This is a genomic window from Lelliottia jeotgali (genome assembly GCF_977070485.1).
Genome location: NZ_CDRVFO010000007.1, coordinates 229235 through 285405 on the forward strand (window position 1 = coordinate 229235; position 56171 = coordinate 285405).

The 56171-nt window shown below is 63.1% G+C and carries 53 protein-coding genes and 2 tRNA genes (2 of these 55 running past the window's edge); 28 read left to right on the top strand and 27 right to left on the bottom strand.

The features are described 5' to 3' along the window. Positions 1-434 carry the 5' portion of a WbuC family cupin fold metalloprotein gene (locus ACW4TB_RS13115; RefSeq protein ID WP_012316247.1) on the bottom strand. 40 nt of this gene lie to the left of the window's left edge, so 434 of the gene's 474 nt are visible here — the first part of the coding sequence; the start codon lies at positions 432-434; its stop codon lies off the left edge, out of view. A 2-nt stretch (positions 435-436) separates the two neighbouring features. Next, positions 437-994 (bottom strand): hypoxanthine-guanine phosphoribosyltransferase, encoded by a 558-nt coding sequence (locus ACW4TB_RS13120; protein ID WP_012316248.1) that lies wholly within the window; start codon positions 992-994, stop codon positions 437-439. A gap of 159 nt (positions 995-1153) precedes the next feature. Here ACW4TB_RS13120 and upp point away from each other — a divergent pair, with 159 nt between their 5' ends. Both upp and ACW4TB_RS13130 read left to right on the top strand, forming a co-directional pair. Next, positions 1154-1792, top strand: a complete 639-nt coding sequence (gene upp / locus ACW4TB_RS13125; RefSeq protein WP_012316249.1) for a uracil phosphoribosyltransferase — start codon at positions 1154-1156, stop codon at positions 1790-1792. A gap of 2 nt (positions 1793-1794) precedes the next feature. After that, entirely contained in the window at positions 1795-3060 is a 1266-nt protein-coding gene (locus ACW4TB_RS13130) for a uracil-xanthine permease family protein (protein ID WP_012316250.1), read from the top strand. A gap of 45 nt (positions 3061-3105) precedes the next feature. Here the strand turns inward: ACW4TB_RS13130 and hemH are convergent, their stop codons facing one another. Together hemH and ACW4TB_RS13140 are read right to left on the bottom strand one after the other, a co-directional pair. Continuing rightward, positions 3106-4119: a ferrochelatase gene (gene hemH / locus ACW4TB_RS13135; protein ID WP_012316251.1), complete on the bottom strand. Its 1014-nt coding sequence runs from the start codon at positions 4117-4119 to the stop codon at positions 3106-3108. A gap of 13 nt (positions 4120-4132) precedes the next feature. Beyond that, a complete protein-coding gene (locus ACW4TB_RS13140; RefSeq protein ID WP_012316252.1) occupies positions 4133-5038 on the bottom strand; it encodes a TIGR01777 family oxidoreductase in 906 nt (301 codons plus the stop codon). Between the two features lie 186 nt (positions 5039-5224). Here ACW4TB_RS13140 and ACW4TB_RS13145 point away from each other — a divergent pair, with 186 nt between their 5' ends. The 5 genes from ACW4TB_RS13145 to ACW4TB_RS13165 all read left to right on the top strand — a co-directional run bounded on the left by ACW4TB_RS13145 (position 5225) and on the right by ACW4TB_RS13165 (position 10302). Next, positions 5225-6211 carry an NAD(P)/FAD-dependent oxidoreductase gene (locus tag ACW4TB_RS13145; RefSeq protein ID WP_012316253.1) on the top strand — a complete coding sequence of 329 codons (987 nt, stop codon included), beginning with the start codon at positions 5225-5227 and terminating at the stop codon, positions 6209-6211. Positions 6212-6317: 106 nt separating this feature from the next. Continuing rightward, a complete protein-coding gene (locus ACW4TB_RS13150) occupies positions 6318-7286 on the top strand; it encodes a YbgA family protein (RefSeq protein WP_012316254.1) in 969 nt (322 codons plus the stop codon). A gap of 7 nt (positions 7287-7293) precedes the next feature. Continuing rightward, positions 7294-8157: a MerR family transcriptional regulator gene (locus ACW4TB_RS13155; RefSeq protein WP_455842991.1), complete on the top strand. Its 864-nt coding sequence runs from the start codon at positions 7294-7296 to the stop codon at positions 8155-8157. Positions 8158-8164: 7 nt separating this feature from the next. Beyond that, the gene (gene phrB, locus ACW4TB_RS13160; protein WP_279932780.1) at positions 8165-9607 is read left to right on the top strand and encodes a deoxyribodipyrimidine photo-lyase; all 1443 of its coding nucleotides are present in this window, start codon (positions 8165-8167) and stop codon (positions 9605-9607) included. Beyond that, positions 9604-10302: an SDR family oxidoreductase gene (locus ACW4TB_RS13165; RefSeq protein WP_012316257.1), complete on the top strand. Its 699-nt coding sequence runs from the start codon at positions 9604-9606 to the stop codon at positions 10300-10302. The genes phrB and ACW4TB_RS13165 overlap by 4 nt, the downstream gene beginning before the upstream one ends. A 61-nt stretch (positions 10303-10363) precedes the next feature. On the opposite strand, the gene ACW4TB_RS13170 is transcribed toward ACW4TB_RS13165, so the two are convergent. From ACW4TB_RS13170 to hemA, 6 genes are all read right to left on the bottom strand, one after another. Next, positions 10364-10882, bottom strand: coding sequence for an acyloxyacyl hydrolase (locus tag ACW4TB_RS13170; RefSeq protein ID WP_012316258.1), 519 nt, complete (start codon positions 10880-10882; stop codon positions 10364-10366). Positions 10883-10987: 105 nt separating this feature from the next. Then, entirely contained in the window at positions 10988-11785 is a 798-nt protein-coding gene (murI, locus tag ACW4TB_RS13175) for a glutamate racemase (RefSeq protein WP_012316259.1), read from the bottom strand. Further along, on the bottom strand, positions 11778-12533 hold the full coding sequence (locus ACW4TB_RS13180; RefSeq protein WP_012316260.1) for a molybdopterin-synthase adenylyltransferase MoeB: 756 nt from the start codon (positions 12531-12533) through the stop codon (positions 11778-11780). The genes murI and ACW4TB_RS13180 overlap by 8 nt, the downstream gene beginning before the upstream one ends. Next, positions 12527-13357, bottom strand: a complete 831-nt coding sequence (gene prmC, locus ACW4TB_RS13185) for a peptide chain release factor N(5)-glutamine methyltransferase (protein WP_012316261.1) — start codon at positions 13355-13357, stop codon at positions 12527-12529. The genes ACW4TB_RS13180 and prmC overlap by 7 nt, the downstream gene beginning before the upstream one ends. After that, the gene (gene prfA, locus ACW4TB_RS13190) at positions 13357-14439 is read right to left on the bottom strand and encodes a peptide chain release factor 1 (RefSeq protein ID WP_012316262.1); all 1083 of its coding nucleotides are present in this window, start codon (positions 14437-14439) and stop codon (positions 13357-13359) included. The genes prmC and prfA overlap by 1 nt, the downstream gene beginning before the upstream one ends. Next, entirely contained in the window at positions 14436-15713 is a 1278-nt protein-coding gene (hemA, locus tag ACW4TB_RS13195; RefSeq protein WP_012316263.1) for a glutamyl-tRNA reductase, read from the bottom strand. Before hemA ends, prfA begins: the two co-directional genes overlap by 4 nt. Positions 15714-15901: 188 nt before the next feature. On the opposite strand from hemA, the gene ACW4TB_RS13200 reads away from it, so the two are divergent. From ACW4TB_RS13200 to ACW4TB_RS13240, 9 genes are all read left to right on the top strand, one after another. After that, positions 15902-17623 carry a tetratricopeptide repeat protein gene (locus ACW4TB_RS13200; RefSeq protein WP_254466525.1) on the top strand — a complete coding sequence of 574 codons (1722 nt, stop codon included), beginning with the start codon at positions 15902-15904 and terminating at the stop codon, positions 17621-17623. A 4-nt stretch (positions 17624-17627) separates the two neighbouring features. Next, on the top strand, positions 17628-18245 hold the full coding sequence (gene lolB, locus ACW4TB_RS13205; RefSeq protein WP_012316265.1) for a lipoprotein insertase outer membrane protein LolB: 618 nt from the start codon (positions 17628-17630) through the stop codon (positions 18243-18245). Positions 18246-18248: 3 nt separating this feature from the next. Then, on the top strand, positions 18249-19109 hold the full coding sequence (gene ispE, locus ACW4TB_RS13210; protein ID WP_012316266.1) for a 4-(cytidine 5'-diphospho)-2-C-methyl-D-erythritol kinase: 861 nt from the start codon (positions 18249-18251) through the stop codon (positions 19107-19109). Positions 19110-19128: 19 nt separating this feature from the next. Continuing rightward, a tRNA-Gln gene (locus ACW4TB_RS13215) sits at positions 19129-19203 on the top strand. Positions 19204-19251: 48 nt separating this feature from the next. Further along, positions 19252-20193: a ribose-phosphate pyrophosphokinase gene (locus tag ACW4TB_RS13220; protein WP_003247410.1), complete on the top strand. Its 942-nt coding sequence runs from the start codon at positions 19252-19254 to the stop codon at positions 20191-20193. A gap of 118 nt (positions 20194-20311) precedes the next feature. Beyond that, on the top strand, positions 20312-20908 hold the full coding sequence (locus ACW4TB_RS13225) for a 50S ribosomal protein L25/general stress protein Ctc (protein WP_012316267.1): 597 nt from the start codon (positions 20312-20314) through the stop codon (positions 20906-20908). A 76-nt stretch (positions 20909-20984) separates the two neighbouring features. Beyond that, positions 20985-21569 carry an aminoacyl-tRNA hydrolase gene (gene pth, locus ACW4TB_RS13230; RefSeq protein WP_008099045.1) on the top strand — a complete coding sequence of 195 codons (585 nt, stop codon included), beginning with the start codon at positions 20985-20987 and terminating at the stop codon, positions 21567-21569. Between the two features lie 22 nt (positions 21570-21591). Further along, positions 21592-22692: a redox-regulated ATPase YchF gene (gene ychF / locus ACW4TB_RS13235; RefSeq protein ID WP_008099042.1), complete on the top strand. Its 1101-nt coding sequence runs from the start codon at positions 21592-21594 to the stop codon at positions 22690-22692. A 275-nt stretch (positions 22693-22967) separates the two neighbouring features. Then, positions 22968-24689 (top strand): SulP family inorganic anion transporter, encoded by a 1722-nt coding sequence (locus ACW4TB_RS13240; protein WP_279932770.1) that lies wholly within the window; start codon positions 22968-22970, stop codon positions 24687-24689. 4 nt (positions 24690-24693) lie between these two features. Here the strand turns inward: ACW4TB_RS13240 and ACW4TB_RS13245 are convergent, their stop codons facing one another. The 7 genes from ACW4TB_RS13245 to ycaC are packed head-to-tail and all read right to left on the bottom strand — an operon-like array spanning position 24694 to position 32164. Beyond that, positions 24694-25704 carry a DUF2955 domain-containing protein gene (locus tag ACW4TB_RS13245; RefSeq protein ID WP_012316269.1) on the bottom strand — a complete coding sequence of 337 codons (1011 nt, stop codon included), beginning with the start codon at positions 25702-25704 and terminating at the stop codon, positions 24694-24696. Beyond that, positions 25694-26779: an HlyD family secretion protein gene (locus tag ACW4TB_RS13250; protein ID WP_455828353.1), complete on the bottom strand. Its 1086-nt coding sequence runs from the start codon at positions 26777-26779 to the stop codon at positions 25694-25696. The genes ACW4TB_RS13245 and ACW4TB_RS13250 overlap by 11 nt, the downstream gene beginning before the upstream one ends. Further along, complete coding sequence (locus ACW4TB_RS13255; RefSeq protein ID WP_254466533.1) at positions 26779-28290, bottom strand: efflux transporter outer membrane subunit; 1512 nt, start codon at positions 28288-28290, stop codon at positions 26779-26781. Before ACW4TB_RS13255 ends, ACW4TB_RS13250 begins: the two co-directional genes overlap by 1 nt. A 13-nt stretch (positions 28291-28303) precedes the next feature. After that, positions 28304-29401 carry an AI-2E family transporter gene (locus ACW4TB_RS13260; RefSeq protein WP_012316272.1) on the bottom strand — a complete coding sequence of 366 codons (1098 nt, stop codon included), beginning with the start codon at positions 29399-29401 and terminating at the stop codon, positions 28304-28306. 39 nt (positions 29402-29440) lie between these two features. Further along, positions 29441-30637, bottom strand: coding sequence for a monovalent cation:proton antiporter-2 (CPA2) family protein (locus tag ACW4TB_RS13265; RefSeq protein ID WP_012316273.1), 1197 nt, complete (start codon positions 30635-30637; stop codon positions 29441-29443). Positions 30638-30673: 36 nt separating this feature from the next. After that, complete coding sequence (ppk2, locus tag ACW4TB_RS13270) at positions 30674-31492, bottom strand: polyphosphate kinase 2 (RefSeq protein WP_012316274.1); 819 nt, start codon at positions 31490-31492, stop codon at positions 30674-30676. Positions 31493-31543: 51 nt separating this feature from the next. Further along, positions 31544-32164, bottom strand: a complete 621-nt coding sequence (ycaC, locus tag ACW4TB_RS13275; RefSeq protein ID WP_012316275.1) for an isochorismate family cysteine hydrolase YcaC — start codon at positions 32162-32164, stop codon at positions 31544-31546. A gap of 246 nt (positions 32165-32410) precedes the next feature. Between ycaC and ACW4TB_RS13280 the strand changes: the two genes are divergently transcribed. The 3 genes from ACW4TB_RS13280 (at position 32411) to ACW4TB_RS13290 (ending at position 35840) form a co-directional block, all read left to right on the top strand. Beyond that, complete coding sequence (locus tag ACW4TB_RS13280; protein WP_279932762.1) at positions 32411-32800, top strand: YybH family protein; 390 nt, start codon at positions 32411-32413, stop codon at positions 32798-32800. Between the two features lie 93 nt (positions 32801-32893). Then, positions 32894-34396 (top strand): purine-cytosine permease family protein, encoded by a 1503-nt coding sequence (locus tag ACW4TB_RS13285; RefSeq protein ID WP_279932760.1) that lies wholly within the window; start codon positions 32894-32896, stop codon positions 34394-34396. Positions 34397-34409: 13 nt separating this feature from the next. After that, on the top strand, positions 34410-35840 hold the full coding sequence (locus ACW4TB_RS13290) for an aldehyde dehydrogenase family protein (protein ID WP_279932759.1): 1431 nt from the start codon (positions 34410-34412) through the stop codon (positions 35838-35840). 98 nt (positions 35841-35938) lie between these two features. Here the strand turns inward: ACW4TB_RS13290 and ACW4TB_RS13295 are convergent, their stop codons facing one another. Genes ACW4TB_RS13295 through ACW4TB_RS13305 form a run of 3 tightly spaced genes read right to left on the bottom strand, consistent with a single transcriptional unit; the run spans position 35939 to position 40104 of the window. Then, positions 35939-38338: a DUF3772 domain-containing protein gene (locus ACW4TB_RS13295; protein ID WP_012316279.1), complete on the bottom strand. Its 2400-nt coding sequence runs from the start codon at positions 38336-38338 to the stop codon at positions 35939-35941. 56 nt (positions 38339-38394) lie between these two features. Next, entirely contained in the window at positions 38395-39447 is a 1053-nt protein-coding gene (gene ada, locus ACW4TB_RS13300) for a bifunctional DNA-binding transcriptional regulator/O6-methylguanine-DNA methyltransferase Ada (RefSeq protein ID WP_012316280.1), read from the bottom strand. A 30-nt stretch (positions 39448-39477) separates the two neighbouring features. Further along, positions 39478-40104: a DNA-3-methyladenine glycosylase family protein gene (locus ACW4TB_RS13305; RefSeq protein WP_279932756.1), complete on the bottom strand. Its 627-nt coding sequence runs from the start codon at positions 40102-40104 to the stop codon at positions 39478-39480. Positions 40105-40255: 151 nt separating this feature from the next. Between ACW4TB_RS13305 and ACW4TB_RS13310 the strand changes: the two genes are divergently transcribed. The 3 genes from ACW4TB_RS13310 to ACW4TB_RS13320 all read left to right on the top strand — a co-directional run bounded on the left by ACW4TB_RS13310 (position 40256) and on the right by ACW4TB_RS13320 (position 44303). Then, the gene (locus ACW4TB_RS13310; RefSeq protein ID WP_455842992.1) at positions 40256-40789 is read left to right on the top strand and encodes a sigma-70 family RNA polymerase sigma factor; all 534 of its coding nucleotides are present in this window, start codon (positions 40256-40258) and stop codon (positions 40787-40789) included. Further along, positions 40776-41732 carry a FecR domain-containing protein gene (locus ACW4TB_RS13315; RefSeq protein WP_279932754.1) on the top strand — a complete coding sequence of 319 codons (957 nt, stop codon included), beginning with the start codon at positions 40776-40778 and terminating at the stop codon, positions 41730-41732. Before ACW4TB_RS13310 ends, ACW4TB_RS13315 begins: the two co-directional genes overlap by 14 nt. 96 nt (positions 41733-41828) lie before the next feature. Beyond that, positions 41829-44303 (top strand): TonB-dependent siderophore receptor, encoded by a 2475-nt coding sequence (locus ACW4TB_RS13320; protein WP_254466541.1) that lies wholly within the window; start codon positions 41829-41831, stop codon positions 44301-44303. 108 nt (positions 44304-44411) lie between these two features. Here the strand turns inward: ACW4TB_RS13320 and ACW4TB_RS13325 are convergent, their stop codons facing one another. From ACW4TB_RS13325 to ACW4TB_RS13335, 3 genes are all read right to left on the bottom strand, one after another. Continuing rightward, the gene (locus tag ACW4TB_RS13325; RefSeq protein ID WP_279932751.1) at positions 44412-45572 is read right to left on the bottom strand and encodes an MFS transporter; all 1161 of its coding nucleotides are present in this window, start codon (positions 45570-45572) and stop codon (positions 44412-44414) included. A gap of 84 nt (positions 45573-45656) precedes the next feature. After that, positions 45657-45800 carry a hypothetical protein gene (locus ACW4TB_RS13330; RefSeq protein ID WP_254466545.1) on the bottom strand — a complete coding sequence of 48 codons (144 nt, stop codon included), beginning with the start codon at positions 45798-45800 and terminating at the stop codon, positions 45657-45659. Between the two features lie 204 nt (positions 45801-46004). Continuing rightward, complete coding sequence (locus tag ACW4TB_RS13335) at positions 46005-47216, bottom strand: MFS transporter (RefSeq protein ID WP_279932748.1); 1212 nt, start codon at positions 47214-47216, stop codon at positions 46005-46007. Between the two features lie 179 nt (positions 47217-47395). On the opposite strand from ACW4TB_RS13335, the gene ACW4TB_RS13340 reads away from it, so the two are divergent. Together ACW4TB_RS13340 and ACW4TB_RS13345 are read left to right on the top strand one after the other, a co-directional pair. Next, positions 47396-48328, top strand: coding sequence for a FecR family protein (locus tag ACW4TB_RS13340; RefSeq protein ID WP_254466549.1), 933 nt, complete (start codon positions 47396-47398; stop codon positions 48326-48328). A gap of 96 nt (positions 48329-48424) precedes the next feature. Further along, positions 48425-48501: transfer RNA gene (locus tag ACW4TB_RS13345), tRNA-Met, on the top strand. A 75-nt stretch (positions 48502-48576) separates the two neighbouring features. Here ACW4TB_RS13345 and ACW4TB_RS13350 read toward each other — a convergent pair. Next, positions 48577-49188: a LysE family translocator gene (locus ACW4TB_RS13350; RefSeq protein ID WP_279932744.1), complete on the bottom strand. Its 612-nt coding sequence runs from the start codon at positions 49186-49188 to the stop codon at positions 48577-48579. 145 nt (positions 49189-49333) lie between these two features. Between ACW4TB_RS13350 and ACW4TB_RS13355 the strand changes: the two genes are divergently transcribed. Then, on the top strand, positions 49334-50248 hold the full coding sequence (locus ACW4TB_RS13355) for a LysR substrate-binding domain-containing protein (RefSeq protein ID WP_279932742.1): 915 nt from the start codon (positions 49334-49336) through the stop codon (positions 50246-50248). Here ACW4TB_RS13355 and ACW4TB_RS13360 read toward each other — a convergent pair. From ACW4TB_RS13360 to ACW4TB_RS13370, 3 genes are all read right to left on the bottom strand, one after another. Then, positions 50188-50772, bottom strand: a complete 585-nt coding sequence (locus ACW4TB_RS13360) for a D-Ala-D-Ala carboxypeptidase family metallohydrolase (protein ID WP_279932740.1) — start codon at positions 50770-50772, stop codon at positions 50188-50190. The genes ACW4TB_RS13355 and ACW4TB_RS13360 overlap by 61 nt on opposite strands. Before the next feature lie 106 nt (positions 50773-50878). Beyond that, a complete protein-coding gene (gene rimI / locus ACW4TB_RS13365; protein WP_012316291.1) occupies positions 50879-51334 on the bottom strand; it encodes a ribosomal protein S18-alanine N-acetyltransferase in 456 nt (151 codons plus the stop codon). Beyond that, positions 51331-52155: a hypothetical protein gene (locus ACW4TB_RS13370; RefSeq protein ID WP_455842993.1), complete on the bottom strand. Its 825-nt coding sequence runs from the start codon at positions 52153-52155 to the stop codon at positions 51331-51333. Before ACW4TB_RS13370 ends, rimI begins: the two co-directional genes overlap by 4 nt. A gap of 185 nt (positions 52156-52340) precedes the next feature. Here ACW4TB_RS13370 and mksB point away from each other — a divergent pair, with 185 nt between their 5' ends. The 3 genes in view from mksB to mksF are tightly spaced (each overlapping or abutting the next) and all read left to right on the top strand, a layout consistent with a single transcriptional unit that may run on beyond the window. Next, complete coding sequence (mksB, locus tag ACW4TB_RS13375; protein WP_012316293.1) at positions 52341-53618, top strand: Mks condensin complex protein MksB; 1278 nt, start codon at positions 52341-52343, stop codon at positions 53616-53618. After that, the gene (mksE, locus tag ACW4TB_RS13380) at positions 53608-54315 is read left to right on the top strand and encodes an Mks condensin complex protein MksE (protein WP_012316294.1); all 708 of its coding nucleotides are present in this window, start codon (positions 53608-53610) and stop codon (positions 54313-54315) included. Before mksB ends, mksE begins: the two co-directional genes overlap by 11 nt. Then, a protein-coding gene (gene mksF / locus ACW4TB_RS13385) for an Mks condensin complex protein MksF (RefSeq protein ID WP_012316295.1) crosses the window boundary here: on the top strand, positions 54312-56171 show its 5' portion. 972 nt of this gene lie beyond the right edge of the window; only the first 1860 of its 2832 coding nucleotides appear in the window; its start codon is at positions 54312-54314; its stop codon lies off the right edge, out of view. Before mksE ends, mksF begins: the two co-directional genes overlap by 4 nt.

Consider the following 56171-nt stretch of genomic DNA (forward strand, 5'->3'; position numbering starts at 1 on the left):
ACACCTTCTTCGCCTTCACGCGGCGCCCAAGGGGCCTGCTCGTCGTCGGCCAACTGCCGGTACGGGCCGGCCTTGCACTCGAACAGAATGCTGTCTGCCTCGAGCACCACCAGGGAATGGAAGATGCCCGGGCGCAGGTCCACGCCAAGGCACTCGCCACCGGCTTCAAGGACGCGCTTGTCGACCACTGCACCGTGCTCATCGAACATCAGCAGCCCCAAGCGGCCTTTGAGCGCCAACAAAGTCTCGGCCTTGTCCTCGCTCAGGTGCCGGTGAGGCGCAATGTAGGTGGACGGCTGCAAGCCCACCGCCAAGCGGTGACAGGGGTCTTGCATTTCATGGAAGTTGTGATGGTAGCGACCACGCGGTGCGTCGGCGGCTTTCTGCGCCAGCCCGGCAAACAACGCTTGGTCGATGAAAGCAGGCTGGCTCATGATCACAGTCCCTTGACGGCAAAGATGCCGTTCGCGTTACGCCAGTAACCTTTATAGTCCATGCCATAACCAAAGATATAGCGATCGATGCACGGCAGGCCCACATAGCTGGCCTTCAGATCCGGGCTGGCCTTGCGGTCATGGTCTTTGTCGATCAGCACTGCAGTGTGCACCGAGCGGGCGCCGGCATGTTTGCAGAACTCGATGATGGCGCTGAGGGTGTGACCCTCGTCGAGGATATCGTCGACGATCAGCACGTCACGGTCGATGAACGACACTTCAGGCTTGGCCTTCCAGAACAGCTCACCGCCACTGGTCTGGTTGCGGTAGCGGGTGGCATGCAGGTACGAGGCCTCCAGCGGGAACTGCAGGTGGGTCAACAGTTTGCCAGCGAAGATCAGGCCGCCGTTCATTACACAGAACACCACCGGGTTCTTGTCGTGCAGGTCTTTGCAGATCTGCTCGCCAACCTTGGCAATGGCCGCTTCGACTTCGGCTTCGTTGTACAGGCAGTCTGCCTCGCGCATGACTTGACGGATGTGCTCGAGATCAGCGGACATTGCGCTCTCCAGGGGGATTTTGGAAAAGCGGGCAAAGGTACGCATCCGCTCGTCACAGATCAAGCATTTATGGACTAACGTGCAAAAGGACTGCACGACAGCAAAGGCTGAATAGATTAATCTAGCGCGGTTTTTTTGCCCGCCTTTCGGAGCCCCCCTATGCCCACTCGTGAGATCCGCCACCCGCTGATCCGCCACAAGCTCGGCCTGATGCGCCGTGCCGACATCAGCACCAAGAACTTTCGCGAACTCGCCCAGGAAGTCGGCGCGCTACTGACCTACGAAGCCACCCAAGACCTGCCACTGGAAACCTACGAGATCGATGGCTGGTGTGGCAAGGTGCAAGTTGAAAAAATCGCTGGCAAGAAGATCACCGTGGTACCGATCCTGCGCGCCGGCATCGGCATGCTTGACGGCGTGCTCAGCCTGATCCCGGGCGCCAAGGTCAGTGCCGTGGGTGTCGCCCGCAACGAGGAGACCCTCGAAGCACACACCTACCTGGAAAAGCTTGCGCCGGACATCAACCAGCGCCTGGCGCTGATCATCGACCCGATGCTTGCCACCGGCGGCTCGATGGTCGCCACCATCGACCTGCTGAAGAAGGCAGGCTGCAAGGAAATCCGCGCCATGGTGCTGGTTGCAGCGCCAGAAGGCATCGACGTGGTGGAGAAAGCCCACCCGGACGTCCAGATCTACACCGCCTCGATCGACCAGCGCCTCAACGAACACGGCTATATCGTTCCGGGCCTGGGCGACGCCGGCGACAAGATCTTCGGCACCAAGCAGAAGGACGCCTGACCATGCAGGACGGCTTCAACGACCCGCTATGGCGCCAGGTCGTTTCGGGCGCGCAGATGCTCTTCGTGGCATTTGGCGCGCTGGTGCTGATGCCGCTGATCACCGGCCTTGACCCTAACGTCGCGCTGTTCACCGCTGGCATCGGCACCCTGCTGTTCCAGCTGGTCACGGGCCGTCAGGTCCCGGTATTCCTGGCCTCGAGCTTTGCCTTCATTACTCCGATCATCCTCGCCAAAGGCCAGTTCGGCCTGGCCGAGACCATGGGCGGCGTAATGGCCGCAGGTTTCGTATACACCTTCATGGGCCTGATGGTTAAGATCAAGGGCACCGGCTTCATTGACCGCATGCTGCCACCCGTGGTGATCGGCCCGGTGATCATTTCCATCGGCCTGGCCATGGCACCGATCGCGGCCAACATGGCAATGGGCAAGGGCGGTGACGGCGCGGTCCTTATGCCGTACAAGACCGCCATGCTGATTTCCATGCCAGCGTTGCTCACCACCCTGATCGTCGCGGTATTCGGCAAAGGCATCTTCCGCCTGGTGCCGATCATCTCCGGGGTGCTGGTTGGGTTTGCACTGGCGTTCGCCTTTGGCGTGGTCGATACCGCCAAGATCGCCGCCGCGCCTTGGCTTGAGATCCCCAACTTCACCGCACCAGCGTTCAACTGGCAGGCCATCCTGTTCATCGTGCCGGTAGCCCTGGCCCCGGCGATCGAGCATATCGGCGGCGTGATCGCAGTCGGCAGCGTGACCGGGCGCGACTACCTGAAGAAGCCTGGCCTGCATCGCACCCTGCTGGGTGACGGCCTAGCCACCACGGCAGCCGGCCTGTTCGGCGGCCCACCCAATACCACGTATGCCGAAGTGACCGGCGCCGTGATGCTGACCAAGAACTACAACCCGAAAATCATGACCTGGGCGGCGATCTTTGCCATTACCCTGGCCTTCATCGGCAAGTTCGGCGCATTGTTGCAAAGCATCCCGGTGCCGGTGATGGGCGGCATCCTCTGCCTGCTGTTCGGTTCGATCGCGGCGGTGGGCATGAACACCATGATCCGCCACAAGATCGACCTGGGCGAAGCTCGCAACCTGGTGATCGTGTCGGTGACCCTGGTGTTCGGTATCGGCGGCGTGCTGATCGGCAGCGGCGACGGCCCTGATGATTGGGGCCTGAAGGGCATCGCCCTGTGCGCTATCGTGGCCATTGCCCTGAACCTGATCCTGCCGGGCAACGATGGCTGGAAAAAAGAGAAGCTGGACCTGTAGGAGCGGCCTTGCGTCGCGAAAGGGCCGCAAAGCGGCCCCTTCAATTCAAGCCTTTTCACACATCCGCGCTAGCACCCTCACCCACTCCGGGTGATCATTCAGGCACGGCACAAGCACCAACTCTTCGCCCCCTGCCTCGATGAACTGCTCCTTGCCGCGATCGCCAATTTCCTCCAGCGTTTCGATGCAATCGGCCACGAATGCCGGGCACATCACCAGCAGCTTCTTCGCACCGGCCTTGGCCAGTTCATCCAGACGCGTCTCGGTATAGGGTTCGATCCACTTGTCTCGGCCTAACCGCGACTGGAACGAGACAGACCACTTGCCATCCGGGATGCCCATCCTGGTGGCGAACGCCTTGGCCGACGCCAGGCACTGCCCCCGGTAGCACACCGCACGCACTTCGGCACTGGCATCCTTGCAGCAGTCCGCTGCCCGCAAATCATGCTTGCTGCCAGGCATGAGCTTCTTCAGGTGCCGCTCGGGCAAGCCATGGAAGCTCAACAACAGATGGTCGTAGTCCTGTTCAAGATAAGGCCGGGCGCTGGCCACCAGGGCATCGATGTACTCAGGGTGGTCATAGAACGGTTGCAGCACACGCAACTGCAAAGGCAAGGCGCGTTCGGCAACAGTCTGGTTGGCCAACGCCACTACCGTAGTCACCGTACTGTCAGCGAATTGTGGATAAAGCGGCGCCAGTGTCACCTTGCGCACACCTTGAGCGGCGAGGCGCTCAAGCACCTGCGGCAGTGCCGGCTCGCCATAGCGCATGGCGATTTCCACCGGACCATGAGGCCAGTGCTCCACCATTGCGGCCTGCAGGCGACGCGTCAAAACCACCAACGGCGAGCCCTCGTCCCACCAGATCGAGGCATAGGCATGGGCAGACTGTTCTGGGCGCTTGATCAGGATCAGCGACACCAGCAAGCGCCGCACCGGCCATGGCAGGTCGACCACGTAAGGGTCCATCAGGAACTGGTTGAGGTAGCGGCGCACATCGGCTACCGAGGTGGAAGCCGGAGAACCCAGGTTGACCAGCAACAGAGCGTGATCGGTCATGCAGCGTCCTATGTCAGAGGCGCCTGGACAGGTTGTCCAGGGCCGATTGCAGATCGTTGTAACGGAACGTGAAGCCTGCGGCCAGCAAACGCACAGGACGTGCCCGCTGGCCACCAAGCAACAGCGTCGACAGCTCTCCAAGGCCCGCCTTCAGCAGCAGGCCAGGTACCGGCAGTAGCGCAGGCCGGTGCAGGGCCCGGCCCAGGCGCCGGGCGAATTCGCGGTTACGCACAGGCTCTGGCGCGCAGGCATTATAAGGACCACTGGCGTCCTTATGCCGCAAGAGAAAATCTATCAGGGCAACCTGGTCGTCTATATGCACCCAAGGCATCCACTGCCGCCCATTGCCCAACGGGCCGCCCAGCCCAAGCTTGAACGGCAGGCGCAGGCGCGACAGGAAACCGCCATCGCTGGCCAGCACCAACCCCGTGCGCACCAACACTACGCGCAGCCCAAGGGCCTGCGCGCGCTGCGCGGTTTCCTCCCAGGCAATGCACAGTTGGCTGGCGAAATCCTCGCGCACCGGCGGCGATGCCTCGGTCAATTCACGCTCACCGCCATCGCCATACCAGCCCACCGCAGACCCCGAAATAAGCACTTCGGGACGTTGCTCGCGGGTACCGAGCCAGCCCAGCAATTGCTCAGTAAGGCTGATACGGCTGGCCCACAGCACATTGCGCCGGGCTGCGGTCCAGGGCCGGTCGGCAATCGGCGCGCCAGCCAGGTTGATCACTGCGTCCACCGGCTCGTCTGCGGCCAGTTCCTCCAGCTGGGCAATCCCGCGCACCCCGCTGCCACATAGGCGCGCAACTTGATCAGGGCGCCGGCTCCACACGGTCAGGCGATGCCCCTGAGCGAGCCAGAACGGGCAAAGATGCTGGCCGATCAAGCCAGTGCCGCCTGTCAGCAATATATGCATGGCTGTGTCCTCACAGAGTGCGGCGATGGTCTATTTTTACAACAAGGCACTTTTTTAACCCAACGCTCTCAGATAAACATAGGCCAACCTGCCCTATGAAGCGGAATAACCTTATACAGATTTTAAGTATTGTACAGGTTTGCCTGACAGCGTAGTCTGCTTACAGCAAGGTTCGAAGAGGCCATCATGACAGTACCTATTGCCATCATCGGTGCCGGTATCGCCGGCCTTTCCGCTGCCCAGGCCCTGCAAAAGGCCGGACAATCCGTTCACTTGTTCGACAAAGGCCACGGCAGTGGCGGGCGCATGGCCAGCAAACGCAGCGAGGCCGGGGCGCTCGATCTGGGCGCCCAATACTTCACTGCGCGCGACCGGCGCTTCGTCGAGCAGGTGCAGCAATGGGTAGCCGCCGGCTGGGCCGAACAGTGGAAACCGCAGCTGTACAACTACCGTGACGGCGAACTGACTCCCTCGCCCGACGAGCAGACCCGCTGGGTAGGCGTGCCCCGCATGAGCGCGATCACCCGCGGCATGCTCAAGGACGTCACGGTGAACTTTGGCTGCCGCATTGCCGAAGTGTTTCGCGGCAAGCAGTACTGGCACCTTCAGGATACCGAAGGCTGCAGCCATGGCCCGTTCAGCCGCGTTGTGATCGCCGTGCCCGCGCCCCAGGCCACGCCGCTGCTTGCGGCGACCCCCAAACTGGCCGCCGTGGCAGCAGGCGTGGTGATGGAACCCACATGGGCCGTTGCCTTGGCCTTTCAGACACCGCTGGACACACCGATGCAGGGCTGTTTCGTGCAGGACAACCCGCTCGACTGGTTGGCACGCAACCGTAGCAAGCCAGGCCGCGATGAGCAGCTCGATACCTGGGTACTGCATGCCACATCCACGTGGAGCAAGCAGCATATCGACCTGGCCAAGGAAGAAGTAATCGAGCAGCTATGGGGAGAATTCGCCGAACTGGTCGGCTGCGTGGTGCCCGCACCGTCCTTCTCCGTGGCACACCGCTGGTTGTATGCGCGGCCGGCCGGTAGTCACGAATGGGGCGCGCTGGCCGATGCCGACCAAGGGCTCTATGCCTGCGGCGACTGGTGTCTGTCTGGCCGCGTGGAAGGCGCCTGGCTCAGCGGTCAGGAGGCGGCCCGACGCCTGCTGGAGCATCTTGAATAAACAAAACTGCAAAACTATACAAAAATACTAGTTTGCATAAGTTTGCGGCTGTGCTGGAATACCCTTGTACACGCGCGATTCCATGTACAAGTTTTCGGAGGCAGCCATGCACGATCCATCCGCCCAGAGTAAGCCCCGCATTGCCATCAGCTCATGCCTGACAGGCCACAGTGTGCGCTACAACGGCGGGCACAAGTCGTCCGATCTGTGCCGCACCCAACTGGAAGAACACTTCGATTGGCTACCGGTCTGCCCCGAAGTCGCCATCGGCCTGGGGATACCCCGAGACCCGATCCGCCTGGTCGGTGACCCCGAACATCCCGCCGTGGTTGGGACACGCGACCCTGGCATGGACGTCACTGGCCCGCTCGCCAGTTACGGCGAACAAATGGCCGCTGAGCTGGACGATATCTGTGGCTACATTTTCATGCAGAAGTCGCCGTCCTGCGGGCTGGAGCGGGTCAAGGTCTACCAGGATAACGGTCACCCGGCAGCACAGGGCGGCAGAGGCGCCTATGCAGCGGCCTTCTGCGCCCGTCGTCCGGACCTGCCGGTCGAAGAAGAGGGTCGCTTGCACGACCCGGTCCTGCGCGAGAACTTCATCAGCCGCGTCTACGCCTATGCGGACTGGCAGCGCCTGCTGACCGAGGGTTTGAGCCGTGGCGCACTGGTGCGCTTCCATTCGCGCTACAAATACCTGCTAATGGCCAACAACCCGCAGGCTTACCGACAGCTTGGGCGCCTGCTTGGCAGCATGAGCCGGGACGATGACCCTCAAGTCATCGGGCCCCGCTATTTCAGCCAGTTGATGCAGGCGCTGCGTCGCTGCGCTAGTCGCGGTACCCATGGCAACGTACTGCAGCACCTCAGTGGCTATTTCAAAGACGCACTGACGCAGCAGGACAAGGCCGAGCTGCAACACATCATCGACCAGTACCAGCAAGGGGTCGTACCGCTAGTGGTACCGCTGACCTTACTCAAACACTATCTGCGCAAGCACCCTGACCCGTACCTGCAGCAACAGGCCTACTTGCAGCCACACCCTGACAGCCTGGGGCTACGTAATGCAGTCTGAAGCGCCCATGCCCATCGGTGAACTGGCACGCCGCACCGGTGTGAATCCGGTAACCTTGCGCGCTTGGGAGCGGCGCTATGGGCTGCTGAAGCCGCAACGTACCGCCAAGGGCCACCGCCTGTATGGCCGCGATCAGGTCGAACGTGTCGAAGCGATCCTGGCTTGGCTGGAACGGGGCGCATCGGTCGGCCAAGTGCGCGAGCTGCTCGACAAGCCACCCGGCGCTGCCCCGCAAGGCGACTGGCAAACCCGCCAGCAACAGTTGATAGAGGCCATCGCCAACCTGTCCCAGCGCAGCCTCGACCAGCAACTGAATCAAGCCATGGCGCTGTATCCGGCCATCACCCTGTGCGAAAAATTGCTGCTGCCATTGCTAGATAGCCTGGCTCAACGTTGGTGCAATTATTTCAATGCCAGGCTCGAACAGGTGTTCTTCCACACTTGGCTGCGCAGCAAGCTGGGGGCGCGGGTCTATCACGACAATCAGTCACTGCACGGCCCGGCCGTGCTGCTGGCCGAAGACAGTGAACACGCCTTCGACCCCAGCCTCTGGCTTTATGCCTGGCTGCTGAGCAGCAGTGGCATCCCTGTCGAAGTGCTTGAAAACCCCGTGAGCGGAGTGGAGTTGCAACGCGCCGTCACCGCCCTGCAACCTCGCGCTGTGCTGCTGCACCTGGGCCCGCGCATCGAAAGCAGGGCCCTGCTCCGTACCCTTCAGGGGATAGCGGGGACGAAGCTGCTGGGCGGTGCCACGATCTCCCTTCACCAAGCCCAAGTGCAAGCCTTCGGCCTGCCCGAGCTTTTCCTGTTCGATACCCCGCAGGCGGCATTGCGCACGCTGCAAGGTAATGACCGCCCGCCTGTAGAGTAGATACCCCATGCAACTGATCTGGCTGCGCAGCGACCTGCGCGTCAACGACAACACCGCCCTGAGCGCCGCCTGCGAACGCGGCCCTGCCGTGGCCTTGTGGCTAGCCAGCCCAGGCCAGTGGCAGGCGCACGACGACGCTGCCTGCAAGGTCGACTTCTGGCTGCGTAACCTGCGCGACCTGCGACAGTCACTGGAGGGCCTTAATATTCCGTTGCTGGTGCGCAGGATCGACACCTGGGACCAGGCGGCCCAAACGCTGCTCGACGTATGCCGCCAGCACAAGATCGAAGCGGTGCACTGGAACGATGAGTACGGCATCAACGAAAACAGCCGCGACCAGGCGACCCGCGCGCTATTGGAAGCCTCCGGCGTTCAGGCTCACAGTTACCTCGATCAGCTGTTGTTCCGCCCCGGCACAGTGCTGACGCGCAGTGGTGATTACTTCCAGGTCTTCAGTCAGTTCAAGAAAGTCTGCCTGGAGCACCTGCACCGAAGCCTGCCGTCGCAAGCGTCTCGGGTAAAGCGCCAGGCCCCCGTAGGCATCGCCAGCGACCCCATTCCACAGCACATCGAAGGCTTCGACAAACCATCGCGCGCCCTGAGCGAACACTGGCCTGCGGGCGAGGACGAAGCGCAAGCCCGACTGTCACGCTTCGTGGACGACACCATCGAGGATTACCACCACCTGCGCGACCTGCCGGCAAAACCTGGCACCAGCCAACTCTCGGCCTACCTGGCGGCCGGGGTAATCTCGCCCCGCCAGTGCCTGCACGCCGCACTGGCGAGCAACCGCGGCGAGTTCGACAGTGGTAGTACCGGCACCCAGACCTGGATCAACGAATTACTCTGGCGCGAGTTCTACAAGCATATCCTGACCGGTTATCCACAGGTGTCACGCCACCGAGCATTCCGCACACACACCGAATTACTGCCTTGGCGCGACGCCCCTGCCGACCTTGAGGCTTGGGAACAGGGACGCACCGGGTTCCCTATCATTGACGCGGCCATGCGTCAGTTGCTGCACACCGGATGGATGCACAATCGTCTGCGCATGATCGTCGCCATGTTCCTCAGCAAGAACCTGCTGATCGACTGGCGCCTGGGCGAACGGCACTTCATGCGTCACCTGATCGACGGAGATCTGGCTGCAAACAATGGCGGCTGGCAGTGGAGCGCCTCCACGGGCACAGACGCGGTACCTTACTTCCGTATTTTCAATCCCGTTTCGCAGTCGCAACGCTTCGACCCACAGGGGCACTTCATTCGCCACTGGGTACCCGAGTTGCGCGGGCTGGATGAAAAAAGTATCCATCAGCCTACGCAAAACAAGGATCTTTTCGCTGATAATTCGTACCATCGTCCTATAGTTGACCTTAGTAGTAGCCGCCAGCGTGCACTGGAGGCCTTCAAGGGGTTATCGCGCAGCCAGGGTGAGGGGACCGCGTATTGAATCATCCGCGAATTTTCTGGGTTACGGGGGCTAGTAGCGGTCTGGGCTTGGCCTTGGTGGAGCAGTTGCTCGGGCTAGGGCACCGGGTAGCGACTAGTGGCAAGGATTGCCAAGCGCTCGACGCCTTGGCAGCGCACCACGGCAGCCGTCTGTTGCGCCTGCCATGGCAGTTGCATGACGAGGACCAGGCGGCCAGCGCATGCCTTCAGCTTTGTCATGCCTGGGGGTCGCTGGACAGCCTGATCATCAATGCAGGGGCCAGCGATTATCTGCCGGATACGGTAGCGGTCACAGACGTGTTCGAGACGATCGTAAGCAGTAACCAACTGGCGGCCGAGCACTGCCTGGGCCAGGTTTTACCGTTGCTGGTGAAAGGCGACAAGCCGCAGGTAATGGCAATTTTCAACCGTTATTCAGCCTTGCAGTTGTATGCGCCCACGCAAGTGACAGCAGGCTGGAACAACACACCGCAGTGGTTTCGCGAGGCGCGTCAATCGCTGAAAAATCAGGGCATTGACCTGACAGTGGTGGCGCCGCACTCATTGAAGACGCCAGTCACGTCAGCGATGGCCTATCCTGAAGAGTGGACGCCACAGAGCGCAGCCCAGGAGCTGCTGCAACGCTTGCCACTGCGCGAGCCGGAGCTTGTGCTGGAGGTCACCAACCTGAGTAGCTTGTGGCCATTGTCACGCTAAGTGATGAGGGGGGAATTGCCATCCATATCGCGGCCCCGCGATCTGGATGGCAATGACAAACTTACAGTGCCATGCGGTAATGCAGGCTGTAACTCTCGACTCCATCATTGGGCTGTTTGATGCCGGCATTGGAATAGTGGATTGCCCGCACTCCAATCTCATGCCCACCTGCAAAACGCAGCCCGAAACCGATTCGGTCTTCGAACTGGAACGACGAACCCAACTCGTTGCTTTCAAGCTCAGTGCTGGCAAATGCAGCCACACCGATGCCCGCCTCGATGTAAGGCTTCACCGACTCACCGGCAAACTCGTAGACGAATACAGGTGCGAAAGACAGGCTATGGTTGCTCGCCGTCTCGTCGCCATCCCAATAGGTGTAAGCCCCATCCCAATAACCGGTCAGCCGACCGACGCTCGTCTGCCACCAGCTAGCATCCCAGTTGGACTGAAGGCCCAGACGATAAACCTGGGTGGAATCACCCGTTTGCCCTACCGATAACGAAACATCGGCAGCTTGTACTACCGCGATTTGTCCCAAAGTGACGGCGGCAGCCGCCGCCAAGCCGAGCAGTTTCCTCATGAGAAACATCCTTCTTTCCAATGCTGTTGTAAGTGTTCGCCTCATGGCAGGCAAAGGATAGAAATCAGGAGTGGGACGATAGTTCAGCTGTTTTTCACGTTTTTTTTACAACTGAAGCCTTTGCACACTGCCAGAGGTGTTCCACAGCACTGGTAGGATGTTTTCCAATGATCGCGGATCGGCGCTGGACCAGAATGCAGCATCGCGCGCCGGCCCATCTGCCAGCAGTTCGCGTGCGGCCAACAGCCGTTTCAGTTGCCGGGCCACCGCAGCCCCGGTATCGATGATAGCCACATCGGCGGGCACCATACCGGCCAGCAGCGGGCGCAGGAACGGGTAATGGGTACACCCGAGAATCAACGTATCGCAACCTGCCGCAAGCAAGGGCTGCACATAGCCAAGCAAAAGCTGGCGCAATTGCAGGCTACCAAGGTCACCCGTCTCGATCAGCTCGACCAGCCCAGGGCAAGGCTGGGTGACCACACGTACATCGTTGGCGAAGCGGTCGAGCAAGGCGGCGAACTTGGCGCTCTGCAAAGTGCCGGTAGTGGCCAGCACACCGACCACGCCAGAACGGGTGGCAGCAGCGGCAGGCTTCACTGCCGGCTCCATCCCTACCAGCGGCCAGTCGGGGTAACGCTCACGCAGGTCGGCAACTGCTGCCACCGTTGCGGTGTTGCAGGCCAGGACCATCGCCTTGGCACCTTGCGCCTGGAAAAACTCGGCAATGCGCCGGCAGCGCTGCCGGATGTAGTCGGGGGTTTTCTCGCCATACGGCACATGCCCGCAATCGGCCACATAGAGCAGCGACTCGCTGGGCAGCAAGCGTTGGATCTCAGCCAGGACCGACAAACCGCCGACCCCGGAGTCCATCACGCCGACCGGTGCCGAGCGCTCAGCCATCGCGTTTGCCACATACCGCACAAGCCGGGTCACGCTTGACCCGCAGTTCACGCAGGCGCGTGCCCAGTGCGTCGATCAGCAGCAAACGGCCCACCAGCGGCTCACCAAAACAAGCCAGCAGTTTCATGGCTTCCAGCGCCTGCAGGCTGCCGACCAGCCCCACCAGCGGGCCGATCACTCCGGCTTCGCTGCAGGTCAGCTCGTCTTCGCTGCCATGGCCGTACAGGCAATGGTAGCAAGGGCTGTAATCGCGCCGAGGGTCGAACACCGACAGCTGCCCTTCGAGGCGGATGGCTGCACCACTGACCAGCGGCTTGCCATGGGCGAAGCAAGCTGCGTTGACCGCCTCCCGGGTACCAAAGTTGTCGGAACAGTCCAGCACCAGGTCGACGGCTGCTACCGCAGCAGCCAGTGAATCTTCGTCCAGCGCCTGACGATGGGCGACCAAGGTAATTTCAGGATTGATGGCCTCAAGCCGCTGCAGCGCCGAGTCCACCTTGCTCATGCCAACGCTGCCACTGTCGTGGATGACCTGGCGCTGCAGGTTGGTCAGGTCGACGGTATCGAAGTCTGCCAGGTGCAGCTCACCTACACCCGCTGCTGCCAGGTAGAGCGCCACCGGCGAGCCAAGACCACCCAGCCCGATGATCAGCGCCTTGCTTTGCTTGAGGCGCAACTGGCCTTCGATATCCACCTGTGCCAGTAGAATTTGCCGGCTGTAACGCAACAACTCCTGATCGGTCAGCATGGCAGGCGCCCCAGGGAAATACGTTCGTGGCCGCCCAGGTCCTTGCGGCTGGCCACCTCGATGAAGCCTTGCCCGGTCAGCAGCGCACGCACGGCAGGTGCCTGGTCGTAGCCGTGTTCGAGCAGCAGCCAGCCACCGGGCAGCAGATGCGCCGGCGCCTGGCCAACAATCAGCCGCAGGTCGTCCAGGCCATCGGCCCCGGCCACCAGTGCACTGCTGGGTTCGAAGCGCACATCACCGGCAGCCAGGTGCGGGTCTTCGGCAGCGATGTACGGCGGGTTGCTGAGGATCAGGTCGAAACGCTCCCCGTCCAAGGCACTGAACCAGTGGCTGGCGAGCACCTTGACGTTGCCCAGGCCCAAGCGCTGACGATTACGCTCAGCCAGCGCTACCGCTTCCTCGACCCGGTCCAGTGCCGTGACCTGCCAAGCCGGGCATTCGCTGGCCAAGGCCAACGCTATCGCGCCGGTTCCAGTGCCCAGGTCGAGCACCTTGGCTGGCGTTGCAGGCTGCAACTCAAGCGCCGTCTCGACCAGAAGCTCGGTATCAGGGCGCGGAATCAACGTGTGGGGTGCCACTTCCAGGTCGAGTTTCCAGAAACCCTGTTGGCCCAGAATGTAGGCAACAGGCTCGCCGCTGCGGCGACGATGCAGGTAGCCCGCGTAGGTCTGCGCATCCTCGCTGCTGACGATACGCTCAGGCCATGTGTGCAGGTAGCTGCGTGATTTGCCGATGGCCGCCGCCAGCAGCAGTTCGGCGTCCAGGCGTGCGGTGGGCGAATCCGGAAGTTGCGCGTTGCGCAGCAGGCTGGCAATGATGGTCATCAGTCCCCCAATGCCGCCAGCTGATCAGCCTGGTACTCGGCCAGCAACGGTTCGATCACAGCGTCCACACCCCCGGCCAGGATATCGTCGAGGGAATACAGGGTCAGGTTGATACGGTGATCGGTCACCCGCCCCTGTGGATAATTGTAGGTACGGATTCGTTCTGAGCGGTCGCCCGAACCTACCAACAGTTTACGCTCACTGGCGATGGCGTTCTGCGCGGCGCTGGTCTGCATGTCATTGAGCTTGGCCGACAGCCAGGACATGGCTCGGGCCCGGTTCTTGTGCTGCGAACGCTCCTCCTGGCACTCCACCACGATGCCGGTAGGCAAGTGCGTGATACGGATGGCCGAGTCGGTCTTGTTGACGTGCTGACCACCGGCGCCGGATGCGCGGTAGGTGTCCACGCGCAAATCAGCCGGGTTGATCTCGATAGCCACTTGTTCATCCGGCTCCGGCAGTACCGCGACGGTGCACGCCGAGGTGTGGATACGGCCCTGCGATTCGGTTTCAGGCACCCGCTGCACGCGGTGCGCGCCAGACTCGAACTTGAGCTTGCCATAAACGCTGTCGCCTTCGACGCGGGCGATGATCTCTTTATAGCCGCCGTGCTCGCCTTCGTTCTCGGAGAGAATTTCAAGGCGCCAGCCGCGCCGTTCGGCATAGCGCGAATACATGCGGAACAGATCGCCCGAGAAGATGGCCGCCTCGTCGCCACCGGTGCCGGCGCGAATTTCGAGGAACACGTTGCGCCCGTCATTGGGGTCTTTGGGCAACAGCATGCGCTGCAGCTGCGACTCCAGCCCCACCAGCTGCTCCTTGGCTTCGCGCACTTCCTCCACGGCCATTTCGCGCATATCGGGGTCGGCGTCCTTGAGCAGCGCCTGGGCACCTTCGAGGTCGTCCTGCACCTTGCGCCACTCTTTATAGGCGCCGATCACCGGCTCCACTTCGGAGTATTCGCGAGAATAGGCGCGAAAGCGCGCCTGGTCGGAAATGACTTCGGCATCACCGAGCAAGGCGGTGAGTTCCTCGAAGCGGTCCTGGAGCGTGTCCAGTTTGTTCAGCAGCGACGCTTTCATTGCAAGGATTTGTCCGTCGAGCCCTCGTTGAGGGCAAAGAGTTCCTGGGCCATGGCCAGCGCATCGAGGCGGCCCTCGGCCGAGAGCTTTTTCAGCTGCACGCTGGGTGCATGCAGGAGTTTGTTGGTCAGCCCCCGGGCCAGTTGCGCCAGTACGTCCTCGGGGTTGCCACCGTTGGCCAGCAGACGCTGGGCCTTTTGCAGTTCTTCGTCGCGCAGGCGCTCGCTTTGCTGGCGATAGGCGCGCAACACGTCGACCGCGGCCAGTTCGCGCAGACGCACCATGAAGTCTTCTGCGCCCACCGAGACCAGCTCTTCGGCCGCCTGGGCTGCGCCCTGGCGGCTCTTGAGGTTTTCCGCGACCACTTCGTGCAGGTCATCGACGGTATACAGGTACACGTCGTCAAGTTCACCTACCTCTGGCTCGATGTCGCGCGGCACGGCGATGTCGACCATGAAGATCGGCTTGTGCCGGCGCTGCTTCAGCGCACTTTCCACCGCGCCCTTGCCCAGGATGGGCAACTGGCTGGCGGTTGAGCTGATGACGATGTCGCTGTGCGCCAGCTCTTGTGGGATATCGGCCAGCAGCACCGCGTGAGCACCGAACTGCTCGGCCAGCAGGCTGGCCCGCTCCAGTGTCCGGTTGGCCACGACGATACGGCGCACGCCCTGCTCATGCAGGTGGCGGGCAACCAGGGTGATGGTTTCACCGGCGCCGATCAGCAGCGCCTGGCTACGGCCCAGGTCGCTGAAGATCTGCCGCGCCAGGCTGACCGCAGCAAACGCCACCGACACCGGGTTCTCGCCGATCGCGGTGTCGGTACGCACCTGTTTGGCCGCACTGAAGGTGGCCTGGAACAGGCGCCCAAGCAGCGGGCCGACGGTGCCAGCCTCGCGCGCCACGGCATAGGCCGACTTCATCTGGCCCAGGATCTGCGGTTCGCCAAGCACCAGCGAGTCGAGGCCCGAGGCCACCCGCATCATGTGCCTGACGGCATCATGCTCTTCATGGATATAGGCGCTGGCCCGCAGTTCATCCAGGCTCAGGCGGTGATAATCGGCCAGCCACTGCAGGACCGCCTCGGCGGACAACTGATCCTGCTCTATATAGAGCTCGCTGCGGTTGCAGGTCGACAGGATCGCCGCTTCACGGCTGGCAGTCAGCCGGCAGAGCTGCTGCAGGGCGTCGACCAGCTGCTCTGGGGTAAACGCCACGCGCTCGCGTACGTCTACCGAGGCAGTCTTATGGTTGATACCAAGTGCAAGAAAGGCCATGCAAGGTCGCTGGTTGTGACGAGAAGCCGATAATTGTCCTCTTTCGCAGGTTTTAGAACAACCACCGTTCGCTATTGTCCCTATATACCAAGAGCATCACTGTAAACCGCGACCTTCGCGTGTGGGTTTGCCCCCGCGCTTGTGTCATCATGCTCCGACCGCCGGTAAGTCCTTCTAAGCCTCTTTATATGAACAGACCCTACGCACTGCTGCTTGCCTTCGCCCTGCTCCAGGGCTGCCAGAGCCTGGCCCCGCAAAAGGCCGAGCCTCCCGTTGCCGAAGCCGGCAAGGCCGAGGCCGAGAAGCCCGTGGTGTATGGGTCGTTCAAGCAGGACACGCTCTACAGCCTGCTGGTGGCCGAGCTGGCCGGCCAGCGCAACCGGTTTGATATCGCCCTGGCCAACTACACCGACCAGGCCGAGAAAACCCAGGACCCGGGCGTGTCCGAGCGGGCCTACCGCATCGCCGAATACCTCGGCGCCGACGAGCCGGCCCTGGACAGCGCATTGATCTGGGCCCGCAACGACCCGCAGAACCTCGACGCCCAGCGCGCCGCTGCCATCCAGCTGGCCCGCGCAGGCCGCTACGACGACTCCATGACTTATATGGAGAAGGTGCTGCAGGGCCAGGGCGACACGCACTTCGACTTCCTCGCCCTGTCGGCCGCAGAGACCGACCAGAGCACCCGCGACGGACTGATGCAGAGTTTCGACCGCCTGCTGGTCAAGTACCCCGACAACAGCCAGCTGGTGTTCGGCAAGGCCCTGCTGCTGAACCAGGATGGCAAGGCCGAAGAAGCCCTCGAACTGCTTGAAGCGCACCCGGCGCAAAATGGCGAGATAGCCCCGACCCTGCTTCGTGCCCGCCTGCTCCAGGCCCTGGACCGCGGCCCGGAAGCCCTGCCGCTGCTGCGCGGGGCGATCCGCGACAACCCGGACGACAAGCGCCTGCGCCTGACCTATGCGCGCACCCTGGTCGAACAGGACCGCATCGCCGATGCCAAGGGCGAGTTCGTCAGCCTGGTCCAGCAATATCCCGATGACGACGAGCTACGTTACTCGCTGGCGCTGGTATGCCTGGAGAACAAGGACTGGGACGAAGCCGAGAGCTACCTGCGTGAGCTGATCGAGCGTGACAGCAACGTCGACGCCGCCCACTTGAACCTGGGCCGCATCGCCGAAGAACGCAACGACCCGGCCGGCGCACTGCGCGAATACGCGCTGGTCGGCCCGGGCCCGGATTACTTGCCGGCACAATTGCGTCAGGCCGATATCCTGATCGCCAACGGCCGTGGCACCGAGGCGTCCCGCCTGCTCGCCGAGGCGCGCGAGGCGCAGCCGGAGCTCGCCACCCAGCTGTACCTGATCGAGTCGGAAAGCTACAGCAACAACAACAAGGACGCCCAAGCCAACCAGGTGCTGCAACAGGCCATTCAGCGCTACCCGGACGACCTCAACCTGCTTTACACCCGCGCCATGCTGGCCGAAAAGCGTGACGACCTGCCGCAGATGGAAAAAGACCTGCGCGCCATCATCGCCCGCGAACCGGAAAACGCCATGGCGCTGAACGCCCTGGGCTATACGTTGGCTGACCGCACAACCCGTTACACTGAAGCCAAGGCCCTGATCGACAAGGCCTATCAGCTGACCCCGGACGACCCGGCAATCCTCGACAGCATGGGCTGGGTCGCCTATCGCCTGGGCAATCTCGAAGAGGCCGAGCGTTACCTGCGCCAGGCCCTGGAGCGCTTCCCCGACCATGAAGTGGCTGCTCACCTGGGTGAGGTTCTGTGGGCCAACGGCAAGCGCCGTGAAGCTCGCCAGGTATGGGCCAAGGCCTTCGAGGCCCAGCCCGACAGCCCTATCCTGCGCAAGACCGTCTTGCGCCTGACCGGATCCGAGACCCTTTAACGCCATGTTTTTGCGCCATTGCATCACCTTCACCCTGATCGCCCTGCTGGCCGGCTGTGCCGGCTTCGGTAGCCGCGAGGCCCTGCAGGGCCACGGCGACCCACAGCAGTGGCGCGCCCATAAAGAGCAACTGAGCAGCCTTGACGGCTGGCAGATCAACGGCAAGGTCGGCATCCGCGCCCCGCGCGACTCCGGCAGTGGCACGCTGTTCTGGTTGCAGCGCCAGGACTATTACGACATCCGCCTGGCCGGCCCGCTGGGCCGAGGCGCTGCACGCCTGACCGGCCGCCCCGGCGGTGTGGTACTGGAAGTGGCCAATCAGGGCCGCTACGAAGCGGCCAGCCCAGAAGCGTTGCTGGAAGAACAGCTGGGCTGGCAATTGCCGGTGTCGCACCTGGTCTGGTGGGTGCGCGGCCTGCCTGCCCCCGACAGCAAGAGCAAGCTGACCCTCGATGGCGACAGCCGCCTGGCCAGCCTCGACCAGGACGGCTGGCAGGTGCAGTACCTGAGCTACACCGAACAGAACGGCTACTGGCTGCCCGAGCGCCTGAAGCTGCACGGCAAGGACCTCGACGTGACCCTGGTGGTCAAGGACTGGCAGCCGCGCCAGCTGGGGCACTGACCGATGCACAGGCTCACCCTGCCCGCCCCGGCCAAGCTCAACCTGTGGCTGCACATCATCGGCCGCCGCCCGGATGGTTACCATGAGCTGGAGACCGTCTTCCAGTTCCTCGATCACGGCGACGAGCTGACCTTCGCATTGCGTGAAGACGGCGCTATCCGCCTGCACACCGAAATCGAAGCGGTGCCCCACGACAGCAACCTGATCGTGCGCGCCGCACGCAGGTTGCAGGAACAGTCCGGCACCGGCCTTGGCGCCGACATCTGGCTGACCAAGGTGCTGCCCATGGGCGGCGGCATCGGTGGCGGAAGCTCGGATGCAGCGACCACATTGCTGGCGCTGGCGCATTTGTGGCAACTGGATTGGGACGAGGATCGCCTGGCTGCCCTGGGCCTGACACTGGGTGCCGACGTACCGGTGTTCGTGCGTGGCCATGCAGCATTCGCCCAAGGAGTGGGTGAACAACTGACCCCGGTCGACCCGGCCGAACCCTGGTACGTCGTGCTGGTGCCGCAAGTGTCTGTCAGCACAGTAGAAATTTTTTCACATCCACAGTTGACACGTGATTCCCTCCCCCTTAAGATGCGCCCCGTTCCCGAGGGAAACAGTCGAAATGACTGCCAACCGGTGGTAGAGCAGAGTTACCCTGAAGTTCGCAACGCGTTGAATTCACTGGGTAAATTCACTGAAGCTCGACTAACCGGCACTGGAAGTTGTGTGTTTGGGGCCTTCCCAAGCAAAGCCGAAGCTGATAAAGTTCTGGCCCTTCTTTCAGCGACCCAAACAGGGTTTGTGGCGAAAGGAAGCAATGTTTCGATGTTGCATCGCAAGCTGCAAAGTCTGGTCAAGAAGTCGAGTGCCTAGCGCTCGCAGCAACAGATACAGGGGCGTCGCCAAGCGGTAAGGCAGCAGGTTTTGATCCTGCCATGCGTTGGTTCGAATCCAGCCGCCCCTGCCATTTTCCTTATACTCATCCAGGTATACCCTCAGCCTCCAGGTACTGCGCGTGTCCAAGATGATGGTCTTTACGGGGAACGCTAACCCCGATCTGGCTCGGCGTGTCGTACGTCAGCTGCATATCCCTCTCGGTGACGTCTCTGTCGGTAAATTCTCCGACGGTGAGATCAGCACTGAGATCAATGAAAATGTCCGCGGTAAAGACGTCTTCATTATTCAGCCGACATGTGCCCCGACCAACGATAACCTGATGGAACTGGTAGTGATGGCCGACGCCTTCCGCCGCTCCTCAGCATCCCGAATCACCGCCGTGATTCCTTACTTCGGATACGCCCGCCAGGACCGCCGTCCGCGTTCGGCACGTGTAGCCATCAGCGCCAAAGTCGTCGCTGACATGCTCACTGTCGTGGGTATCGACCGTGTTCTCACCGTCGACCTGCACGCTGACCAGATCCAGGGTTTCTTCGATATCCCGGTCGACAACATCTACGGCTCGCCCGTACTGGTCGACGATATCGAAGACCAGCGTTTTGAGAACCTGATGATCGTCTCCCCGGACATCGGTGGTGTCGTGCGCGCACGTGCCGTCGCCAAGTCCCTGGGTGTCGATCTGGGTATCATCGACAAACGCCGTGAAAAGGCCAACCACTCCGAAGTCATGCACATCATCGGCGACGTCGAAGGGCGCACTTGCATCCTGGTAGACGACATGGTCGATACCGCCGGCACCCTGTGCCATGCGGCCAAGGCACTGAAAGAACACGGCGCTGCCAAGGTTTATGCCTACTGCACGCACCCTGTCCTCTCGGGCCGTGCGATCGAGAACATCGAGAAGTCGGTACTGGACGAGCTGGTGGTGACCAACACCGTTCCGCTGTCCGCCGCTGCTCAAGCCTGTGACCGTATCCGCCAGCTGGATATCGCACCGGTAGTCGCTGAGGCGGTGCGCCGCATCAGCAATGAAGAATCGATCAGTGCGATGTTCCGCTAAGCGGAATACGTGTTGATATGAAGCGCCCCGCCCCAGCATGTGTTGGGGCGGGGCTTTTTTGCCATCCCCGTTGGCGCTGGTCGCAAACGCCCTCGGGGGGCTATTTTGGAGAAACAAAATGACTGATTTCACTCTGAACGCCCAAGTGCGTAGTGACCTGGGGAAAGGTGCGAGCCGCCGCCTGCGTCACTCGCTGAACATCCCGGCCGTTGTATACGGTGGCGATAAAGAAGCTCAATCCCTGACCATCGTGGCCAAGGAAATCGCCAAGCTGTTCGAAAACGAAGCTGCCTTCAGCCACGTTATCGAGCTGAACGTCGACGGCGCCAAGCAGAACGTCGTAGTCAAGGCCATGCAGCGCCACCCGGCCAAAGGCTTCATCATGCACGCCGACTTCGTTCGCGTAGTTGCTGGCCAGAAGCTGACCGCTGTTGTTCCAGTGCACTTCATCAACGAAGAAGCCCCGGTCAAGAAAGGCGGCGAGATCTCGCACGTTGAATCGCAGATCGAAGTTTCCTGCGAAGCCAAAGACCTGCCTGAGTTCATCGAAGTCGACCTGGGCAATGCTGAAATCGGCACCATCATCCACCTGTCGGACCTGAAAGCTCCGAAAGGCGTAGAGTTCGTCGCTCTGGCCCACGGTGATGACAAAGCTGTTGCCAACGTTCACGCGCCACGCGTTGCTCCAGAAGCTGAAGAAGGCGCCGCTGAGTAATCCACTCGCGCGCCGGTGTTGATCGGGTTACAGTGCCGCGCACCGTAACCCACCAACTCCAAGGAAGAGCCCCTACGTGACCGCCATCCAGTTGATCGTCGGCCTGGGTAACCCCGGCCCCGAATACGAACAGACCCGGCATAACGCAGGGGCTCTTTTCGTTGAACGCATTGCCAGCGCCCAGCGCGTCTCCTTGACCGCTGACCGCAAGTATTTCGGCCTGACGGCTAAATTCAGCCATCAGGGCAACGACGTTCGTCTGCTCATCCCCACCACCTACATGAACCGTAGCGGCCAGTCCGTGGCGGCTTTGGCCAATTTCTTCCGCATCAAGCCGGAAGCGATCCTGGTGGCGCATGACGAACTCGACCTGCCTCCGGGCGTCGCCAAGCTCAAGCGCGGCGGTGGCCATGGTGGGCACAACGGCCTGCGCGACATCATCGCGCAGCTCGGCAACCAGAACGACTTCCACCGCCTGCGGCTTGGCATCGGCCACCCGGGTGACGCCAAACTGGTCTCCAACTTCGTCCTGGGCCGCGCGCCGCGCGCCGAGCAGGAGAAGCTCGACGCCAGCATCGATTTTGCCCTCGGCGTGCTGCCGGACGTGCTTGCCGGCGACTTCGCCAAGGCAATGCGCGAGCTGCACAGCCAGAAGGCCTGATTTCCTAGAGAGGGGAATACCCATGGGTTTCAATTGCGGCATCGTCGGCCTGCCCAACGTCGGCAAGTCCACCCTGTTCAACGCCCTGACCAAGTCTGGCATCGCGGCGGAGAACTTCCCTTTCTGCACCATCGAGCCGAACAGCGGCATCGTGCCGATGCCCGACGCGCGCCTGGCTGCGCTGGCGGAAATCGTCAAGCCTAATCGCATCCTGCCGACCACCATGGAGTTCGTCGACATCGCCGGCCTGGTGGCCGGCGCCTCCAAAGGTGAAGGCCTGGGCAACAAGTTCCTCGCCAACATCCGCGAGACCGACGCCATCGCCCACGTGGTGCGCTGCTTCGAAGACGAAAACGTGATCCACGTTTCCAACAGCGTCGACCCCAAGCGCGACATCGAGATCATCGACCTGGAGCTGATCTTCGCTGACCTGGACAGCTGCGAGAAGCAACTGCAGAAGGTCACCCGCAACGCCAAGGGCGGCGACAAGGAAGCCCTGGCGCAAAAGGCAATCCTGGAAAAGCTGATCCCGCACTTCACCGAAGGCAAGCCGGCACGCAGCCTGATGAAGAACATGGCCGACGACGAGAAAGCCGTCATCCGTGGCTTCCACCTGCTGACCAGCAAGCCGGTGATGTACATCGCCAACGTGGCTGAAGACGGCTTCGACAACAACCCGCACCTGGACGTGGTCAAAGCCATCGCCGAAGAAGAAGGCGCGGTCGTGGTGCCGGTGTGCAACAAGATCGAAGCCGAGATCGCCGAACTGGACGATGGTGAAGAGAAGGACATGTTCCTCGAGGCCCTGGGCCTGGAAGAGCCTGGCCTGAATCGCGTGATCCGCGCCGGTTACGAGCTGCTCAACCTGCAGACCTACTTCACTGCCGGCGTGCAGGAAGTGCGTGCCTGGACCGTACGCGTCGGTGCCACCGCACCTCAGGCAGCAGGTGTGATCCACACCGACTTCGAAAAAGGCTTCATCCGCGCTGAAGTGGTGGCCTATGACGACTTCATCCAGTTCAAGGGTGAAGGCGGTGCCAAGGAAGCCGGTAAGTGGCGTCTGGAAGGCAAGGACTACATTGTCAAAGACGGCGATGTCATGCACTTCCGCTTCAACGTCTGAGTTGTAAGCACGGGCCTGAAACGGGCCGAGTGAAAAACCCTTGAAGCCTCGCGGCTCAAGGGTTTTTTTGTTGTTCACAGGGCGTTGGTGATACGCCTGGGCGGATGCGTGGATTGCTGTGGCCTGCACGGGACAATTCCCAAGCTATCTTGAATTGAAGCATTTGGTTTCAAGTTGGTAATTGGCTTACGTCTGGGGGGCTGCCGCAGTAGCGCCCATTCGGGCCAGCCCGCTAAAAAGCACGTTCATGCGTCCTCCGCCCTGGAGCCCCCACCATGCATGAAACACCTCCCCGCCCCGGCTTCGACTGGCAACGCTGGCTTCCTGGGCTGGCTACCTTGATGCACTACCAGCTCGCCTGGCTACCCAAGGACATCGCTGCCGGGCTGGTGCTCACCACCATGCTGGTGCCCGTGGGCATCGCCTACGCCGAAGCCTCCGGTGTACCCGGCATCTACGGCTTGTACGCGACCATCGTTCCGTTGCTGGCCTACGCCTTGTTCGGCCCCAGCCGAATCCTGGTGCTCGGCCCGGATTCAGCGCTGGCCGCGCCGATCCTGGCCGTGGTGGTGCAGTACGCTGCCAGCGACCCCCTGCGAGCCATCGCCATCGCCAGCCTGATGGCCCTGGTGGCCGGCGCCTTCTGCGTGATCGCTGGGCTGCTGCGGCTAGGCTTCATCACCGAGTTGTTGTCCAAGCCTATCCGCTACGGCTACATGAACGGTATCGCGCTCACCGTGCTGATCAGCCAGTTGCCCAAGCTGTTCGGCCTCTCGATCGACAGCCAGGGGCCCCTGCGCGATCTGTGGCAGCTGGCACAGACTTTGATCGCCGGCCAGGGACACTGGCCCAGCTTTGCAGTAGGCGGCGCCAGCCTGGCGCTGATTCTGCTGCTCAAGCCCTACAAGCGCCTACCGGGCATCCTCATCGCCGTGGTACTCGCCACCCTGGCGGTAAGCCTGTTCGACCTCGACCAGATGGGCGTGAAAGTACTCGGTGAGCTACCCCAGGGCTTGCCCAGCTTCACCTTCCCATGGGTAACCGGCATCGACTTGGTCGAGGTCCTGCTGGGCGGCATAGCCGTGGCACTGGTGTCGTTCGCCGATACCAGCGTGCTGTCACGCACTTACGCGGCGCGCCTGAAAACACCGGTCAACCCGAACCAGGAAATGTTCGGCCTGGGCGTGGCCAACCTGGCCTCCGGGCTGTTCCAGGGCATCCCGATCAGCAGCAGCTCATCGCGCACTCCGGTGGCTGAGGCGGCCGGCTCAAAGACCCAGCTTACCGGCATCATCGGCGCGGTGGCTGTGACAATCCTGTTGTTGGTCGCGCCCAACCTCCTGCAATACCTGCCCACCAGTGCACTGGCCGCAGTGGTGATCGCGGCGGCAATGGGGCTTTTCGAGTTCGCCGACCTCAAGCGCATCTTTCGCATGCAGCAATGGGAGTTCTGGCTGTCGTTCACCTGCTTCGTGGGGGTTGCGGTGTTCGGCGCCATCCCCGGCATCTGCATTGCCGTGGCGATTTCGGTGATCGAGTTCCTGTGGGATGGCTGGCGGCCGCATCATGCGGTGCTCGGGCGGGTCGACGGCACCCGCGGCTACCATGACGTGCAGCGTTATCCACAGGCTCGCCGGATACCGGGCCTGGTGCTGCTGCGCTGGGATGCGCCGCTGTTCTTCGCCAATGCCGAGCAGTTTCAGGCCACGGTGCTGGCGGCGGTGGATGAGTCGCCTACCCCCGTGCAGCGGTTGGTGATTGCAGCGGAACCGGTGACCAGCATCGATATCACTTCGGCGGACATGCTGGCCGAACTCGACCGGGCGCTGGAGGCCCGGGGAGTCGAGTTGCAGTTCGCCGAGATGAAGGACCCGGTGAAAGACAAGATGAAACGGTTCGAATTGCTCCAGCACATGGGCGAGACGGCGTTTCACCCCACTGTCGGCGCTGCGGTGGATGCTTATCTGCAGGACACCGGAGTGGACTGGAAGCCTTGAGTCGCTAAACGGCCCTGAGCCGACGCCGGTCGAGCCATATCAGCAAGGCACTGGCGTACAGCGACACGGCCAGAAACAACGCCATGCGAACCGCAAACGCCCGATAGACGTCCTGGCCGGCTGCACTGTCCTGCACTGACTGCCCCAGCAGGATAAGCAGGGTGGTCAGGCAACTCACCCAGTACGCAGGGCTGTGCCGCGTGCTTGCCACGCCATAGAGCCTGCGCCCCTGCCAAAGCGTGAACAGCAGCACCCACAGGAAGAACATCCACAGGTGCACGAACACGCTCAATGCTGCCCACATGAGCATCGCCAACACCCCTGCCAGCACCGTCGAGCCGATGAGCTCACGACTGGCATGCCGGGCCCGGGTCTCGCCAGCCTGCTGCCCAAGGCTCACCGCCTTCATGATAAGGGGCATGAACGCGTCGGGCGCGATCAGCGCCAGCAGGAACGCCGGCATGACGATCAGCGTGGCACGCAAGGCTATCCAGCCGACATCGGCGCGATCGGGCAATGGCGGCGCAGGTTGCGCAGGCGCATTCGCAGGTTCTGGAACCAGCACATGGGCCAACGCCGTCCCCAGCACCGCCAGGAGCATGCCCTTGGCCATCGCCTCGACCACCATCAGCGCCAGGGTGAAATCGCTGGTACCGGCAGCCGCAATCATGGTCAGGCCAACCACCAACAGGTTGGCAAGCAAGCCGTTGCCCCCCTTGAGCGCATAGCGCAACACCAGAAATACCCCCACGCCGACCAGCAACACGCCACTCACCGGCGCATGGCGCAAAATGGGTATCAGCAAAAGGCCGCTGCCACAGCTCAGCAACACCAGTATTGCCAACATCGGTGCCGCCTTGATCGGCAACGGCTCACTGCGCATGGCCAACAACAGCACCGCGAATACCGGCGCAAGTATGGGCACCGGCAGGCCAAGGCCAAAACTCGCTACCAGGCATAGCGCCACGCCTAAGGCCAGGCGCAGCGCACGCAGGCGTCGCAGCTCAATAGGCATACGACAGCCAGCTCATCAGCCACATGAACACGCGCCCTAGAAGGTTCAGAGGGTTACCTTCGCCGGGCAGGGCCATGACCTCGGCCTGACCGCCCACACGCAGCCCGGACCTGTCTGCAAGTTGGTCTCGGTCGAGCTCGACGATCACCGGAAAACGCTGCGCCGAGCGTAGCCATTCGCGGCTGTTCTGTACGGTCGGCAAGGCACCCGGCGGCGTGCCCTGCCCCACGCTCACGCCATAGCCGATGCTGCGGATATGCCCTTGCAATACCCTACCGGGGATGGCGTCCAGCACCACCAGCACCGGTGTACCAGGGCGCAGACGGCCGAGATTGTTCTCGGTCATGTCGGCGCTTATCCACACGTCGTGGATGGCGATCAGGGTCATCATCGCGCTGCCGGCGGGAACGTAGTGGCCCACGTCAGTGCGCAGGTCAGTGATCAGCCCATTGGCATCGGCGCGCACCACGGTGCGGGCCAAGTCCAGCCGGGCCTTTTCCACATTGGCCGCCGCACTGCGCAGTTGCGCGTTGTCCGCCTCCACCCCGCCTTGCTGCTCCCGCGCCCGTTCGACTTCCGCGCGCGCTGCCGCCACCTGGCTGATGGCCTGGTCACGGGTTGCCTGCGCCCCTTCAAGGCGACGTACCGACACGGTACCTGGGTCTTCTTCGATCAGCCGTTTGAGCCGCTCGGCATCCTGGCGGGCCTTGCGCTCGTTGGCCTGAGCCGCTACCAAGGCGGCCTGGGCCGAGTCAATGCCAGCGGTATTGGCACCAATCTGCCGGCGTACCGTATCCAGATCTGCCTGGGCGCGGGTCAGGGCAATGCGGTACTGCTCCTGGTCCAGCTCGAACAGCACATCACCCTGGCGCACTTGCTGGTTGTTGCCCACCGCCACGCGCTTGACCTGCTCGGCAACCTCAGCGGCCACAGGCACCACATAGGCTTGCAGACGAGCCTGTTGGGTGTAAGGCGTGAACCGGTCGGCAAGCAGGTACCAGACCAGGCTCACTATGATCAGCACCAACACCCAGTGCATGGCGCGGTCAGGGGGCGTGTCCACGGCGTCGCTCATCAGGGCTCACCTTGTTCAGGGTCGGCGGGGGCCGGCTCGTCCAGCAGGTCACCCCAATCGGTACGGTTTTCCATCTGCTGGCGGGTGGCCGGGTCAACGGGCTTGCGCTGATTGTCCCAACCACCGCCCAGCGCTTTATACAGCGTCACCAGGCTGCTCACTGCGTTCCCCCGGCTGACCAGGTAGCCGTCCTGCTGCTGCAACAGCAGTTGCTGGGCATCGAGCACGCGCTGGAAATCGGCGAAGCCTTCCTGGTATTGGGCGCTGGCAAGGTTCAGCGAGCGCTGAGCGGCCTGCGAGGCGTCCTGGCGAATGCTGGCGCTCTGCAGCGAACGCACCAGACCACTGGCGGCGTCATCGGCCTCACGCGCAGCTTCACGCACCCCTTGCTGGTACAGCTCGATCAACTGCTGCAGGCGCGCATCCTCGACACGCACGGCATTCTTGCGGCGGCCGTAGTCGAAGGGGCTCCATATCAGGCTTGGCCCGGCAGCCAGGTCGAAGGTGTTGGGCAGTTGATTGGCCGATACGAAAGTCCAGCCGATGCTGCCCAGCAGGCTCAGCTGTGGATAAAGATCCGCGGTGGCCACCCCGACGAGTGCCGACTGCGCCGCCACGGCTTGCTCGGCGGCACGAATGTCGGGGCGCCGCTGCAGCAGGCTGGCGGGCACGTCCTGCAACACAGCCCGGTCCGGCAGCGGTAACTGGCCGTACCGCGCAGCCAGCTGCGGCAGTGGCCCGGGCGGTCTGCCAAGCAACGCGCAGAGCACATTGCGCAAGGCATTGAGCTGGTTTTCGAACTCGGGAATCGTGGCCTGAGTTGCCAGGTACTGGGTACGCGCCTGCTGCCAGTCGAGCTCGTCGTTCTCGCCGTGGCGGAACAGCCGCTCGGTAATTTCCAGGCTACGCGCCTGGCGCCTGGCGTTTTCCGTTGCGATCTGCAGCCGCGCCTCGGCGGTGCGCAGGGCAAAGTAGGTGTCGGCCACCTGCGCACGCATCAGCAGCATGGCGTCGGCGTAATTGGCCTGGGACGCGAAATAAGCGGCATCGGCGCTTTCGATGGCGCGGCTGAAACGCCCCCAGAAATCGATTTCCCACCCGATATCGAAACCCGCGCTGGACTGCCAGAACACCGAATCGCGGGCGCTGGCGGTGCCGGACTGGTCCTGTTTGAGGTACAGACTCTGCCCGCGCAGTTGCTGCAACTGTGGATAACGCCCGGTCTGGACGATGGCCAACTGCGCCCTGGCCTCGGCGACGCGCAGGCCGGCCACGCGCAGGCTGGTGTTATTGGCGTCGGCCTCGGCGATCAGTGCGTCCAAGGCCGGGTCGGCAAACACTGCCCACCACTGGCGCAGCTCCGGCTGCGCAGCCCTGCGCTGGGCCTGCTCGAGCAATGGCGTACTCCAGCTGCCCAGCCACGCGTGCCGGGGCGTCTCATAGTCCGGGCCGACCTGGGTGCAACCGGCCAGCACCATCAGCAGGCTCAACCCACAGCAGCGCCTGGGCATGGCAGGCCTTGGCTCAGGCTGCCGGCGGCGCAGGTTGCTCCGGCACCTGCAAGGCCACCCATTGCCAGAACAGCACGTAGGTCACAGCGAGGATCACCGGGCCGAGAAACAGCCCGATAATGCCCTTGACCACCATGCCGCCCAGCGCACCGATCAACACAACCGGCATTGGCACATCCACCCCGCGGCCCAGCAGCAAGGGTTTGAGAACGTTGTCGGCAAGCCCGGCGACGAAGGTGTAGACAGCGAACACGATAGTGGCCACGGTGAAGCCCTCGACGTTCAGTACGTAGATGATCACCGGCAAGGTGATCAACGTCGCCGGGGCCTGGGCGATCCCCAGCATGAGGATGAGAATGGCGAGCATGCCGGCACCTGGTACGCCTTTGATCACGAAGCCCACACCGATCAGCAGCATCTGGATGAAGGCGATGCCGATCACCCCTTGCGCCACCGCACGAATGGTAGCGGTACACAACGTGGCAAGCGGCTTGCCCCGCTCTTCTCCAGAAATCCGCATGGCGATGCGCTGTGCTGCGATCTCGCCACGATCACCAAAAGCCATGATCACGCCGGAAATGATGATCGCACCGACGAACAGCAGGAAGGCCCCGCCGGCACTGGCCGCCGCACCCAATGCCGTACGCCCGGCGCTCTTGAGCTGGGGCATCCATTGCGCAATCACATCGGCCAGGTTCTCGGAGGCTGACAGCCACAGCGCATGGACTTTCGGCCCGATCAGTGGCCAGTTGGCCACAGAGTCGGGCGGCACCGGCACGCTCCAGCTGTCGCTCCTGATCAGCGACACCAGGTGGTCTACCGATTCACCGATGGACATCACCACCAGGTAGATCGGTACCAGCAATACCACCAGCACCAGTAGCACCACCAGTGTCGCCGCATAGCCGTCCTTGAAACCTGAACCACGCTTGATGCGCTGGTACAGCGGATACAACGTCACCGCCAGGATCACCGACCACAGCATCAACTCCAGAAACGGCTGGAAAACCTGAAAGGCAAATAGCACCAGGGCAGCCACCAGGCCTGCCTTGATGAGCACATCGAGCAGGCCCCGTGACCGGGCGCTGTCCAGTTTGATACTCGGCTGCATGACTCATCTCCTCGTGCTCAGTGCGCCAGGAGGCGCGATTCAGTGGTCCGTTCTGGGTGCAGGGTGCGAGATATCGCGCTCAGGCAGCTGCCGCGCCAGGGCCATCATTACCAGCGGCACTACCGCCATCGACAGGGTGATCGCGAGCACCAGCAGGTCGTGCACCTGTTGAGTCAGTACGTGATGTTCGTGCGCCATTTTGAAAACGACGAACGCAAACTCTCCGCCCGATGCCAGTACCACCCCCAGGCACAGCGCCTGCGGGTGAGTCAGCCCACCCGCCAGCCGGCCCAACCCCCAGAGCAGCGGCAACTTGATGCCCACCAACAACAACGTCAGCCCCAGCACGGCCAGAGGCATGCCGAACAGCAGACGCAAATCGGCGCTCATTCCCACCCCGACGAAAAACAACCCCAGCAACAGGCCCTTGAGCGGCTCGATCTGGGTTTCCAGTTCGTGGCGAAACGGTGACTCGGCCATCAGTACACCGGCAAGAAAAGCGCCCAAGGCCATGGATACGCCCACATGCTCCATCACCCAGGCCGTGCCCAGCACCACCAGCAAGGCGGTGGCGGTCGACAGCTCAGGAAGGCCTGACCCGACTGTCCATCTGAACACCGGCGTCATCAGGTAACGGCCGCTGACGATCACCAGGCCAATGCCAAGTGACACCGCCAGCAGCGGCCAAGCGCGCTCATCGGTAGTGCTGACATCACCGCCGAGCAACGGCACCACGGCAATAAGCGGTATGGCAGCGATGTCCTGAAACAGCAGGATGGCCACGGCCAGGCGGCCGTGCGGTTTGCCCAGGTCCTTGCGTTCGGCCAGCACCTGCAGGCCGAACGCGGTGGACGACAGGGCAAGACCCAGCCCCAGAACGATGGACGCCGGTTTCGACTGGCCAAACACAGCGTACGCCAGCAAGCCAAGCACCAAGGCAGTCAGCCCGACCTGCAGCGTCCCGACACCAAAAAGCGCCCGCCGCATGGTCCACAAGCGCTGTGGTGATAGCTCCAGGCCAATCACGAACAGCAACATGACCACACCGATCTCCGAAATCCGTGCCACGTTGCCTGGGTTATCAAGCAGGCCAAATACCGAAGGGCCGATCAGAATGCCGGCAAGAAGATAGCCAGGCACCGCCCCCATCTTCAGACGCTGCGCCAGTGGCACCAGAAGTACCACGGCCAGCAGGAAGACCACTGTAGCCTGCAGCAGGCTGCCATCATGTGGCATAGGTTCGTACCCTTGCGACCATGCGCAGTGAGGGAATCAGAAACGCTCTTGGACCACTTTGAAGGGATAGGCTACAGCTTTGTACTTGCCGATCTTGCCCCGTTTGGGCAGCTTCACTACCTTGTCACCGGTAACGTCCTTGTAGGGAATGCGCGAAAGCAGATGGCTGATGATGTTCAGGCGAGCACGGCGTTTGTCGTCAGAGTGGGCCAGGAACCACGGTGCCCACGATGAGTCGGAGGCAGCGAACATCTCATCGCGGGCAAGGGTGTATTCGTCCCAGCGGGTGTAGGACTTAAGGTCCATGGGAGAGAGTTTCCATACCTTGCGGCCGTCATTGATGCGGTCCTGCAGGCGGCGGGTCTGCTCCTGGGCACTGACTTCGAGCCAGTACTTGATGAGGATGATCCCCGACTCGACCATCAGTTTCTCCAGCAAGGGCACCACCGCGAGGAACTTGCCGGCCTGCTCGTCGGTGCAAAAGCCCATCACCCGCTCAACGCCGGCGCGGTTGTACCAGCTGCGATCGAAGATCACCACCTCCCCCGCTGCCGGCAGGTGGTTGAGGTAACGCTGGGCATACATCTGGGACTTTTCCCGTTCAGTCGGCGCCGGTAGCGCCACCACACGGAACACTCGTGGGCTGACCCGCTCGGTGATGGCCTTGATGGTACCGCCCTTGCCAGCACCATCACGGCCCTCGAACACGATGCACACCTTCAGGCCCTTGGCCACGACCCATTCCTGCAGCTTCACCAATTCCACATGCAGGTTTTTCAGCTGTTTGTCATAGGCCTTGCCACCCAGCTTCTCGACAGGCGCCTGCAAGTCTTTCTTCCTGGACGGCTTGGCCATGACACGCTCCTTGGGGCGAATGAACAGTGAGTATGGTCGATCCCTGCCGTTTTACTTGGCCAACTTGCTGTAACTGGTCATCAGGTTGCGGTAGTCGGGAATGTGGTTGGAGAACAACGTGCCCAACCCTTCAACATCATTGCGCCAGTCGCGATGCAGCTCGCAGGCCACCCCGAACCAGGTCATCAGTTGCGCCCCGGCTGCCTCCATCCGCCGCCAGGCCGAATCACGGGTCAGCTCATTGAAGGTGCCGGAGGCATCGGTAACCACGAACACCTCGAAGCCCTCCTCCAGCGCCGACAACGCCGGGAAGGCCACACAGACCTCCGTGACCACGCCGGCGATAAGCAACTGCTTCTTGCCGGTGGCTTTCACCGCCTTGACGAAATCTTCGTTGTCCCAGGCGTTGATGTTGCCCGGCCGGGCGATGTAGGGAGCGTCAGGGAATTGCTCCTTGAGTTCGGGCACCAGCGGCCCGTTGGGGCCGGTTTCGAAACTGGTGGTGAGGATGGTGGGCAGCTTGAAGTACTCGGCCAGGTCAGCGAGCGCCAACACGTTGTTCTTGAAACGGTCGGGGTCGATGTCCCGAACCAGCGACAGCAGGCCGGTCTGGTGATCGACCAGCAAAACCGCAGTGTTGCTCTTGTCCAGACGCTTGTATTGGAAGGCCATGACCGATCTCCTTGCTAACGTTGGGGTGGGAGTTTCAGCGTAGGCAAGGATGGGGGGTGGGTAAGACCGTCAGTCGGTTCGCTTCTGGGTATGACACCTCCTCCTGAGATCAAACGTCTGCCAAGCGTGTACCTGCAATCACTTCACAAATTCCTGAACTAATTATTTCCCCCCAGCGATTTGTTCCCCCGCCAACCCCCACCAGAATCGCTTCAACACAATCACAATAACCGTGAGGCCACTCCCGTGGACCAGACACTTCAGGTACGGCAGGCCGCCGCCGACCTCGTAGCCGCCTTCGCCAGCAACGACACCGCCCGCTACTTCGCCTGTTTCAGCGAAGACGCCACCTTTCTTTTCCACACCTTGGCGCAACCGCTGCTGTCGCGCGGCGCCTACGAAGACCTCTGGGCCCAATGGCAGGCCGACGGTTTTGCCGTGCTCGGCTGCCTTTCGAGCAATGCGCAGGTAAGCCTGCAGGGTGATGTGGCGATCTTCATGCACGATGTTGCCACGCACATCCGCATCGCCGGCGAGCAGCACCGACTGGCCGAGCGCGAAACCATCGTGTTCCGCCGCCACGGTGAACGCTGGCTGGCCTGCCATGAGCATCTGTCGGTCGTCACCGTAGCCTGATTCACCTTTACGCGGCCCTGCCGCCCTGCCATCGCACCCACAAGAGGGCCCGCGCACCGCGCCGGCCTACAACAACCGCGCTGGAGCATCACCATGAGCCACTCGACCGGTATCGAGACCAATGGCGTCGAACAGATCCCTGACGATCAACGCGACGCCTCCCCCCTGGACCTGTTCCGCCTGATCTTCGGCGGTGCCAACACCTTTGCCACCGCAGTGCTGGGCAGTTTCCCGGTACTGTTCGGGCTGTCGTTCCAGGCCGGGGTCTGGGCGATCCTGCTCGGCGTCGGCGTAGGTGCGCTGATCCTTGCGCCCATGGGCTTGTTCGGCGCGCTCAACGGCACCAACAACGCGGTGTCGTCGGGCGCGCACTTCGGCGTGCATGGGCGCATCGTCGGCTCGTTCCTGTCGCTGCTCACCGCCGTGGCGTTCTTCTCGCTGTCGGTATGGAGTTCCGGCGATGCCCTGGTCGGCGGCGCCAAGCGCCTGGCCGGGCTGCCCGAAACCGACCTGACCCTGGGCCTGGCCTACGGCCTGTTCGCCATGCTGGTGCTGGTGGTGTGCATCTTCGGCTTCCGCTTCATGCTGTGGGTCAACAAGGTTGCCGTGTGGGCCTCGAGCCTGCTGTTCCTGCTGGGTATCTTCGCCTTCGCCGGCCCGTTCGATGCGGGCTACGCCGGGAGCGTGAACCTTGGTCAGGCCGGATTCTGGGCGGCCTTCGTCGGCGCGGCGATTCTGGCCATGAGCAACCCGGTATCGTTTGGCGCCTTCCTCGGCGACTGGTCGCGCTATATACCACGGCAAACGCCGAAGGCGCGCATCATGCTGGCAGTGATCGCCGCCCAGGCCGCCACGCTGATCCCGTTCCTGTTCGGCCTGTGCACCGCCACCCTGGTGGCCACCCAGGCCGCGGACTACATCGCCGCCAACAATTACGTGGGTGGCCTGCTGGCGATTTCGCCTAGCTGGTTCTTCCTGCCGGTGTGCCTGATCGCGGTGATCGGTGGCATGTCTACCGGCACAACTGCGCTGTATGGCACCGGGCTGGACATGTCGAGCGTGTTCCCGCGCTTGCTCAGCCGCGCGGGCGCCACCGTGCTGATCGGGGTAATGGCCATTGCCTTCATCTTCATCGGCCGCTTCACCTTCAACCTGGTGCAGAGCGTTTCGACCTTCGCCGTGCTGATCATTACCTGCACCAGCCCGTGGATGGTGATCATGATTCTCGGCCTGATCACCCGCCGCGGCTTCTACCACGCCGACGACCTGCAAGTGTTCACCCGCGGCCAACGCGGCGGCCACTACTGGTTCCTGCATGGCTGGAACTGGCGCGGCATGGGGGCGTGGATCCCCAGCGCGGTGGTAGGCCTGTGCTTCGTCAACCTGCCTGGGCAGTTCGTCGGCCCGCAGGGCGACCTGGCTGGCGGCATCGACGTGAGCCTGCCGGTGACCCTGGGCATGGCCGGTGTGCTTTACCTGCTGCTGCTCAACCTTTTCCCTGAACCTGCTGGTGTGTATGGCCCCAACGGCCCGCGCTGGGTGCGCTGCAAAAGCACCGCGCACATGCCGGTGCTGAACCCGGCCGAAATGGCCTGACTGGATAACGATCATGACCACTTCCCACTACATTGCCGGCCGCTGGGTCGAAGGCCAGGGCAGCGACTGCATCAGCGTCAATGACCCTGCATTGGGCCAACCTTTCGCCGAACTGATGGCCGCCAGCGTTGCCCAGGTCGACCTGGCCGTTGCGGCGGCGCGCGAAGCCCTGCCCACCTGGAAGCAGGTCAGCGCCAACGAGCGTGCGGCCTACCTGCGCGGTTTTGCCGAGCAGCTCGGGCAACGCCGTGAAGCATTGATCAACCTGCAAATGCGCAACAACGGCAAGCCTCGCCATGAGGCCGAAATCGACTTGGACGATGCCATAGCCACCTTCGCTTATTACGCCGACCTGGCCGAGCAACTGCCGGAAAGGAATCGCGAAGTGGCGCTGGCCGCACCGGGCTTCACCGCCCGCACCCGGCTGGAGCCGGTGGGTGTGGTTGGCCTGATCGTGCCGTGGAACTTCCCGCTGGTGACCAGCGCATGGAAGCTGGCACCGGCCTTGGCTGCAGGCTGCACCGTGGTGCTCAAGCCTTCGGAAGTCACCCCGCTGATCGAGCAGGCCTACGGCCAGATCGCAGATACCCTGGGCCTGCCTGCCGGCGTGCTGAACATTGTCAACGGCAAGGCCGAGACTGGCGCCGCACTAAGCAGCCACAGCGGCCTGGACAAGCTGTCGTTCACCGGCAGCAACAGCGTCGGCAGCCAGGTGATGCGCAGCGCATCGGCACAGTGCCGACCCGTGACCCTGGAGTTGGGCGGCAAATCGGCAATCGTGGTGTTCGATGATTGCGATGTGGACCAGGCGGTAGAGTGGATCGTCGCCGGCATCACCTGGAACGCTGGGCAAATGTGCTCGGCCACCTCGCGCTTGCTGGTACACGATGGCATTGCCGATGCGCTGCTGCCACGCCTGCAGCAGGCACTGGAAACGCTGCGCGTCGGTAACCCACTGACGGAAGAAGTGGACATGGGCCCGCTGACCAGCCAGGCGCAATGGTTGAAGGTCGCCAGCTACTTTGCCACAGCCCGTGAAGAAGGCCTGCAGTGCCTGGCCGGTGGCAAAGCACTGGACCGCGACGGCTGGTTTGTCAGCCCGACGCTGTATGCCGACGTCCCGGTGGACAGCCGCCTGTGGAATGAAGAAATCTTCGGGCCGGTGCTGTGTGCGCGTCGATTCTCGACCGAAGTACAGGCAATTACCGAGGCCAACGACAGCCGTTTCGGCCTTGTCGCCACCGTTTGCTCAGCGGACCTGGAGCGCGCCGAGCGGGTGGCCGATGCGCTGGAAGTCGGGCATGTGTGGATCAACTCGGTGCAAGCGGTGTTCGTCGAGACGTCTTGGGGCGGCACCAAGGGTAGCGGCATCGGGCGGGAGCTCGGGCCTTGGGGGTTGTCGGGCTACCTGTCGGTCAAGCATGTGACGCGGTGCCTGGGCTGATTGCCCTAGAGGCCGCCAGGCGGCCCAAGCGCCGGCAAGCCGACACCCACTCTGGGGCCTGACGTAGCACCTGAGGGGCCGGCTTGCGCGCTGGGGTGTTACGCCGGCTCGTCAGCCGGGCGCGCGCCCTCCTGCACCAGCACCATGCTCTGCGGTGAAGACAGGGGAATGCCCTCATCCCGCAAACGCCCCAGGATGGTGAACAGCAGGTCGCTGCGCGCCCCCGACACCTGCCGCGGCCCCGCCACATAGCCGCTGACACTGATCACCATGCCGCTGGTAGTCAGGTCCTTGAAGGTTACCGACGCAGCCGGCGCATCCAGGATCGCCTCATGCTCGTGAAAGGCAGTCAGCAGCAGGTCGCGAACCTGGTTGGCATCGGTCTCCAGCGGCAAGGTCAGGGTGATGCCCACCACACCCAAGGCATTGCCCATGGTCACGTTGCGCACGTTCTGCGAGATGAACTGCGAGTTGGGCACGATCACCGTAGAGCGGTCGGACATCTGGATCTCGGTGGCGCGCACGTTGATCCGGCGAATGTCACCCTCGACGCCGGCCAGGCTCACCCAATCGCCCACCTTGACCGGGCGCTCGGTGAGCAAAATCAGACCTGAGATAAAGTTCTGCACGATCTGCTGCAAGCCGAAGCCGATACCCACCGACAGCGCGCTGACTACCCAGGTCAGGCTGGTGAGGTTGATGCGCAGGGTCGACATCACAAGCATGGCCAGGAACAGGAAGCCCAGGTAACCGACCAGGGTTACCAGCGAGGCACGCATGCCGGCGTCCATGTCGGTTTCCGGCAGCAGGCGCTCGCTCAGCCAGCGCTTGAGTACACGGATACCGAGCATGCCGCCTAACAGCATCGCCACGGCCAGCAGGATGTCCTGCGGCACGATGTTCAGGTTGCCGAGCAATTTGCCACCGGTGCCGTCCCAGTCGCCCAGGCTCATCAGCAACTCGCCGGGGCTGGTGCCCGACGGCATCAACGCCAGCATCACTGCCAGGAACAGCAGGACCGTGCGGCTGACACCGGTCAGGATGGTGCTGGCCTGGGCCTGGTGGCGTGGTGCCAGGCCCAGCGACGACGCCAGTGCCAGGCCGCCGGGTTGACGCGGCGACAGCAGGGTTTCGCACAGATCAGCCAGGAAGGTGGTCAAAAGGTAGGCGCAGGTGGCGACCATGCTGATCCACAGCAGCTTGGCCGTGAGGAAGTAGGCCAGGGTGAGGTAGCCGGCCAGCAGCGTCAGCACGATAAGCCCGACCCAGACCACGATCACGAACGGGATCAGCCCTGCCAGGCCGGTCGGGCGCGCCAGCTCATGTTTGCGCAAGGTCCGGCGGTAACGTATGAGCGCCGCGGAGAAGATGGCGGCTACCACCAGCGCGGTCAGGCCGTTGGTGGCGACAGTCAGCGCCAGGCTGGTGCCGATCACACTGTTGATGCGCTCGAAGGTCAGCATCACCATCAGTGCCAGGGCCAGCAACTTGGGGAACCAACCCAGAGCACTGGCCACTTCGTCGGGGATCGGCGGCAAACGCCAGGAAGGCCGTTGCAGCATCAACATGGCCCGGCCAAGGCCGGTGATGAAGGCACTGAACACCACGAGCATGAGGAAGTGGTTGGTCAGGCTGGCTATGTCCGAGCCCAGCATGGCACTGCTTTGAAGGCCCCAACGCAGCAGCGAAACGGCGCCGGCGATAGTGCCCAAGGTGGCCAGACTCACGCTCAAGGCCAGTGCGCTTCGGCGTAGGCGGCCTTCGGGCAGCCAGCGGATCATGGCTGCAGCGAGCAGGCGCTCAAGAACCAGGCGGACCAGTGTCCAGACCAGGATCGCAGCCACCAGGCTAGTGATGAAGAACCCGCGGTGTTCAGCGCTGAAGGCGCTGGCGACGGCATCGGCGGCCTCGCCGCGCAGATCACGCAGGCGCATCACATCGTCCTCGGTAGGACGGATCAGCGACTGCCAAAAGGCCGGGCTCAGCGGACTGGCCGCCCGGCTGGTAACTTGCGAGTTGAACTGGCTACGGCGCAGGTTGACGATTTGCGTGGACAGGTCGCGCGCCGACTGGGTCAGCTTGGTGGCCTGATCCTGCTCGGCGAGCACCGACTTTTTCTGCGCCTCCAGCTCCTTGCGTTGCAAGGCCAGGGTTGGGGCTTCATCTTTCTGTACCGGGCCGATGACCTTGAGCTTGTCGTCGAGCTTCTGCGCGTCGGCTGCGCGCAAGGTACTCAGCGCATCGGCCTGTCGCTGGACCTGCACGGTAGCCATGCGCAGTTGCGAGAGCAGATCGTCATTGGCGTTGCTGGTTACGCCCTGACGAATCTGGTCGAGCCTATCGCTCAACTGCTCGATGCTTGCGTTTTCATCCAGCACCGGCAGCTCGCTGGCAACCAGGTTGGCAACCGGCACGGAAGCCGACCAGGCCGGCGACGCAAGCGCCAGCATCAGGGCCATTACCACCAGGTAAAATCGGGCAAGGCTGACACGCCTCATCGAACATTCCTCTTCACAATTCGATTTGGCGGTGGATTCTACGCGGCTTGGGGCGTTCAGGAGAGTGCCGTTTCTCGGTCCAGCAGTTGCCGCTTGCGTTCCACCCCCCAGCGGTAGCCGCTGATGTCGCCGTCAAGGCGCACCACCCGGTGACAAGGAATCGCCACGGCGATACGGTTGGCCGCGCAAGCCATGGCCACTGCGCGCACGGCTTTGGGCGCGCCAATGCGCTCGGCGATCTCGGTATAGCTTACCCGGCCGCCCACCGGAACCTCACACAGTGCTTGCCAGACCCGCTCCTGAAACGCGGTGCCCTGCACATCCAGAGGCAAGTCCAGGCCCAGGGCAGGCGCCTCGACGAAGCCCACCACCTGCGCCACCAGTCGTTCGTACTCGGCATTGCCGCCGATCAGGCGAGCTTTGGGGAATTGATCCTGCAATTGCTCGAGCAGCGCTTCAGGAGCATCACCCAACAGGATCGCGCAGATGCCTTTTTCGCTCTGTGCCACCAGGATCGCCCCCAGTGAACACTGCCCCACAGCGAAATGAATGGCCGTACCCGCGCCACCGGCGCGGTACTGACGCGGGCGCATGCCCAAGCGTTGATCGGCGCTTTCGTAGAAACGGCTATTGGAATTGTACCCGGCATCAAAGATGGCATCGGTCACCGATGTTTTCCCCTCACCCAGCCGCTCGCGCAGGCGCCGAGCGCGGAAGGCTGCGGCATAGGCCTTTGGCGTAAGCCCGGTTTCGGCCTTGAACAGGCGGTGCAGGTGGTACGGGCTGACACCCAGTTGTGTACCGAGCTGGCCGAGGCTGGGCGGGTTGTCGGGGGTTTCGAGCAGGCGGCAGGCGCGGGCTACCAGTTCGCAGCGGCGAATGCTCGACGGCTTGGCCTGGCAGCGCCGGCAGGGGCGATAGCCTGCGGCCTGCGCGGCGGCGGCATCGGTGAAAAATTCGACGTTCTCGCGTTTGGCCATGCGCGATTTGCAGCCGGGTTGGCAATAAATGCCGGTGGTGCCCACGGCGTAGACGAAATGGCCTGCTGCTGCCGCGTCGCGAGTATAGACGGCTTGCCAGCGTTGGTCGTCAGTGGTGTAGGGGGTCATTGCGGTATGCCTCAACCAAGCTGATTCGTCTCAGGCCCGCCACAGATACCAGGCTGCCACCGTGCGGTGCGGACGCCACCCGGCGCCCAGCGATCGCATCTGCGCCGGCGTCGGTGCCTTGCCCAGCCCCTTGAGGCGACGATACCCCTCCCGTACCGCAAAATCGTCCACCGGCAAAACATCCGAGCGCTCCAGGCTGTAGATCAGCAGCATCTCGACAGTCCAGCGGCCCACGCCGCGCAAGGCAACCAGGCGCTCGATCAAGGCCTCGTCGCTCATGCCCAATGCCTCTTCCCGGCACGGCACCGCCCCGTCCAGCGCGGCCTGGGCAATACCGTGGATTGTCGCCAGCTTGCTCGCGGAAAACCCACAGGTACGCATCGTTTCCGGCGCCACCTCAAGCAACTGCCTCGGCGCGGGAAACCCATCGTCAGGAAACAGCGCCAGCAATCGCCCCAGTATCGCTTCGGCCGCACGGGCATGCAGCTGCTGGTAGGCAATCGCCCGTACCAGCGCCTCATACGGCTCACGCCCCGGTGTCGCCTGGTGCAGGCACGGCCCGGTCGCAGTAATGTGCCGCGCCCAGTCAGGGTCCAGCGCGGCCAGGGAATCGGTGGCTTCGCGGTAGGCTTCAGGCGAGAGGTCGGCCAGGATCATCCGTAGCTCCAGTGGGTTCTAGGCAGGACCAGCTTAGCCCAGTCACTCATCGGGGAAACGCCGAATCTTGCGCAGCTAATTCCTGGCAACCATTGCCCCGTGCCATCATCCACGCATAGAATTGAGAACTATTCACAGTAACGTGTGCTTCATGGGATCAGCCGCTACGATGCAGCTCAACGACACGCTCAAACCGGCCGAAGTCGCCCTGCTCTATCAGTCCCATCACGCTTGGCTACGTGGCTGGCTGCGCAGCCGGGTCGGCTGCCAGGAACACGCCGCAGACCTTGCGCAGGACACCTTCGTGCGCCTGCTGCGCGCGCGCCAGGTTTCGCCGATCAAAGAACCGCGGGCTTACCTGAGCAGCATCGCACGCGGCCTGATGATCGACCAGTTCCGCCGTCGCGCCCTGGAGCGCGCCTACCAGGAAAGCCTCGCCCATGTACCCGCAGGCGAAGTACCCAGCGAAGAGCATCGCCTGGTGATTCTGGATGCCCTCGAGCGCCTTGACCGCGCCCTGCACCAGCTCAGGCCCCGCGCCCGTCAGGCCTTTTTGCTGGCCCAGCTCGATGGCCTGAGCATCGCGCAGATCGCCCTTCGCCTTGGCGTTTCGCGTGCCACCGTCGAACGCGACCTGGCCAAGGCTCTGGGCGTCTGCTACCGGTTGCGCTATGCCGAGCTCTGATCAAGTACCTGCGCAGGCCCAGGTCGACCAGGCCATCGAATGGCTGGTGAAGCTGCGCTTCGACAACCCCAACCCGGCTACCGAACAGCAGTTCCAGCAATGGTTGGCCCACCACCCGCACAACGCCCAGGCCTGGCAGCGGGTGAGCACCCTCAGCGACGAGCTGGCGGGGCTCCCCAGCGACCTTAGCCGGCGCACCCTCGATGGCCGCCAGCGTCAGCGCATCAACCGCCGTGACCACCTCAAGCTGCTGGCGGTGCTGGCGATCGGCGGCAGCGCCGGTTGGGCCGCGCGCGAGCCGCTCGGCCTGCCCGCGCTGATGGCCGACAACAGCACCGGCACAGGCGAGCGTCGCCGGTTGCAGGGTAGTGATGGCAGCCAGATCCAGCTCAACACGGCCAGCGCCATCGACCTGCACTACAGCGCCGAGCTGCGCGAACTGACCCTGCTGCGCGGCGAAGTCAGCCTGGCCAGCAACCCTGGCGACAACCGCCCGTTCCTCATCACCACCCGGGTCGGCGCCCTGGCTACCCGTGACGGCCAACTGCTGCTGCGCGAAAATGATCAGGGCCTGTTGCTGGCCGTGCGCCGCGGCAAAGTCACCTTGTTCCCCACCTCCCCTTCACCACGCGTGGTGCAGGCGGGCGAGGTGTTGCAAGTATCGCCGCACGGGGCTCACGCGCTTGCCTCGTTGCATGCCGACCCATGGGGCTGGACCGACGGTGTGCTCAGCGTGCAACAGATGCCACTGGGCGAGTTCTGCGCCGAACTGGCCCGCTACCGCCCGGGGCTGCTGCGCTGCGCTGGCGATGTGGCCGCGCTGAAGGTATCCGGCACTTACCAGCTGAACGATACCGAACAGATTCTCCAACTGCTTACCCGCAGCCTACCGGTACGTGTCGATTACCGCACACGCTATTGGGTCAGCGTCGGGGCTGCCTGATCTTTTTTTGAAAAAGAATGAGGTGGAATCTCATTCTCGTCCGGCCTGAAGGAACAAAACCCGAAAAGTGGTCTACGAAACCTTCAGGAGCGGTCCATGATCCACCCGTGTTCCCCCCGCAACGACAGGCTGCGCCATGCCGTGCGCGCCGCCGTGTTCGGCCTCGGCCTAGGCAGCGCCTTGGCATTGCCCGCACAGGTCGCGGCTGCACCCGCCAGCCAGCACCGGCAAATCGACTGGAGCATCCCCGCAGGCCCTCTGGCCCCTGCACTGGACCAGTTGGCGCGGCAAGGCGGCCTGAGCCTGTCGTTCGATGCGAACAGCCTGCAGGGCAAGACCACCCTGGGCGTGCAGGGCCGCCATGAGCCGGCCCAAGCATTGACCCTCGTGCTGATGGGCAGCGATGTGCAAGCGCAACAGGAAGGCGATAACAGCTTTCTACTGATACCAGCACTGGACGCCGGTGGCGCACTGCAACTGGGTGCCACCAGTATTTCCAGCGATCGCCTGGGCGAAACCACCGAGCACAGTGGCTCTTACACGACAGGTGCGGTCACCATCGGCAAGACCGCGCAAAGCATTCGCCACACCCCGCAGTCGGTGACCGTGGTCACCCGCCAGCGCATCGACGACCAGAACATCACCAACCTGACCAACTTGCTGGAGCAGACGCCTGGTGTGGTGGTGAACCTCACCGACAGCGAACGCGTGCAGTACTACTCGCGCGGCTATGCGATCGATGCCATCCAGTACGATGGCGCCACCGTGGTGCAGGGCAGCGGCGGAGGCTCATTCATCCAGAGCGATTCGGCCATCATCGACCGCGCCGAGATCTTGCGCGGGGCCACTGGGATGATCCGCGGCGCGGGTAACCCGTCAGGCACCGTCAACCTGGTGCGCAAACGCCCGACGCACGAATTCCAGGGCGAAGGCAGTGTCACCCTCGGCTCCTGGGATACCCAGCGTTATGTCGCCGATATCTCCGGCCCGCTGACAGAAACCGGCAACGTGCGAGGCCGGGTGATCGCGGTACACGATGACAAAGACCATTTCCAGGACTCGCGCCAAGAGCGCAAAGAGGTGTTCTACGGTGTGCTGGCCTTCGATCTGAATGACAGCACCACCCTGACCACAGGCCTTGAGTGGACCAAGCTCGATGCCACCGGCGCCTGGGGCAACCTGCCCGCCGACTATGATGGGTCGCCCCTGCCGTTTGGCCGCAGCACTTACCTGGGTGCTGACTGGAACCGCTGGGACCGCAGCAACCTGCAGACCTTTGCCGAGCTCGAACACCGTTTCGACAACGACTGGTCGCTCAAGCTGATGGCCCAGCGCACGCACTTCGAGCTGGATGACCACGGTTTCAAGCAGACCTACTTCACCCGCGCCAGCGGCGCTGCCAACCCAAGCAACAACCCCTATCTGATGAACTATCAGGTTACCGAGGGCGACGGCGGCGAGAGCCTGCAGAACAACCTGAGCGCCACCCTCAACGGGCCGTTCGAGCTGCTCGGTCGCACCCATGACCTGATGCTTGGTGTCGAGCGCATTCGCAACGATTCCTACGCCTCGGCCACCAACTTCGTCTCCTCAGGGGTCTTCGACATCCGCGAGTGGGACCCAAAGACCAGCCTGGCCGAACCGGACATCAACATCACCGCCCATCCGGTGCGCACGCGCACCACCCAGGAAGCGGCCTACGCCACCTGGCGCATTTCCCTGGCAGAACCGCTCACGGCAATCATCGGGGCGCGCGCCAACTGGTATGACTACGAGCAGGAAAACAACGTCAAGTCGAACGGCAAGTTCAGCGTCGACAACAAGATCGTGCCGTATGCAGCGCTGATCTACGACCTCAACGATAACTTCAGCACCTACGCCAGCTACACCGAAATCTTCAACCCGCAGACCGCCACCGACGTCAGCGGCTCGGTGCTGGAGCCCACCACAGGCGAAGCTTACGAGACCGGAATCAAAGGCGAGTTCTACGAGGGGCGGCTGAACACCTCGCTGGCGTTCTTCCGCATCTACCAGGTCGGCAACGCCCTGGATGACCTGAGCGGCCCCAACCCCTGCCCGCCCAACTACACCTCGGGCTATTGCAAGGTGGCTGCAGGCAAGAACCGCAGTCAAGGCTTCGAGCTGGAGATTTCCGGCGAAGTATTGCCAGGCTGGAACGTGACCGGTGGCTACACCTACAACACCACCAAGCAACTCAAGGACACCATCAGCAACACCGGTAACGCCATCCGCACCACCGACCCCAAGCGCATGCTGCGCCTGTTCACCAGCTATCGCCTGCCGGGCGAGCTGCAAGCGTGGACCGTTGGCGGCGGCGTGCAGGCGCAGAGCGACATCTACAACCGCAGCGGCAGCGCCGAGGCCTCGCAGGCCGGGTATGCGGTGTATAACGCGATGGTCAACTACCGGTTCAACGAGCATTACTCGTTGCAGCTCAATGCCAACAATATCTTCGACAAGAAGTACTACCGCCAGGTGGCGCCGACGCCGACCGGGTATTACTGGGGTGACCCGCGCAATGTGTCAGTGACCTTGCGCGGCAGCTTCTGACTCAGGCTGCCAGCACCGGCCCCACAGGCCCCACTACACTCAAGGGCTCAGGTGCACCTGTAGGAGCCGGTTTGCCGGCGATACGGCCAGCACTGGCAACAACCATCCTCAGTCCGCCACTGCCCGCAGCTTACCGGCCCGCCGGTACGACTGCCGGGCAAAGCACACGAACAGCCCCGCCATGATCGCCAGTGCCATCGGTAGCCCATGCGGCGCCACATCCATCGCCGCGCCGCTGACCAGCGGCCCGACCAGGCTGCCGACGCCCCACAAAAGGCCAACGCTGGCATTGGCGGTGACCAGGTCCTGGCCCTTGAAACGCTGCCCGATCAGCACCAACGCCAAGGTGTAGATACCCCCTGCCACGGCGCCAAGCACCACCAGCAGCGGCCATAGCAGCCAGGTCATCTGCAGCAGCCAAGGCAAGGCGATACCGATCGCCATCGCCACCAGTCCGCACACCAGGTGCAGGCCGGTGCGCTCGACCCGGTCGGCCAGCCAGCCCAGCGGCAACTGGAAAACCATGTCACCGGCGAACACCACCGTCACCATCAGCGCCGCCACGCCTACGGCAAAACCATGGCTGGTGGCATACACCGGCAGCAACGACAGCACGACCGCATCGAAGAAGGAGAAGAACAGCACAGCCACGCACAATGCCGGGGCTACGCGGAAGAAGCCCGCCAGGCCGAAGCTTTTCTCGCCCTCTTCACCATGCTCCACATGATCGTTGGGCACGGTCAGCACAATGCACAGCAGCGCCAGGCCATAGCAGAAGGTCACCACACCGGTGATCCAGGGGCTGTTGGCGCCAATCACTGCGAGCATCGCCGGGCCGAGCACCTGGAAGCCGGTGAAGCTGGTGGCGTAAAGCGCCATGATCTTGCCGCGGTTGTGATCCGGGCACAGTTCGTTGACCCATGACTCGCCCAGGATGATCGCGATGCCCATGCCGACACCCAGGCCCAGGCGTAGCAGGGCCAGCATCCAGACCGAATCGAATGCCGACTCCAGCAAGGCGATGCTCACGGTGCACAGGCTGAAGCACAGCAGGTAGATGGTGCGCCGGGTCAGGTACCGGCAACAGGCGTCTACCATGAACGCCGAAAGCATCATCCCCGCAGCGGGGATGGCCGAGATGATGCCGATCTGCAAGGTGCCGGCACCGGCCTCATGCAAACGCAACGACACCAGCGGCAGGCTGGCCCCCAGGCTGAAGCCAACCACAGACACGGCGAACAGAAGGCCCGCCAGCAAACGCATGTTCATGTATCACTCCCAGCAAACTGAAAAGACGCGCAAATACAGGCGCCCAGGCGCACGCCGGGACGGCGGACGACGCAGGGGCGCAGGTCAGTTCAGGGCGAGGTGTGGCGAGAAGGTAAAGGCAAACAGCACACTGCGGCGACGCTTGAGCACCGTATCGCTCGGCCACGCGCGACGCATGGCCTGGAGGGCAGGCTGGCGGGCGTGTGGGAGGGACAGGGTACGGCGCATTGCTTTGGCTACTACGCAGGTTGGGGAAAAGAGGCGGCACTCTAGGCCAAGCCAGGTTGAGCCGTCAATTGCCGGCGCCCACAGCGAACATCAGCACTGCCCCGATAGTGGGAGCAACTGTCTTGCCCAATTTCCAAAAGTTAACACAATTACCTGTGGGAGCCGGCTTGCCGGCGATTGGGCTGCAAAGCAGCCCCTACGCTGTCAGCGCTTACCGGTATTGGGCAGAAACACGGCCAACAGACCGAACAACGGCAAGAACGAACACACGCCATACACGTACTCGATACCGCGCAAATCCGCAACGTACCCCAGCAGCGCCGCACCAATCCCGCCGAAGCCGAACATCAGCCCGAAGAAGACCCCGGCAATCATGCCCACACTGCCCGGTACCAGCTCCTGGGCGTACACCACGATCGCCGAGAACGCCGACGCCAGGATGAACCCGATGACCACGCTCAGCACGGTGGTCCAGAACAGATCGGCGTACGGCAGCGCCAAGGTGAACGGCGCCACACCGAGGATCGAGAACCAGATGACCGCCTTGCGCCCGATACGGTCACCGATCGGCCCACCAAAGAAGGTGCCAGCCGCGACCGCGCCAAGGAACAGGAACAGGTGCAACTGCGAGCTGGCCACCGACAGGTCGAACTTCTCGATCAGATAGAAGGTGAAGTAGCTGGTGAAGCTGGCCATGTAGAAGTACTTGGAGAACACCAACAGGCCCAGGACGACCAACGCCGCGATCACGCGCTTGCGGGAGATGCCATGGCTGGCCTGGGCCACCTTGCGCGCCTTGGCCTGGTTGAGATGCTCGGTGTACCAGCGGCGCAGCATCAGGGTCACGGCAAAGAACAGCAGGCCAGCCACGCCGAACCACGCCACATGGGTCTGGCCGAACGGGATGACGATAGCAGCCGCCAGCAGCGGGCCAAAAGCCGAGCCTGCGTTGCCACCGACCTGAAAGGTCGACTGCGCCAGGCCGAAACGCCCCCCTGAGGCCAGCCGCGCAATCCGCGAGGTTTCCGGGTGAAAGGTCGACGAGCCGATACCCACCAGCGCTGAAGCCAGCAAGATCATCGGGAAGCTGCCGACGAAGGCCAGCATGACGATACCCACCAATGTGCACAGCGTGCCGAGCGGCAACAGGTTCGGTGTCGGCCGGCGGTCGGTGAAGAAGCCGACCCAGGGCTGCAGCAGCGACGCCGTTATCTGGAAGGTCAGCGTGATCAGGCCGATCTGGGTGAAGCTCAGGTCGTAATTGGCCTTGAGCATCGGGTAGATCGCCGGCAGCACCGACTGGATGAGGTCATTGATCAGGTGCGCCAGCGCGCAGAAGGCGATGATGCGCATCACCAGTGGGTTGGCTTGGCTTGCCGAACCGGTGCTGGCGGTGGAGGTGCTGCTGATGGCCATGAGCTTGATTTCCGTCCGCAGGTTTGGGATCCGATTATCAGGAAACAAATGGATACATAGCTACCTTTTTATCCTCTACAACCGCGCACTTGCAAATGGTTCTCAATATAATTAGCATCCTCGCACCTGATTCCCGCAATCGTTGGGCGAAAAATGCCCTTTAGCGAGCACATTCCAGCATGAGCCCGATGCCCGCCACGCAGATCCAGGCCGACGCCCAACAGGAAGCACTGGCGTGGTTCGCCCGCCTACGCCAACCTGACTGCGATGACCATGAACGCCAGGCATTCGCCCGCTGGTGCCAGGCCCCGCTCAATGCCCATGCCTACGCCGAGCTCGAAGCCTGCTGGCAGCAATTGCAAGCGCCACCGGCACGGCCTCGACCGCGCCAGGTCACCGTGCGACGCAGCTACCTCGGCAAAGGGCTGGCATTGCTGTTCCTACTGGCGCTGGCCGTGCTGACGTACCTGTACTGGCCACTGATGCAGCGCCTGGGCAGCGAACTGCACACTGGCGCTGGGGAGCGGCGCAGCGTGCGCCTGGCCGACGGCTCAACCCTGCACCTGGACAGCGCGAGTGCACTGAATGCCGACCTGCGCGGGCGCACCCGTCTGCTGCAGGTTGTGCAGGGCCAGGTCGAGCTGCACGTGATGCTCGACGGCCGCGCCCTTGAACTGCAGGTGGACGATGCGCGTATCCAGGTGTTCGGCACTCGCCTGATGGTGGCGCGCCATGCCGGGCATGACGAACTGGTGGTGCTCAATGGCAAGGCCATGATCACCCAAGGTAACGACCAGCGCATGGTGTCGGCGGGTGAGCGGGTGACCTTCACCGATGCCCGGATCAACCCCGTGCAGAAGGTCGATGTCAAAAATGCGAACGCCTGGCGCAGCGGCCACCTGCGCGCCCTCGACGTGCCATTGGGTCAAGTCATCGAGCGCCTGGCCAGCTACCAGGGCCGCCGCGTATGGATGATGGACGAACAGGCAGCCAACCGGCGTGTAAGCGGCGACTTCAACCTCGACCGCTCCGGCGCAACCCTCGACGCACTGGCTGCCGAGCAGCGCTTGCAGGTGTACGGTATTCTCGGGCAATGGTTGATCGTGCGCTGAAAACAGCGTTGGTCGGCTAAGTTTTTGAAAGCGTGCAAATTTTTTTTGAAATGAGTGTTGACACAGGGGCATCACAAGGGAATAATGCGCGCCATCGGCTACATAGCTCAGTTGGTTAGAGCATAGCATTCATAATGCTGGGGTCCGGGGTTCAAGTCCCTGTGTAGCCACCAAACTTGAAAAGGGCTTACCGCAAGGTAAGCCCTTTTCTTTTGCCCGCAGAAAAGTTCAGCCCCTCTCTTTCGCTTTCAGCGCACCCCCGATACAGCCACTGCCAGGCCGAGCCCTATCAGCGCTACACCAATCAGCCGGTCGACCAGCCGCTGGCGCTCGATCATCACCTTGCGCAACCCGGTACTGGAAAAAAATACCGCCACCAGACTGAACCACGCCCAGTGGGCAAACGACATGAACGCACCATAGGCGAAATCCAGCGCCAGCGGGCTACCTGGCTGCACGACCTGGGTGTAGGCACTGATCACGAACAGCATGGTTTTGGGGTTGAGGGCGTTGGTCAGGAAGCCCGTGCGCAAGGCAGCCAGCAGCCCCACTGCCGGTTCCTGGCCATCAAGACTGATGCGGGTGGTGCTGGTCAGCGACTGATAACCCAGATAGATCAGGTACCCCGCGCCCAGCACTTTCATGGCCAGGAACAGCGCAGGGCTCTGACTGATGACCACGGCGATACCCAACACCGTGTACAGCACATGCACCTGAACGCCGAGGGCTATACCCACAGCCGCCGCCAGGCCGGCCTTGCGGCCCTGTGCATAACTGCTGCGGGTGACCATGGCGAAATCCGCGCCGGGGCTGACGACGGCCAGAAGGGTGAAAAGGGCTACAGCGAAAAGCTCAGTCACGAAGGAAGTCCTCGATAGGCGATGAAAATGCACAGGTGTCGCCATTATCGAAATAGCAGTGAGCTGGGAAAACCGATTTATAGTTACGCAAATTCGCTAGTTTTTCTCACACAGGTGCCGTGCCGCCGCTGGCAACTTCAAGCCCATGAAACTTCCCCCACTCACTGCGTTGCGTTACTTCGACATCGCCGCCGAAACCGAAAGCTTCGTGCGGGCCGCCGAACGCCTGCACGTCACCCATGGCGCCGTCAGCCGCCAGGTCCGCCTGCTTGAGGAAAGCCTCGGTGTCGAACTGTTCGAGCGCCGGAACCGGGCAATCTTCCTGACCCCGGCCGGTCGCGCACTGCACGGCACCACCCAGGCCATCTTCGAGCAACTCGAAAGCGCAGTGCAGCGCCTGCAGCAGCAGGAACCGGACAATGTGCTGGTGCTTTCTTGCGAGCCGACCATCGCCATGCGCTGGCTGATCCCCCGCCTGCCCCGCTTTCATGCCGCCCACCCAGACCTGCAACTGCACCTGGTGGCCGCTGGTGGGCCGCTGGACTTTGCCCGCAGCGGCGTTGACCTGGCACTGCGACGTGACGATTTCCATTGGCCGCCCACCCTGCACGCGCTGAAGGTCTGCGACGAATGGATCGGCCCGGTCAACCGCGATGGCGGCACCGCACTCGATGGCCAACGCCAATTGCACAGCAACACTCGCCCCAGTGCCTGGCCCGCGTGGCTGCGCCTGAGTGGCCAGCAGGCGCGACACTGCCAACGCAGCGACTACGAACACTTCTACCTGTCACTGCAGGCCGCCAGTGCCGGCCTGGGCCTGGCGATCGCCTCGGCGCTGATGGTGCGCGATGAACTCGACAGCGGGCAGTTGCAGGCGCCATTCGGCTTTCTGCGCGATGGGTCCGCCTATCACCTGCTAAGCCCGCAACCGCTGGATGACGGCGGCAAGCGCCAACGCTTTGCCGATTGGGTAATGGGAGAAAGCCAGGCCTGCCTCGCTCACCTGGGTTTGCTGCAGAACGAAGACGCGGCACTGCCATCACCGCCCCAGGTGCGATAACCCGCGGTGTCGATATGGATGCGGCCTGTCGGGTAGCGCCCCAGCCCCATGCCCCAGGCCTGGCCATGCTGCTGCCAGAAGCGGCACAACGGGTTGGGGTCGGCCCAGCCTGGCAGCAGGATATCGACTGCAAAGGCACGGGTGTGGGCGCTGCCCACGGCACCTCCTGCGCACCTGTTCAAGCCCGAGTCACGGTAGGCGGAGACCACTTCGAACTGGCGCAGGATGCCTTGCTTTTCCAGCGTATTGATCAGCGCCAGCGTGGAGCGCACTGCCGGCCAGTTGCCAGGCGGCGGCACGGCAAACGGTGAAGCCTTGCACAGCCGCCAGTCCGACGCTGAGCGCAGCAATTGGTGAATCGGCACCACGCCATACAGGCGGGCGTCCACCAGCATCTCCCGAAAAGGGCGGGTCTGATGATCCCCCGCCCATTGCGCGAACATCCACAGGTCGCGCTCATCGGCCTGAGCCACGCCCCCCAGCATCACGCTTGCGGCCATCAGTAGCCATCTCGTCCTTCTCATCCCCGCTCCCTCTGCCCCAGCATGAGCACGGCCGCCCATCGGGGCGGCCATTACAAGGAGTTAAGCATGCACAAATTACTGGCAACAGAGCAGGAAGGATTGAAAGTCAGTCTTCGAGCAACGTACAAGCCATCACCAGCGCATCCTCGCGCCCGCCAGCCACCGGGTAGTAATCACGCCGACGGCCGATCTCGTTGAAGCCGTACCGCTCATACAAGCGATAGGCCGACTGGTTGCTGGCCCGCACCTCCAGGAAACACTCGCGCCCATTGAGCTGATAAGCCCGAGCCATCAGGTGCTCGAGCAAGCGCAAACCCAGGCCACGCCCCTGGTTCTCCGGCTTGACGGTAATGTTCAGCAGGTGCGCTTCGTCGATGATCACGTTGATCACACCATGGCCGACCTGCTGTTGACCATCGAACATCAACCACACTTCGTAGGACTTGAGCGCATCCTGGAAAATCCCGCGGGTCCAGGGATGGCTGAACGCGGCATATTCGATCTTCAGCACGGCATCCAGATCCGCCTCGGTCATGGGGCGGAAACTGATCGATTCACTCATTCAACGCTCTTCCAGCGCGCCATCAGCTGGCGCATCGCTTTCCAGACGTCCGCCTTGCGCTGCGGCTCGTCCATCAACAGTTCAAGGCCCGGCAACGCCCAGGCGTCGCCCAGGCCGTCGAGCTTGAGTACTTGGTAATAGGCTTGGGCGTCGGTATTGGCGGCAAAGCGCAAGGCCGGCATGCCGATCAGCCAAAGGCAGGTGCAAGGGGCTTCTTCAAGGCGCGCCTGAATGAAGCCCTGGACGAAATCACGCGCGGCATCCGGCCCCTGGTCCATGTTGCCACGCACCAACAGCGGCCAGCGCACCGGCTCGCCGATGATCTGCGGGGCATCTGGCAGGCCTGCGGCGCGCAGCATGTCTTTGAGCAGCAGGTAGGATGGGTCGCGGCTCTGGAACGGCTGGCCGGTGGCCAATTCCACCAGCAGCAGGCAGTTGCCGGCGTGCAGCAGTTGCAGCGAGAAACGCGGTGGCGGCACGGGGGCCGGACGTGGCGCGGGGGCTTGTTCCTCGGCCTCGACCGGTTTGGCGGTGGGCTTAGGCGCGTTGCCCGGGCGCGGAATTTCGATTTTCGGACGTTCGCCGGAGCGCGCCTGTGGTGCGACCGGCGCTTCGTTGGCAGGGGCTGGCGAAGGCCTGACCTCGAACGCGGCTTGCTCGACCGGAACCTGCGGCAACAGCAGCTCTGGCCGCGACGGCGCAGCGAACGGCAGTTCGGCGCGCGGCAGCCAATGCACCACTTGCATGGCGGAAAGGTAGGCGCGGCGGCGGGACTCGGTCAGCAAGGCACGGGTATCCGGGGGGCTGGAACAATCGGGCATTCTAACGCTGTTGGCTGCCGAGCGCCGCAACTGGTCGGCAGAAAATTGCTGCCTGTACCGCCGAGGGGGCCAGGGAAACCCCCAGCCAATCCGAGGTTATCCCTCATTACAGACCAAGGGGTGAAATCCTCCCCCCCGGATGCAGTACAATCGCCCCCTTTTTACTTGGCAACGAGTAGACGCCAATGATCGAACCCAAGCGCGTCCTGCGCGCCCTAGCCGAACACTGGGCCCTGATCGAGCCGCTGTGCGAGCGTTTCGACCAAGGCACCCTGAGCCTGGTCGAACTGCGCCAGCAGTTGGGCCGCCAGCAAGTGGAAAGCACGCCGCAGGACATTACCCAGCTGCTCGACGTGTGGATCCGCCTGGATATCCTGGTCCCGGTGGCCAAGAGCCCGAACCGTTTCGAGCTCAACGCCCAGATCCACGACTTCCTCGCCTACCTGCGCCGCGAGCACCGCCTGGGCCTGTGCCTGGAGATCGAGGCCTACCTGCGCCACCTGGAGCGCCTTGCCGGGCATATTCAGGATGCCTTCGACAACCGCGACAGCGATGACCTGGCGCGCCAACTGCGCCTGCTCGACATGCGCGTGCGCGACGTACTGAAAAAGCTCGACAACGACGAACAGGCGCTGGTCGCCGTGGCCGAACGGGCCAAGACCAGCAACCGCCAGATCCCGCTGCGCCAGCGTTATGCCGAAGTACTGGCGACCTGGGACGAATACGTCGAGCCGATGATCCAGCTGGTCAACGCCGACGGAGCCTTCGAACAGGGCGTACGCAAGGTCGAGACCGTGCTGCTGAAACTGCTCGGCGAACAGGCGCGCCTGGGCCACCTGGTCGACGACGACATGCTGCTGCGCACCCATGCGCGCATCCTCGAGATGCAGACCAGCGCCCAGCTGACGCTGCGCCACGCCCGTGAACTGCTGCTGCCGTTGCGCGAAGAAGCGCGTCGGCATAATGCCGTGACCCGCGGCGCTGCCTTGGCCCTGTCGGTGATCCGGCGCAAGGGTATCGACGCCGTGCCGCAGGCGGCCATGCCATTGTTCACCCGGCCGCAGAGCACCTTCCTGGGCAGCGCCAGCCAGGTCGAGGCGTACGTCTATGCCCTCGCCCGCTTCGAGCCGAAACCGGCCAAGTTCCCCAAGGCGCACAAGACCCAGACTGGCCCGCTGCCGCGCGCGCCACGCACGGTCAAGGAAATGCTCGAACGCTGCGAGGATGCCCTGCCGCTGCCTGACCTGATGGTCTGGCTGCTGGACCAGGAGCCCGAAGGCGCCACCGACGAACTGCTGTACTGGTTCTCGCGCCTGTCGCGTGAAAAGCGTTTCAAGCGCGAACGCCTCGAACGCCGCGAGTACACCACCCACGAACACCTGGTCAGCCTGCGCTCGTTCGCCCTGACATCCAGCCGCGAAGCGCAACCTGAAACCAACGCGAGCCCAGCCAATGCATCTTGATCTTTCCGAACTGTCCCAGCTCGCGCCGATCTTCCGCGAGCTGTTCAAAGGGTTCCACGTCAGCCGCCGCGACCCGGAGCTGTACGCCCAGCTGTCGAACTTCCAGGACCAGTACCGCACCCTGTTCAAGGCCTTGGGCTTCGAGCTGGTGTGCGATACCCGCGGCTTCTATTACTTCGTCCCCGAGCAGGCCGCCGCGCAGGTCAACAAGACCGCCCAGCGCCTGTCGCTGTTCACTTTCATCCTGGTCGAGCACCTGGCCGACCAGGGCCGCGACCCGATGGCGGTGCTCGACGGCGGCAGCATCGGGCGCGATGAGCTGCCCTCGCTGCTGGACAAATACCGTGACCTGTTCCTGCAGGCTGAAGTGCAAACTGTCGACGAGCTGGAAGAAAAGATCATGCGCCGCATGACCCAGCTCGGCTTCGCCCACGAGGAAGGCGGCATCTACCGCTTCCTGCCACCGATGCACCGCTTCCTCGATGTGTGCCTGTCGGTGCAGCAGGACCGCGACCTGGCCGCCAGCCTGCACAGCGACCTGCCGCTGCCAACGCCAGTGCTGGTCGAGGAAGAAAGCCCCGAGGCGCTGGCCCACACCGACGACCCGCTCGACCTCACCCCGTTCGAGGGCGAAGAAAGCGAAGAAGAGGCCCTGGCCCGGGCCATCCGCGAAGAGCAACAGGAGATTGACGCATGAGCCAGGAACGCTACGGCATCCGCCGCTTCGCGCTGCTCAACACCGCCGGCTACAGCCTGGGCCTGTTCCCGCTGGAGCACCCGCTGTCGGTCTACGGCGCCAACAACCTGGGCAAATCCGCCTCGATCAACGCCCTGCAGTTCCCGATCCTGGCGCGCATGTCCGACATGAGCTTCGGCAAGTACAGCCTGGAGCAGTCGCGCCGCTTCTACTTCGCCAGCGACACCTCGTACATCCTCTGCGAACTGAACCTGCCCCACGGTCCCCACGTGATCGGCGTGGTCGGTCGCGGGCCAGGCGGCGGTTTCGGCCACCAGTTCTTTGCCTACAAGGGTGAACTGGACCTGGATCACTACCAGAAGAACGACACCTGCCTGCGCCAGAAAGAGCTGTTCACCAACCTCGAGCGCCTGGGCCTCAAAGCCTACGAGCTCAAGCCGGACGAGCTGCGCCGGCTGCTGGTCGGCGGCCACACCTCGGTGCCGCTGGACCTGACCATGATCCCGCTGCGCTCGACCAGCGAGCAGAGCCTGAAAACCTTCCGCGCACTGTTCATCAACCTGCTGCACATGCGCGAAATCACCGCCGCCAAGCTCAAACAGCTGTTCCTCGACGCGTTCGAGCACAGCCTGCGCTCTGGCAGCGTCGACTACATCGCCGCCTGCGAAGAAGCCTTCCGCGACGTACGCCGCATGGAGCAGGACTACAACGCCCTGGTTGCCGCCGGCCCTCTGGTCGAAGCCCTGGCCGGCGGCGTGGCCCAGCGCGACATCCTGCGCGGCAAGCTGCACCGCCTCTCGCCGCTGCTCGACAACCTGCTGGGCACCTGGCAGGAATACGCCATGGCGCGCAAGGAAGAGCTGGTGATCCAGGCCGAGCACTACCGCGGCGAGCAGGACCGCCTGCAGAACGACCAGCGTGGCGGCACCCAGGAGCTGATGCGCCTGGAACGTGAAATCACCGGTATCCAGCGCTGGCTCGGCGAGCTGTCGGTACTCAAGCACCGCTTCGCCCTGGTTGATGACGTCAAAGTGCTGGAGCAGCAGTTGCTGGCCGCCAAGGATGCCCACGACGAACTGGCTGGCGCCCTGGCCCAGTCGCGGCAGTTCTCTGCCGAGGACCTCGACGAGCGTGTGCGCGACCTGGAAAAGCGCCTCAAGCAGGTCAAGCAGCAGCTCGATCACGCCGACAACAACAGCTACGCCCGCCTGCGCGAAGAGTTCTCGCAGGCAGACGTCGACCGCCTGATGCGCCTGTTCAACGGCGCACTGTTCAGCCTGCCACTTGGCGAGCGCGGTATCGAACTGGACGACAGCGACCTGTGGGTGAAATCGCTGGAGGCGGTGCTCGATGGCTTCAAGGGCGAGCGCTTCGAAGCCCCGGGCATTTCCATCGACCTTTCGCACATCGACCCACCGGCCCTGCAAGCCCTGGCCGACCGCGCCGCCCTGCGCGACCAGAAGGACCGCCTGGAGCGCGAGCTCAAGCAGCTCAAGACCCAGCAATCGGTGGCCGCCGACCGTACCGCTTCCAAAGCCCAGACAGAAGCCCTGTACCAGCAGGTGCTGGATGCGCAGAAGGCCCTGGAAGACTACCGTCGCAGCGAAACCCTGGCGGCTGAAGAGCCGGAGAAGATGGAGCAGCTGGCGCAACTGGAAGCGGCCCAGGACGAACTCAAGCGCTCCAGCGATGCGTTCACCGAGCGCGTCCAGCAACTGTCGGCCAAGCTGCAGCTGGTCGGCCGCCAGATCGCCGACCTGGAAGCCAAGCAGCGCACCCTGGAAGACGCCTTGCGCCGTCGTCAGCTGCTGCCCGCCGACCTGCCATTCGGCACGCCGTTCATGGAAGCGGTCGAC

What these genes read in the sequence shown, in the direction of transcription:
- ACW4TB_RS13120 (WP_012316248.1), bottom strand. Translation starts at nt 994, where the DNA reads ATGTCCGCTGATCTCGAGCACATCCGTCAAGTCATGCGCGAGGCAGAC.
- upp (WP_012316249.1), top strand. Translation starts at nt 1,154, where the DNA reads ATGCCCACTCGTGAGATCCGCCACCCGCTGATCCGCCACAAGCTCGGC.
- ACW4TB_RS13130 (WP_012316250.1), top strand. Translation starts at nt 1,795, where the DNA reads ATGCAGGACGGCTTCAACGACCCGCTATGGCGCCAGGTCGTTTCGGGC.
- hemH (WP_012316251.1), bottom strand. Translation starts at nt 4,119, where the DNA reads ATGACCGATCACGCTCTGTTGCTGGTCAACCTGGGTTCTCCGGCTTCC.
- ACW4TB_RS13140 (WP_012316252.1), bottom strand. Translation starts at nt 5,038, where the DNA reads ATGCATATATTGCTGACAGGCGGCACTGGCTTGATCGGCCAGCATCTT.
- ACW4TB_RS13145 (WP_012316253.1), top strand. Translation starts at nt 5,225, where the DNA reads ATGACAGTACCTATTGCCATCATCGGTGCCGGTATCGCCGGCCTTTCC.
- ACW4TB_RS13150 (WP_012316254.1), top strand. Translation starts at nt 6,318, where the DNA reads ATGCACGATCCATCCGCCCAGAGTAAGCCCCGCATTGCCATCAGCTCA.
- ACW4TB_RS13155 (WP_455842991.1), top strand. Translation starts at nt 7,294, where the DNA reads ATGCCCATCGGTGAACTGGCACGCCGCACCGGTGTGAATCCGGTAACC.
- phrB (WP_279932780.1), top strand. Translation starts at nt 8,165, where the DNA reads ATGCAACTGATCTGGCTGCGCAGCGACCTGCGCGTCAACGACAACACC.
- ACW4TB_RS13170 (WP_012316258.1), bottom strand. Translation starts at nt 10,882, where the DNA reads ATGAGGAAACTGCTCGGCTTGGCGGCGGCTGCCGCCGTCACTTTGGGA.
- murI (WP_012316259.1), bottom strand. Translation starts at nt 11,785, where the DNA reads ATGGCTGAGCGCTCGGCACCGGTCGGCGTGATGGACTCCGGGGTCGGC.
- ACW4TB_RS13180 (WP_012316260.1), bottom strand. Translation starts at nt 12,533, where the DNA reads ATGCTGACCGATCAGGAGTTGTTGCGTTACAGCCGGCAAATTCTACTG.
- prmC (WP_012316261.1), bottom strand. Translation starts at nt 13,357, where the DNA reads ATGACCATCATTGCCAGCCTGCTGCGCAACGCGCAACTTCCGGATTCG.
- prfA (WP_012316262.1), bottom strand. Translation starts at nt 14,439, where the DNA reads ATGAAAGCGTCGCTGCTGAACAAACTGGACACGCTCCAGGACCGCTTC.
- hemA (WP_012316263.1), bottom strand. Translation starts at nt 15,713, where the DNA reads ATGGCCTTTCTTGCACTTGGTATCAACCATAAGACTGCCTCGGTAGAC.
- ACW4TB_RS13200 (WP_254466525.1), top strand. Translation starts at nt 15,902, where the DNA reads ATGAACAGACCCTACGCACTGCTGCTTGCCTTCGCCCTGCTCCAGGGC.
- lolB (WP_012316265.1), top strand. Translation starts at nt 17,628, where the DNA reads ATGTTTTTGCGCCATTGCATCACCTTCACCCTGATCGCCCTGCTGGCC.
- ispE (WP_012316266.1), top strand. Translation starts at nt 18,249, where the DNA reads ATGCACAGGCTCACCCTGCCCGCCCCGGCCAAGCTCAACCTGTGGCTG.
- ACW4TB_RS13225 (WP_012316267.1), top strand. Translation starts at nt 20,312, where the DNA reads ATGACTGATTTCACTCTGAACGCCCAAGTGCGTAGTGACCTGGGGAAA.
- ychF (WP_008099042.1), top strand. Translation starts at nt 21,592, where the DNA reads ATGGGTTTCAATTGCGGCATCGTCGGCCTGCCCAACGTCGGCAAGTCC.
- ACW4TB_RS13240 (WP_279932770.1), top strand. Translation starts at nt 22,968, where the DNA reads ATGCATGAAACACCTCCCCGCCCCGGCTTCGACTGGCAACGCTGGCTT.
- ACW4TB_RS13245 (WP_012316269.1), bottom strand. Translation starts at nt 25,704, where the DNA reads ATGCCTATTGAGCTGCGACGCCTGCGTGCGCTGCGCCTGGCCTTAGGC.
- ACW4TB_RS13250 (WP_455828353.1), bottom strand. Translation starts at nt 26,779, where the DNA reads ATGAGCGACGCCGTGGACACGCCCCCTGACCGCGCCATGCACTGGGTG.
- ACW4TB_RS13255 (WP_254466533.1), bottom strand. Translation starts at nt 28,290, where the DNA reads ATGCCCAGGCGCTGCTGTGGGTTGAGCCTGCTGATGGTGCTGGCCGGT.
- ACW4TB_RS13260 (WP_012316272.1), bottom strand. Translation starts at nt 29,401, where the DNA reads ATGCAGCCGAGTATCAAACTGGACAGCGCCCGGTCACGGGGCCTGCTC.
- ACW4TB_RS13265 (WP_012316273.1), bottom strand. Translation starts at nt 30,637, where the DNA reads ATGCCACATGATGGCAGCCTGCTGCAGGCTACAGTGGTCTTCCTGCTG.
- ppk2 (WP_012316274.1), bottom strand. Translation starts at nt 31,492, where the DNA reads ATGGCCAAGCCGTCCAGGAAGAAAGACTTGCAGGCGCCTGTCGAGAAG.
- ycaC (WP_012316275.1), bottom strand. Translation starts at nt 32,164, where the DNA reads ATGGCCTTCCAATACAAGCGTCTGGACAAGAGCAACACTGCGGTTTTG.
- ACW4TB_RS13285 (WP_279932760.1), top strand. Translation starts at nt 32,894, where the DNA reads ATGAGCCACTCGACCGGTATCGAGACCAATGGCGTCGAACAGATCCCT.
- ACW4TB_RS13290 (WP_279932759.1), top strand. Translation starts at nt 34,410, where the DNA reads ATGACCACTTCCCACTACATTGCCGGCCGCTGGGTCGAAGGCCAGGGC.
- ACW4TB_RS13295 (WP_012316279.1), bottom strand. Translation starts at nt 38,338, where the DNA reads ATGAGGCGTGTCAGCCTTGCCCGATTTTACCTGGTGGTAATGGCCCTG.
- ada (WP_012316280.1), bottom strand. Translation starts at nt 39,447, where the DNA reads ATGACCCCCTACACCACTGACGACCAACGCTGGCAAGCCGTCTATACT.
- ACW4TB_RS13305 (WP_279932756.1), bottom strand. Translation starts at nt 40,104, where the DNA reads ATGATCCTGGCCGACCTCTCGCCTGAAGCCTACCGCGAAGCCACCGAT.
- ACW4TB_RS13310 (WP_455842992.1), top strand. Translation starts at nt 40,256, where the DNA reads ATGGGATCAGCCGCTACGATGCAGCTCAACGACACGCTCAAACCGGCC.
- ACW4TB_RS13315 (WP_279932754.1), top strand. Translation starts at nt 40,776, where the DNA reads ATGCCGAGCTCTGATCAAGTACCTGCGCAGGCCCAGGTCGACCAGGCC.
- ACW4TB_RS13320 (WP_254466541.1), top strand. Translation starts at nt 41,829, where the DNA reads ATGATCCACCCGTGTTCCCCCCGCAACGACAGGCTGCGCCATGCCGTG.
- ACW4TB_RS13325 (WP_279932751.1), bottom strand. Translation starts at nt 45,572, where the DNA reads ATGAACATGCGTTTGCTGGCGGGCCTTCTGTTCGCCGTGTCTGTGGTT.
- ACW4TB_RS13330 (WP_254466545.1), bottom strand. Translation starts at nt 45,800, where the DNA reads ATGCGCCGTACCCTGTCCCTCCCACACGCCCGCCAGCCTGCCCTCCAG.
- ACW4TB_RS13335 (WP_279932748.1), bottom strand. Translation starts at nt 47,216, where the DNA reads ATGGCCATCAGCAGCACCTCCACCGCCAGCACCGGTTCGGCAAGCCAA.
- ACW4TB_RS13340 (WP_254466549.1), top strand. Translation starts at nt 47,396, where the DNA reads ATGAGCCCGATGCCCGCCACGCAGATCCAGGCCGACGCCCAACAGGAA.
- ACW4TB_RS13355 (WP_279932742.1), top strand. Translation starts at nt 49,334, where the DNA reads ATGAAACTTCCCCCACTCACTGCGTTGCGTTACTTCGACATCGCCGCC.
- ACW4TB_RS13360 (WP_279932740.1), bottom strand. Translation starts at nt 50,772, where the DNA reads ATGAGAAGGACGAGATGGCTACTGATGGCCGCAAGCGTGATGCTGGGG.
- rimI (WP_012316291.1), bottom strand. Translation starts at nt 51,334, where the DNA reads ATGAGTGAATCGATCAGTTTCCGCCCCATGACCGAGGCGGATCTGGAT.
- ACW4TB_RS13370 (WP_455842993.1), bottom strand. Translation starts at nt 52,155, where the DNA reads ATGCCCGATTGTTCCAGCCCCCCGGATACCCGTGCCTTGCTGACCGAG.
- mksB (WP_012316293.1), top strand. Translation starts at nt 52,341, where the DNA reads ATGATCGAACCCAAGCGCGTCCTGCGCGCCCTAGCCGAACACTGGGCC.
- mksE (WP_012316294.1), top strand. Translation starts at nt 53,608, where the DNA reads ATGCATCTTGATCTTTCCGAACTGTCCCAGCTCGCGCCGATCTTCCGC.